Source organism: Pseudomarimonas arenosa, from assembly GCF_014841215.1.
In the GTDB taxonomy this organism is placed as follows: Bacteria; Pseudomonadota; Gammaproteobacteria; order Xanthomonadales; family Xanthomonadaceae; genus Pseudomarimonas; species Pseudomarimonas arenosa.
In genome coordinates this window covers 1-57,671 of the sequence record NZ_JACYTR010000002.1, presented here as the reverse complement: position 1 = coordinate 57,671, position 57,671 = coordinate 1, and the positions used below count along the sequence as shown (strand labels likewise).

The window sequence follows — 57,671 nt, the reverse complement described above, 5'->3', positions numbered from 1 at the left end:
TGAAGCAGATGGTGTTGGGGATCAATCAGACCGCCGAGAAGATAAAGGTGGCCTCCGCTGAGATCGCCTCAGGAAATGCCGACCTGTCGGCACGCACTGAGTCGCAAGCGGCGAGCCTGGAAGAAACCGCATCGTCGATGGAAGAGCTGACCGCCACCGTCAAGCAAAACGCCGACGCGGCGGACGAAGCCAACCGGTTGTCCGCGCAGGCCGCCGCCGAGGTGAAGCAGGGCGCGGGCTCTGTAGAAGGCATTGTGGAGACAATGAAGAAAATTGCATCGTCCAGCAAGAAGGTCGGTGAAATCATTGGCGTGATTGATGGCATAGCTTTCCAAACCAACATTCTGGCCTTGAACGCGGCGGTCGAGGCCGCGAGGGCCGGCGAGCAAGGGCGGGGTTTTGCGGTGGTGGCGTCTGAAGTGCGGAGCCTGGCCCAGCGCTGCGCCGAGGCTGCGCGGGATATCAAGCAGCTGATCGCAGAGTCGTCGCAACAAGTGGCGGACGGCACGCAACGTGTGGAAGTTGCCGGGCGCACCATGGAAGGCATACGAGGTTCCATCGATCGCGTCAGCGAGTTGATGAGAGAGATTGCCGCGGGGTCGGCTGAGCAATCCGTCGGCATCGAACAAGTCAGCAAGACGGTTGTGCAGTTGGACGATGCTACGCAGCAAAACGCGGCCATGGTGGAGGAGGCCAGTGCCGCCGCGCGCGCTTTGGATGAACAAGCCAGTGCCTTGCATGCCAACGTAGAGGCCTTTCTGCGTGACAACAAACTTGACGCCGAGTGACATTGCGCCGAGGGAATTCCCAACTGAACGATCCTCAGCATTCGGTGATAGAGACGCCAGACCAGTTCTTGATCACGCTCGCTGCCGCATGGCATGCGTCGCTGAACGAATCCAGCTACTGGCCGGAGCTTGCAAGTGCTACCTGGGAGGAGTTGAGTGCCGCGGCCCGGGAACTGGGTCCGGTGCTCGCTTCATCGCGCGCGGCCTTGGGCGACGACTCGCAAGTTGCGCTTGCCGCCGTGTGCGCGAGGCTTGGTCGACTCGCCGCTCAGGGGTATCCGTCGGCCGCCACTCACCCCGCGGTGAGCACGCTCTTGGATGAGATAAAGCTCGCGCTCGAGACACTCTCTTAAAGGAATGCGAATGCCAAGGCGTGCCCAGTTGCAGACACGAAGAGCACAACGCCAGCCCGCCGGCCGCAACCACGCAGGAATTGAAAGCAGCCGGGAGAGTGAGGAGACCTTGATGGACGCGCCAATACGAAAGCTCAATCGCCTACGTCCGGCCAGGTCTGGAACAAATCGGCGGTCCGAGACCGAACGAGAGTGCGCTGCGATCCGGCTTGAGCGATGGATTCAAGTCATTCGTAACCACCTCGGTATGGATGTCGCCTTCGTGTCCGAGTTTGGTCAAGGACGCCGGCTGTTTCGATGGGTCGACTCGTGCTTGACGGATTGTCCCGTTGTGCAGGGTCAGTCCGACCCACTAGAAAGCACGTTTTGCCAACGCGTGGTCGATGGTCGCTTCCCCGAACTGATGCCCTGTGTGCCGGATTTGCCTGAAGCGAACGCCCTATCGCGCCGCCTGCAACTGACAGTCGGTGCGCATCTGAGTGTGCCGATCACCCTCAAAAATGGCGACGTATTTGGAACGTTCTGCTGCTACAGCTTGCAGCCAAATCATGGGCTCGGCGAACGCGATCTGGCGCTTATGCGTGCTGTTGCTGAATTGGTTTCTCACAGCATTGACGATGAGCGCGAAGCAAAACGCCATGCCATCGAGGCCCGGGCGCGCATTGAGCACATGCTTCGTTCGGCAGATGGGCTGCGCATTGTCTATCAGCCGATCTACAACCTCATCGAAGAACGGATCGTCGGCTATGAAGCCTTGGCTCGATTTCAGCACGGTCCAGCGCGAGGCCCCGACCACTGGTTTGCCGAAGCGGTCGCCTGCGGCCTGGGACCTGATCTAGAACTCAAAGCAATTGAAATCGCCTTGGGTAGTCTCAAGCGTTTTCCCGACCGCGCACGTGTGTCAATCAACGTCTCCCCCGAAACGATGTTGGACCATCGTCTTCGCTCGCTCTTGAAGCCATTGCCTGTGCAACGCATCGTGCTTGAATTAACCGAGCACGTCGCAACCACCTGTTATGCACAAATCGCGGACGCGCTCACGCCGTTGAGAGCCCAGGGCATGCAGCTGGCGGTAGATGATGCCGGCGCAGGGCACTCGAGCTTCCTGCACATACTGAGTCTGTCGCCCGATGTCATTAAGCTAGACATCGGGCTAACGCGGGACATCGATCGTGATCCGAATCGGCGATTTCTCGCGACGGCGCTGATCGGATTTGCTGCGAGCGCTGGCGTCAAGATTGTGGCGGAGGGCGTTGAGCGCCAAGAGGAGCTCGATACCTTGAAGGCGTTGGGTGTTCAAAAAGCGCAGGGCTATTATCTCGGCAAGCCCATGACGCTGGACGACGCGTTAGCACTGGCATGATGCACGCCTAATACTTGAGAGCTCAAAGAGCTCGACGCCAAGCCAACGTCAGATCTAATCCGGACCAACCAAACACCTTCGCCGTTAGAGTTCGCTGCAGAATCACCGCTGGTCAGATTTCAAAAGCAATCCGAGACAACGCTCGACACGACTTTCCAATGATGCGGCACGACTCGGCCCGTTCATGAGCCCCCGCCGTGCCTTTCGATGGCAGGCGTGCAGACGTACGCGGATAGAGCCAACACCCATGGCGCCACGGCTGGAACGTCTGCTCTCCTACCGTTGGAAATCTTCAAAGCCACCGACTGCTTTGGGTCGCACTCCGCCACTCGGAGATCAACGAGCCGTTCCACTGGCAGGCAGGGACCGAGCTCAGGCAGAAGCGGTCATTCGACCGATCCTCTTAGCGATGAATACAACTACAGGAATTCAGCAGAGATCCTGTCCAGATCCATCGGCGTGATTCCCTGGTGCTCGGCGAACACCGTATCGGCGTCGTCAAGACTATCCACGGACGAGCCGCGAGCGCGCACGTGCAGCTCGAACAGCGTGTGCAGGTCGAGCTTGCGCAGCTGGGTGAGTGCCCGGAGCATCAACGAGACACCGGCAAGGTTGTTGTGGACGTTGTTCTGCCACTGCGGGCTCGTGCTGACGGCGATGTCTGCCCAGATCATCTCGCGTGCCTGCAGGTCGAACACCATCGGCAGGCAGAACTCGGTGGCGGATGACACGTCGAAGCGATCCACCACTGTAGCCGGCTCGTAGGGCTCGCCGGAACCTGGGTGGTGCCGCGCCATCCAGCCGGCGAAACACTCGGGAAGGTTGCAGAATGGCTGGCGCGTGTAGTTGCTGATGCAGGCCACCACGTAACGCACTCCGATGTTCATGCATCGATCGACGTCGATGTCGATAAACTCGCTTGCCCCTTTGGGGGCATCGACAACAGCGTCAAGCAAGCCTGCCGCCCCATTCTGAGCGCCTTAGGTCTAGACTTTGTTGTAAGCAAAACACTTCGTTTGGCAAGCATATGCGCCAGACAGACTAAGGAAGTACTGGGTGTGAATTACTTCACTTGATGTTTGAGCGACGGCCCTGTCCTATAGGGGCGCAAGTCAACGCAAATCGATTAGGGTGGGTTATCTGGGGTGCTGAAGGGTGCGTGGACTCGCAGGCTACTGTCTTAGAAGCAGGGGCCACTTATGAAGCCTCTTCGCAAGCGCCGCGCACCGGATATGGCCGCCCGGTGCAGACTCATCCGTTCACGGTCAGCGGCCGCGATTTCCGGGTTCTACCGGCCGTAACGACTTAGCTACCGAAGACCGTTCCCGTCGTGGTAGGGGACGTTAGGCATGACGAACTGGACGGACAATGGATACACCAGAGCCTGATTCAACCCTGGAAGCCCTCTCGAGTACGGCGCTGAATGCACGGCTGGCTCTCACTGACTGGGAGAACGACACGGAGTTCGTCAAACACGAACAAGTGTTCCGGTTGTTCCGCCGCGCAAACGACAGTGGCGACCGCGCGCGCGCCGGACAACTCTCGGCCGCTTTGTCAAGACGCCTTCTCCGTTTGTCCAAGGGATTTGCTGTCCAAAGCGGCATCTACCCAGGAAACATCGACAACCTGGACCAGGCCGCGGAGGAGATTTCCCAATTCGTCTGGGAATGCCTGGTTGCCCGCCCTAAAGACGCAGCGCATGCTGAAGAGTACTTCGGCCAATTGTTTACCCGCCGTGCCATTGATTTTCAGAGAAGGCTTCTGGCCAAGAAGCGCAAGTGCCAGGACAGCCTAGATGCGCTGGACCAAGTGCCGGAAGACGTTCCCGACTCCTGGTCGGATCCAGCTCCGAACCCAGAAGTGGTCTTGGCAACGAAACAGGAACACGCACTGATTGTTAGGCGCATGCAGGCAATCCTGACCAAGCAGGAGCTTTCGACCTACGTAATGCTGTATGTCGAGGAAATGCCGGTCAAGGACATCGCGGCATCCCTGGGTGTTACGCCGAGGACAGTCAACAACTACAAGAATGCTGCGCTAGACAAGATTTGCAAGGAGTTCACCCCATGACTACGCCCGCCCGCAGGATGTCGCTCGAGGAAGTGCTCGACGAGTTCTTCTACTCAGCCGACAAACCCTCCGCCACTATGGTGCTCAATGCCTGCCAAGCCCATCCCGAGTATCGGGAGGACATCATGGAGTTCGCGTCGCTTTGGTCGGCTTATGCGGCTTCGCCAGAGCCTGCAAGAATTATGGACGAGGTGTCCGAGGTATCTGTCAATCGTCTTCAGAGCTTCGTGCTTAATCTGTTGCACGAAGCCGACCGCAAGGCCGATGCGAAGCCAAGTTGCGATGTTGTTTCTGCAGCCATAGAAGGCTTGGCGGGAGGAAAGCTTCGGCGGGCGGCCAAAGCTGCTGAGCTTGGAGAATCAACCCTGCTTTTGCAGAAGGTTCTAACCAAGCGAATACCAAACGTCCCTCGCTTCGTTCTCGATAGATTGGCCGAACATTTCAATCTCACGATCGAGGCGCTTGGTCAGGCGCTCAGTCCGGGGCTGGCAGGTGCGCGAAGTTACAAATCCTCTGATAAGCCAAATAACCAAGCTGAGGAAACTTGGGAGAGCGCCGTTCGCTCTCTCCCAGTTCCAGAAGAAGAGAAGAAGCGACTACTGAGTCTTCAACACCGAGGCTGATAGCTCTTGACCCCTTTCCATCGAGCTCGAGATGCCGCGAAACAGCTGCGCACCGCGCTGTTTGGCGACTTGTCATCAGCAGCGCTCGTTTCGACTCGCGTCGTCGAAGCCGTCGCGCATGAGGACGCAGAGGATTTCGATATCTCGCCTGCGCACCCGGCTGACAAAGCACTTGGTGGCGCCGACGCGGTACTACTGCGCAAGTTCCGCCAGATTATTGTCCGCAACGACGTGCCGAGCGAGGAGCGTTCGTTCCTGATTGCCCATGAGTTTGGGCATTGGAAGCTTCACCCGGAGGAGCATGACAGTTGCCATAGGGTGATTGATTCGACCTTGAAGCCTGACGACGCCGACACGTTCGGCGCCCAGAAGGTTGAGGCGTACGGTGCCCGCGAACGGGCGGAGTTGCAGGCCAACATCTTCGCTCGGGAGCTCTTGCTTCCGCGCGAACTCGCCCGATCCTTGTTTCTGGCAGGATGGACCGCGACCCGGATCCAACAGACCCTGTGCTTGCCGTTGGAGCTGGTTCGCCAGCAACTCTTGGATGGGCTGCTGCTGCCGGACCATGGTCCGGCGGCCGACAAGACCTTGGGGGCGATTACCCCGACCAAGGAGCAAACTGAGGCGACGACGTCGCAGGCAAAAGCTTCGCTTGTGGTCGCCGGGCCCGGAACCGGCAAGACGGCCACGTTGCTCATGCGCGTGCAGCACCTGCTTTCGCAGGGAGCCAACCCGAGCGAATTGCTCCTGCTGACCTTCTCGAACCGGGCTGCCCGTGAACTGGTAGAGCGCCTTCAGCTGGCAGGGGTGGAGAACGCCCATGAGATCTGGGTAGGTACCTTTCACGCCTTCGGGCTGGAGTTCCTGCGTAAGAACCACGAACGCTTTGGCCTTCGTTCCGTTTTTGGTGTGGCCGACAAAATGGCGCAGATTGCGCTGATCGAACCGCACATCTATGGCCTGAATCTCAGTGCATTCAGTCCGCTGGGAGATCCCCTCGACTGGCTGAACCAGGTCGTGATCGCCATTCAGCGAGCCAAGGACGAACTTGCCGATGCGAATGCCTTCGCGCAGGCCGTTGAACTGTCTGCTTCGCAGGCCGACAGTATTGCCCTGGAAAAGCAGCGCGACATCGTCAAGCTCTATCGTTGCTATGAGGAGCGGTTGCGAGCCGATGGCGGCTTGGTGGATATGGGTGACCTGGTCATGCTGCCCGCACTGGCCCTTAGCCAGGATCACGCAAAGTTCCTCGCTAGCGTGGGTCGCTTCAAGCATGTGCTCGTCGATGAATACCAGGATGTGAACCGCGCTAGCGCCCGGCTCGTCCAGGCGTTGGCCAAGCACGCGGACTCTTTGTGGGTCGTGGGTGACGCACGGCAGGCCATCTACCGGTTCCGTGGCGCGTCGATGCGCAACATCCTGGCGTTCGGCGAAGACTTCCCGGACCACAAGACATTCCCGCTCAACGAGAACCGACGGAGTTACTCGGAGGTCGTGAAGGTGTTCGAGCACACCGGTCGCGATGCCAATCCGCTGCAAATGGTCCTACCGCTGGACGATGTGTCTCCCGTACGCGGCGCCAGTGGTGTCCGGCCGCGGCATATCCAATGTGCGAATAACGACATCGTTCGTGGGGAGTTGGCGAGCAATGTACGGCGCCTTCATGCGCAGGGAGTGCCTTATCGCAACCAAGTGATACTCGCCAGCATGCATGACACTTGTGGAGACGCCGCAGATGCTCTTAATGCAGCGGGCGTGCCGGCGCTCCACTTGGGCGACATCTTCCATCGTCCTGAAATCAAGGACCTGTTGGCATTGCTGCAGCTGTTCGTGGATCGTTCTGGCAGCGGTCTGGTGCGTGCCGCGCGTCTACCCGGATTGCAGCTGCCGCCAAACGACCTAGAGTTCCTGATTGACTGCCTCAAGACCCGACGGCCTGACGCGCTGTCTTGGTTGCAGGCCACCCCCGAGGGGCTGTCTTTGCAGGGACAGGCGGCGGTGCAGCAGTGGGCGACGATCTTCCACGGATTGAGCTCGGGCTGCTCACCCTGGGACGTTGTGTGCATCCTGCTCTTTGACAGGACCGACATTCTTCGACCGCATCTGGCCGGCGACACCATTCTGGACATCACTCGCCGACTGGCGCTGTGGCAGTTCATCTATTACCTGCGCGCTCCGGACGGGGGCCGCACGTATCAAACCGTCGGAAGCTTCATCACCCGCCTGCGACGTCGCTTGCGGGTTGGCGACGACCGCGAGTTTCGCATGCCGCCACCCGAAGCCGACGGCTTGGATGCCGTGGCTGTCATGACCATCCACCAAAGCAAGGGCCTGGAGTTCGAGGCCGTCCACCTGGTGGACGTTGACGCCTGGCATTTTCGGGTTCTTGATGATTCGGACTTGGTACCGCGCTCGCTCCTGCATTCGGTGGTACCCAGGGACAACTTCGAGGCTGAAACCGAGGCGTCCAACAAGCTCTATGTCGCGCTTTCGAGAGCCAAGAAACATCTCATCCTTTACGAGACCCGGGCGCGACACAACGCGGCGTGCGTCGCCGCGGTAACGAAAGCGGCTCATCTCCTGGACCGGGTCATGGGCACCTTCGTTCTGCCAAAGGCGCCGCCTACTCCCGGAGCGATTCAGCCCCAGTCCGTTGATGCCTTCGATTTTGGAGGTTTCCTCACGTATCGGGCCTGCCCGCGTCGCTACTACTACGACGTGGTGCGAGGTCTCAGCCCCACGGCCGGATTGCATCCGGCTACTCTGGTCGGGGGGGCTGTCATGAGAGAACTGTTCGCACTTCATGACGCCGTTCCCGGTGAACCCCCGAGCGAAGTCGAGCGGGTGCTCGCTTCGTTCGGGCCCGAACTTCGGGACTCGTTGCCGTACCTGAAGGCCTACGCCGACCAGTTGCTGGCGTCCGGGCGCAGTTGGTTGGGTACGTCTCGCGCCGCGATGGCGAAACCCTTCCGGGTGACCTGCGCAGGACTTCCCTTGGTCGTGTCACCGCATCGTATTGGCCAGTCAGGATCGGCTATCACAATCGAGTTCGTACGAACGAACCCGCCGGGGAAAGTGTCGGCGCAACGTACTGCCCTGAAATGGGTGTTGAAGTACCTCAGCGAAGCCCATCGCGAGTACTCGTTCACGGGCAGTCTCTACTCGCTTAGCAACGGGGCAACCGAAACCGTTTTTCCGTACAGAAGACTGCCGGACGACTTCGTACTCGTTCCGGTCGCAGACGGGCTGAAGGCAGGCGACTTTCAGGCTCAGCCCGCTCCGTGGGCGTGTCCGAAGTGCAGACATTTCATGTATTGCCCAGCCTGACGCTCTCCAGTAATTCTCGCCGCGCCGTGCCAGGCACACGGACCGGGAACTCATGCTATTCCCCACGACCGTCTGCTGCCACACCAAGCAGCTCGTTCCGATTTTCGCACCGACTGACGACTTACCTGTCATGAGCAGCGCATAGCGCGCAGCTCGCCAAGTAAGGAGCTCAGAAATGACCATTCGCGTCTATGTTCAGTCCGAATACCTCTCCGACGTCCAGTTCGTTGAGGTCGACGACGACGCCACCCTCCACGACCTCAACGGCGCTGCCCTGGAACTTCTCCCGGCCGGCACCGACGTGTCCGAACTCTCGCTCTCCATAGAAGACGACCAATACGATGACGAAGAGGCGGACCGACCCGAGGTCACCCACGTCCGGGACCTGAAGAAGGGCCACGGCATCCGCATCCACCTGCACCGCTGCAAGCACGTGGAGGTGTATGTGCGCTTCGCCAACGAAACCGTCCACCGCAAGTTCCGCCCCGCCACCACGGTGGGCCGGGTCCGTAACTGGGCGGGCCGCAAGCTGGGCATGGAGCCCGGCGACATTGCCGAGCACGTCTTGCAGGTGGCAGGGACCACCGAGCAGCCGGACGTGGATGTCCACATCGGCACTCTGGCCCGGTGCCCGCAATGCTCGTTGACGTTCGACCTGGTGCCGGCGCACCGCATCAACGGCTGAGTGGGGGTCAAATGGCACCGGATGAGCAAGCCTTGCGTGCCGACCTTGCGTCGGCGCGCTTCCTGTCTGGCGAGGACCGAAACCGCTGGCAGTTCGAACAACTGCAATGGCCGTACCTGCGCATTCGTGTCACGGCACGGGACGGGCGCCAGTACACGCTGCGGCTGAACTGCAGCGGGTTTCCCACCTCACCCCCGACGGGCACGTTCTGGGATTCCACGGCCAACGCTCGGCTTGCGTTCGATAGTTGGCCTCGAGGTGGCGAGCGTATCCAGTTGGCATTCAAGCCTGAGTGGAAGAACGGGGACGCGCTGTACATCCCTTGTGATCGCGAGAGCCTAGTCGGGCACGACGGTTGGGTCACGCAGTACCCCCAGCTTGTCTGGAACCCCGCCAAAGGCATCTGCCATTACCTGGAGGTGGTCCATGAACTTCTGCAGAGTCGCGACTATGTCTGCGCCGCTGCTTGAGCTCCGCCAAGGTCTGTGGGAGGAGCTGCTCGCGCATCTGCGTCGCCAAGGTGGAGGCGTTCGCGAGAGCGGCGCATTCCTGCTGGGGAAGAAGACGGAGGCCCTGCGTACCGTGACTGCGTTCCTGCCTTATGAGCAGCTTCAGGTCGATGCCCTGCGCAACGACTACGTGTCACTGAATGCCGCCAGCTTCGCCAAGCTCTGGGAGCTGTGCGGCAGGAAAGGATTGAGCGTGGTCGCCGATGTCCACACGCATCGTTTCGGCGCGGGCCAGAGCCGTTCGGACCGTGAGAATCCGATGATTGCTCTTAGGGGCCACGTTGCCCTCATCGTGCCGAACTTCGCTCAAGGCGGCCGAGGCTTTCAAGGTGTCGGCATGTACGTCTACCAAGGGAGCCACCAGTGGTCGAGCCACTCCGGTTCCGATATTGCGCAGCGCATACGACTTACCCGTGAGGGAGGTGACTCATGACTCAGTGGAATGCCGAATCCATGCATCGCTTGGCCAAGCTTGCTTTGGATGCCGGCGAGGTCGCTACGCCCGAGGAGGCGCTGGAACTCTTCTCGCGCTATCGCCTGCACCTTCATCTGGGAGCCGGTTGGGCCGATACGCTTGCAGGGCAAGCCTGCTTCCTGACGACGTTGAACTCCGCTGTGCGCGCCTTTCTGGGCGGTGTGGTGATCTCGGGCGACCTGGACCAGGTGCTCAGCGTGCCGCTGTACGAAGGGCGTACGGTACGAGCGGTGACCGAAGCCCTGGGCGGAGCAGTGATGGAGCGCCCCGCGTCGGACCTTCCTACCCTCGTGATCGGACGGGTAACAGGTCAGCTGGCGACGGCACCGTTTTGTATCCAGCTGAGCTGGGAAGGTTGGTGCGCCGCCATCTCGCCGGCAGCCGACGATACGGGCCTGCCTTGTGCTGAGGACAACCCGTTGTCCGGCGTGGCCGCCGCGGCCTTGGGAGTGAACGAAGCGTTCCTCAACGTGCGCGGCGATCTACTTGAAGCGGGTCACCGCTGCGTCGGGTTGTCGCTGTGGCATCCCCTAGCTATCGAGGACTGGCAGACTGAGGCACATCGCGGACCGGCTCTGAGCTACCTGCCCAAGTCGCTGTGGCTCGTGGGGCTGGGACACCTGGGCCAGGCCTACGCATGGACCTTGGGGATGCTGCCCTATGCGCCTGGAGAACGACCTCATCTGGTGCTCCAGGACTTCGACCGCTCAGAAAAATCCAACCTCAGCACGTGCCTGTTGCTGAGCGAGCACGACCTGCGCACGCGCAAGGTTCGGGCGGTTGCCCAGCGATTGGAGGCGGTCGGGTTCGCTATCGACATGGTCGAGCGCCGCTTCGGTCCGCACCATCAAGTGCTCACCAATGAGCCGACCACGGCCCTGTTCGGCGTCGATAACACCGCGGCCCGCCGGGATATCGACTCGGCGAAGTTCGCGAAGATCGTCGAGGCAGGCTTGGGCAGTGGTTACCGCGACTTCCGCAACATCCGCACGCACACCTTCCCCGGCGCCAAACGGGCGTCGGACCTGTGGCCTCCCCAGGCTGACGCACAGAAGGCTGTCGAGCTCAACGACACCTACGAGAAGCTCGCGCGTGAGCACGATGACCTGTGCGGAATGACCCAGTTGGCGTCGCGTGCCGTGGCAACACCGTTTGTGGGTGCGCTGGCATCGGCGATGGTCCTTGCCGAGGTCGTGCGACCGCTGCACGGGGGATGCATCCACGCAACGCTGGATCTTCAGATGAAGGACCTGGGTTACCGGACAGGCTCCCAGCCCGTTCGGTATCAGGGACTGCACACGCCCCATGTCCAAACCGGCTTGCAGGATCGTCAAGCGGCCGTCGCCGCCGACGCCGTTCTCGACGAGGAGGTAATGTCATGAGCAGAAGAAGGTACCGCAGTCGCGGAGGTAGTTCATTGGGATCGCTGGTGGACGACTCTGCCTACATCGCTTCGCGTCTTGGTCCAGGTGGCGCAATGGTGACCGGTGCGGTCGGCTTTACGCTTCTCTATGCCGTGCTCCCGATGGCGCTGCTGAAATGGACGGCAGCGCACAACGCAAAGATGGTCGAATCGATGGCGACTGAGCTCTCGGGCTTGTTTGATCAGATGATCTGGATCCGGGTGATTGGGCCCATGCAGTGGGCAGGGGTGGCCGTTCTTCTAGTGTGTACCGCAATCGCCATCTGGAAGCTTCTTAGCGAGCTCGATCTGGCAGGAGAGGACATCTCGCTCATGAGCACGTTGGCGAAATTGCTCGCCCGGTTCTTTCATTGACTCGCGCGGCCGTCGCCGCGAAGTTCAACAAGCATTCGCTGGAGGAAGCATGGTCGTCGCCGAAGGTCAGCTGAAAGGCAGCTTCAAGGGGTTCAAGAATCGCGACACCATTTTCGAGTTCTACGGTGGTCGAAAATGGCGGCAAGCCGAGTACAAGTATCACTACCACTACGCGTACATGCCTCGTGCAAACGTGATCCAGGAAAACGGGTGTTACGTGCTCCGTGTTGACGGAATGAATGACGCTGTAGAGGTTCATCCAGCATAGCGCGGACGTTCCGAGCCATTGTATTCCAGGGGCCATAAAGTATGAAGAATTCAAAGCGAATTAAACGTGCGAAACCTGCTTCGCAAATGCGTTCGACCAACGGGCTAGTCGACCCAGCGATCGCTCAGGGCAGCCGAAAGCTAATGACCATGTACCTCGCGATCGCCATCGCGCTCGTCTCAGCCTGTCAGCTCGCTTTGGATCTCCTAGAGCAGGAACAGCCGCTTGAAGACATCAGGATTTCGCTTGCCAACTACATAGTGACCCGCCAAATTCAACTTGCGCAGCTGTCGGATCGAATAGGCGATCGGGAGTTTCTGCCTGCTATCGCATTGAATCAACAAAGGACTGCCGACCAGTCATGGAAGCAAGCGGTAGTCCACTATTCAGCCCGACTTTCGACATTTCTTCAGGTCGTTGATCCCCCAATCGACAGTGTAGTCGCGACAAGCGTCATGTCCACGCTACAAAAGGCTGCGCGTGCTGCCGATGATAAGCAGTGCGCAGAGGGCATAGCCGATGCGATGAAAGCAATTGCGGCGAGCCAGCAGGGCGTTGCGGAGGTGCGTTCGACAGTAGATCGCCTCATGAAACTACAACAAAGGGCTAGCTCGTTAGACGGCAGTGATCCAGCTGTAATTGTAGATGTTGCTCGCGAAATCTATTCAGAAACAAATGGATTGGGCTTCTTGTTTGGCGGCACCAATGGTCTCACTAGCCCTCGACAAGGCTTAAGAGACCTTGTGTCTAAACGCGAAGATACGATTCAATTTCTAGGGAATTCTGTGGAAGCCTGTCGCGACCACTACGATATCATCGTCGATTACGAAAACACCAAGGTCAAACTCGCCAAGTTCGCGACTGTCTTGCTCATCCTCATTCTTTCCACTGTCATTGCTGCCAGGGACTTTTTCTCATCGCGGGTGGACCGTGGTTAGATCTTTCACTGATGTTTCGTTCAATCGGCCTGTTGTGCACGTTTGATCCGAATACCAAGCCCACTGGCGAGCCAGTTATCAAAGCTGCGGCCGAAGCGCGATGGGCGATTAGGGGTCCTTATCGGGGGTACGCAGCCGGAAGGTTCAGCGCAAATGCCTGTCAAACGAAGTCAATATGCCTACAAGGTGAACTAATTCACTTGATGTTTGGCTTAGCATCTAATTCGATTGATGCATGAAATTTCGCGATGCACAAAGTGCTGGTTATCGGGGGTAGGGGCAGGCCACCTCACAGCGGCTTCGGCGCTGGCTTTGAGTTCGCCGAGGTTTCTAAGCGTCGGTTCGAGGTCGTCGCGGCCACGCGGTCGGTGATGGCACTGAAGGGGCTAATTCCCAGCCCGGCTAAGCCGATCAGCATCGAAGCGAAGAACGCTGGCGCGTCACCGAGCGATCGGCGGCTACGGGAGGCCGGAGCTGATCGGACTCAACACCAACGTCCTGCGGCACTCAATCGTGATGGACGGACCCGAAGTAGTCGTCCAACGTGATCGGTAGTGCGTTACCGGCTGCCACCATCCGCGCAAGAATAGCGAACACCCAAGCCGACCCTTTGCGCCCGACGACTACCCGGCAGACTGCCCGAAAAGGGCCTTTGAACTTCCTATGCCTACCAACCGGCACCTCGACCTTCCACCAGACTTCTTTCTGGCGATGGGCAAACCAAACGAGCTGCCACTAGGCGCCCTTCTATAGACCCATGCAGCACCCCCTTGAAACCTGTCGATTTTGGGTGCAGCGGGGATGGCCCTCGATCTCCCGCCAGTGAGCGAGGCCAACTGGACTTACGGCTGTTCGCTTGATAATACTCACGTACGAAAGTTGATGGCACGCCATGCCGTGTAAGCAGCGCATCCGGCGTCGCATTGAAATCCATAAAGGACCTCCAAAGATGCAATTCCGGGTCATTCCAAAAGGACAGCCGCTACCACAGACAGGCAGTGATGAAGTCTACTTACGCGTCGACCACTGGAACGACTACTCATTCGTTACGATGTTCTTCCTCGCCTACCGAGATATTGCGGGCGAACTGTTTGAACTCGGTCAGGTAAAAATTGGCTTCAAGGGTCAGACAACTGAACAAGACACTTTCAAAATTCTTCCGCCAGTATTCTTCCATCTAGAAGAAGGCTTTTTTTCTGTCGGGCAGGATGTCGATTTCTACAAGAAGGTAACCGCCATACCTGGAGGCAAGGGCAAGGAAATATTGAGGCAGTTGCGGGATTTGGCAGTAATGCCCGAGCTTCTAGCTGAAGTTTCCGACGAAAGCGTGTTGAGAATTTCCCTACTTCGGAGCGTAAGCCTTCCTGCAATTACAGGTCAGTTCTCTAGAATTCTCGATGGGAATGTCGAACTAACCAACTACAAGTTTGCTTTCTCTAGGCCGAGCACAGACGGATACGACAAAGTGGATTTGGATTTCCAAGTCGTAGCGGACTCCGTTCCTAACACTAATATTCACGCGATTATCGGCCGGAATGGCGTTGGAAAAACGATACTGCTCAATTCGATGATCGGGGCACTAACGGGCGGCGCCGGCGCTTCTTATTTCACCGACCTCGAATCAATGTTCAAGTCGAGGATAGGGCTGGGCTACTTTAGCAGCCTAGTTTCTGTATCTTTCAGCGCTTTCGACCCCTTCATTCCGCCCTCCGAGCAATCCGATCCTACGAAAGGCACCTGCTACTACTACATTGGTCTAAAAGATCCAACCGATCCTGACCGCCTCCGTCCATTGTCAGAGCTGAGGCGTGATTGTAGCCGCGCATTGTCCGAGTGTTTCTCTAACCAACAGAAGCTGGTCCGTTGGAGGAGAGCGATTGGAAAACTTGATTCTGATGAAGTGTTTGTCTCGATGGATCTCCCGAAACTTCTCGAGAAATACAATGAGTTGGAAATGCGCTCTTCAGCCGGCGTTGTTTTCGAGGAGTTTCACAGCATCGTAGATCCGTACTTAGAGCGGATGAGCTCAGGACACGCTGTTGTTCTGCTTACGATAACTCGCCTCGTTGCTTCAGTTGAAGAGAAAACGCTGGTTCTGCTTGACGAACCCGAGAGCCATCTACACCCACCCCTACTGTCCGCATTTATCAGAGCACTTGCCGACCTATTACACGACAGGAACGGTGTTGCCATCGTTGCAACTCATTCACCCGTTGTGTTGCAAGAGATCCCGCGGTCATGCGTTTGGAAGATATACCGCGTATCGAAAAGCATAGACGTGCAGCGTCCGAAAATTGAGACGTTTGCGGAAAACGTAGGCCTACTCACGGCGGAAGTATTCGGGCTTGAAGTTTCTCAGTCTGGCTTTCATGCCTTGTTGGCACAATCCGTTGCCAAGGGCCCGACCTACGATGAGGTTGTTGCCTCATACAGGAATCAGATCGGATTCGAAGGCAAAGCGGTTTTGGCTGCGTTACTTTCGAAGGCGGCGCGCAACGGAGATTCGGCTTGATTCGCCTGGCCGAGCCGAAGCACGCGTACGAACACGTTTTGGATCAATGCATCGCGGGAGTGACGGGAAACACCGCCTTGCGTTTGAAACTGACCGCGGCCAAGCCCGACCTTCTAGCTCTCGGTAACGACTACATTAACCGTTGCGAATCCGGGCAATTGCATTCAATTGCCCCGACTGCGCTAGACGTCGACGATCCAGACGTTGTACTGACAATGAAAAAGTCCGAGCTTACTAGGGTCTATGCCACCTACTTTGTAGGCAAGGACAAGCCTGCGCGGAAAATCTATACCGATCTGCTTGTGGCAGCGAGAGAAATTTGCCCGTTCTGCGGAGGAATCGGACGACCACGCAACCTGGACCATTTTCTGCCCAAGTCTCGTTTTCCTCAGTTCTCAGTCTTCCCCAAGAACTTGGTCCCTTCCTGTCGCGACTGCAACATGGAGGGTAAGTCGGAAGAATTCTCAACTACGCAGGAACGCCAACTCATCCATCCGCACGCAGATGACTTGAAGTACTTCAGAGACCAATGGATATTTGCCCGATTCAATGGGAACCCGGAAGACCCACGTGTGAACCTTGAATACTTTGTCCAACCCCCGGATAGCTGGGATGACATTGCCGTGTCGCGCGCGCGCAATCATTTCTCCTCGTTCGACTTGTCAACGAGATATGCGATTAGGGCCGCACAGCAACGAACTACCGTCCTTAGGCAGATGGTAATGCTCCAGCAGGAGGGACTGAGTAGTGATGCAATCCGCAGATGCCTACTTATACCTGGTATCAAGGAGGCCATTTTCCCGAATCATTGGCAACGCGGCCTATATCAAGCGTTGAGCAATAGTCTTCCCTAGGTTTACCTTCATCAATAACGCGTAGCCTATCGACACTGCTTGACGAATCCGCCGAACTGCACGAGGCACTCGGCGGAATGACCCCCGTCGAATATCGCAATCACCACGCCAAGGGTTCTACTTTTGAAGTGTCCGCTTGACGGGGGAGCTTACGGTGGCGCCGGATCGCCTCGTACAACGTCTGCTCACTGACGCCGTGCTTCTTGGCCACATCCGCAATCGGTGCTTTGTCGGCCCGCGGAGGATCTTGACCATCTGGTCTTCGGTGAATCGGGACTTGCGCATAGGGCTCCTCGCTCTGTGGGGAGCCATCCTCTCAACTTTCAGCTGGTCCAAAAATCACCCGACAGGTCAGTTCGATGCGCGGAAACCGCACTCAATGATTCTTTGGGGACCGCCTGGTTCAGGGAAGACAACCATCGCGAGATTGGCAGCGTCCGCCTTCGACTATGACTTTATTCCGCTTTCGGCTGTGTTCTCTGGCGTGAAAGATATTCGGGCAGCGATGGAGGCGGCCGAGAGTAACCGTCAGCTCGGCCGCCGGACCATCCTTTTCATAGACGAAATCCACCGATTCAATAAAAGCCAGCAGGACGGCCTTCTTCCTTTCGTAGAAAGCGGCCTGGTCGTTCTCATTGGCGCAACCACTGAGAATCCATCGTTCGAGCTCAATTCGGCCCTCTTGTCACAGTGCCAGGTATTCGTGCTCAAAGCCCTTTCGGACGTGGCTTTGGCAGACATAGTCACTAGAGCGATAAATGAACGCCTCCAACTGGATCTCGACTCCACAGCGATCGAAACAATCGTCGACTATGCGGACGGGGATGCAAGACGAGCTTTGGGACTTCTTGAGCACGTCGCAACTGCCGCAAAGTCAGCAAAACAAAAACTCTTGAACGGAGCGTTTGTCGCACGGGTGCTGTCTCGCGGGGGGCGCCGATTCGACAAAGGAGGAGAGAACTTTTACGACCAGATCTCCGCGCTTCACAAGTCAGTGAGGGGTTCCAACCCAGACGCCTCGCTCTACTGGTTTGCGCGAATGCTGGACGGTGGCGCCGATCCCCATTACTTGGCCAGACGAATGGTTCGGATGGCTTGGGAGGACGTTGGTCTCGCTGATCCGAGGGCGCTTCAAATTGCCAACGATGCTGCGACGACCTATATCTAGCAGCAGCTCCAAAAAGTAACGCCGGTTACAACGCTTACAACGAGGCAATGGCATTCGTCCGTAATGACAGGAGCCGCGAGGTCCCAATACACCTGCGAAATGTGCCGACGCGCCTCTTAAAAGAGCAAGGCTATGGGGCGGAATATCGCTATTCCCATGACGAACCCGGCGCATTTTCGCCTGGTCAACAGTATTTGCCGGAAGGAATTCCCAACCAGCGATGGTACAGGCCGACCGAGAGAGGTCTCGAGGGCAAGATTGGCGAACGGCTGCGATACTTGGATGAGTTAGATCGACAAGCAGGAAGTGAGGGCTAGCCGGCTTCCAGCCGCTCCGGGAGCCAGGAGGAAATTGACAAGATGCGCCCTGAAATGTCGCAATCCGCTAAACATCGCTTCAACAAGCTGCAACAGGATGCTTTTCTGCCCGGCATCGAGGCGGGCGAGATCGTGTTCGTCGGCGCGACCACCGAGAACCCCAGCTTCGAGTTGAACTCCGCCCTCTTGTCGCGCTGTCGGGTACATGTGCTGGAGTCGCTGACCAGTGATCAGATCGCCTCGGCGTTGCGACGCGCACTTGAGGATGCGCAGCGCGGGCTGGGCAGTTTCAATCTGCGCGCCGCGGATGCGGTGCTTGAAACTTTGGCCGTAGCGGCAGACGGGGACCTGCGCCGTGCTTTGACCTTGCTTGAGATCGCCGTCGATAGCGCCAGTGCCGCTGAGGAGGTGGAACTGACGTTGGAACGACTGGCCCCGGTCTTGGCCGATCGTCGACGTCGCTTCGACAAGGGTGGCGAGCAGTTCTACGATCAGATCTCGGCGCTGCACAAATGCGTGCGCAGCAGCAACCCGGATGCCGCGCTGTACTGGTTCGTACGCATGCTTGACGGTGGCTGCGACCCGCACTACTTAGCGCGACGTTTGGTCAGGATGGCGGTGGAGGATATCGGTCTGGCTGATCCCCGTGCATTGCAGATGGCCAACGATGCCTGGCAGGCTTACGATCGCCTGGGCTCGCCAGAGGGCGAGTTGGCCTTGGCCCAGCTGGTGCTGTATCTCGCCAGCACCGCCAAGTCGAATGCCGCTTACGCCGCCTACAAGTCGGCGCAGGCCTTGGTCGGCGGCAGCGGTACAGAGCCGGTGCCGATGCATCTGCGCAATGCGCCCACCGGGCTGATGAAGTCCTTGGGTTACGGCGAGGGCTATCAGTACGATCATGACCAGGTCGATGGAGTCGCTATCGATCAGACTGGATTTCCGCCGTCATTGGGAGAGCGCGTGCTCTATCAGCCGGTCGACCGTGGACTGGAAAGCAAGTTGAAAGCCAAACTGGATGATCTACGCGCCCGACGCCGCGCGGCGCAATCGGGGAATACCGAATGAGTCTGTGGTGGCAGCAACTGCTGCTGGTGATGGCAGGGGGCGCCCTGGGTGCCGGCGGTCGCTTTCTTCTGGGCGGTTGGATGACCCGTCATGTCGGCGCCGACTTTCCCTGGGGCACCTTCAGCGCCAACATGCTGGGCAGTTTGCTGGCCGGCTTCCTGCTGGTCTGGTTGGAGGCGCGCGGGCCGAGTGGCCTGCTGTGGCGGGCGTTCTTGATGGTCGGCATGCTCGGTGCCTTGACCACCTGGTCGGCATTGATGGTGGAGCTTTACCTTATGCAGCGCGGCAGCGGCCCGCACTGGGGTGGGCTGTATCTGGCCGCCAGTCTAGTCGGCGGACTGGGTCTGCTGTGGATCGGCATGCGACTGGCGGAACTCCTGCGAGGTTCTTGATCCGGCGACTCGAGGCCTGAACATCCCGTCCGCACTGCTCGGTTTGCCCAGCGCGGTAGAGACACCGATAATTCGCCCTCACTTCTGATCGTAAGGTGTTTCATGCTCGACCCGGTCCTGTTCCGCGCCCATTTGGCCGACACCGCCGACAAGCTGCGTGCCCGACGCGGTTTCGCTCTGGACGTGGCTGCGGTGGAGGGGCTGGAGTCCGAACGCAAGGCGATCCAGATTCGCACCCAGGAACTGCAGAATCTGCGCAATACCCGGTCGAAGGCGATCGGGCAGGCCAAGGCCAAGGGCGAAGACGTCACCGGCCTGATGGCCGAGGTGGCTGGTTTTGGCGAGGAACTGAAGGCCTCGGAGACCCGTCTTGCGGCGATCAGAGCAGAGTTGGAGGGCTTGCTGGCCGGCGTGCCCAACCTCCCCGATGTCAGCGTGCCCGATGGTCAGGACGAAACGCAGAATCGGGAAATCCATCGCTGGGGCGAGCCGCGTGGGTTCGATTTTTCGGTGAAAGACCATGTTGAGTTGGGCGAGCTCAAGAAAGAGCTGGATGGAGAAACGGCGGCCAAGCTAAGTGGTGCGCGCTTCACCGTGCTGCGTGGTGGCATCGCTCGCCTGCATCGCGCGCTGGCGCAGTTCATGCTCGATCTGCACACCGGCGAGCATGCCTATGTCGAGACCAATGTGCCGCTGATCGTCAATCCGGAGTCGATGCAGGGCACCGGCCAGCTGCCCAAGTTCGAAGACGACCTGTTCTCCCTGCAGCTAGGTGAAGCCAAGCGTTATCTGATTCCGACCTCGGAAGTGCCGCTGACCAATCTGGTACGCGACGAGATCGTCGACGCAAGCGCTTTGCCGCTGCGCTTCACCGCTCATTCGATGTGCTTTCGCGCCGAAGCCGGCAGTCACGGTCGCGATACCCGCGGCATGATTCGTCAGCACCAGTTCGAGAAGGTTGAGCTGGTGTCGCTGTGTCGACCGAACGAGAGCGACGCTGAGCACGAGCGCATGACTCGCTGTGCCGAGGTGGTGCTGGAAAAGCTCGGTCTGCCCTATCGGCGCATGCTGCTGTGCGCCGGTGATATGGGCTTTTCGGCACAGAAGACCTTCGATCTGGAGGTCTGGCTGCCGAGCCAGAATACCTATCGTGAGATCAGCTCCTGCTCGAACTGCGGTGATTTCCAGGCCCGCCGCATGCAGGCCCGTTGGCGCAACCCGGAATCCGGCAAGCCCGAGCTGCTGCACTCCTTGAATGGCTCCGGCGTGGCCGTCGGTCGTGCCCTGATTGCGGTGATGGAGAATTATCAGAACGCCGATGGGAGCATTAGCGTGCCGGAAGTCCTACGGCCCTATATGGGCGGCTTGACCTCGGTCTAGCACGCATTCGATGGAGGATCTGAACGACTTTGCCCTGTTCGCCCTGGTGGTTGACCAGCAGGGTTTCGCCGCAGCTGAGCGGGCCAGTGGCATTCCGAAGTCCAGGCTAAGTCGGCGCGTGGCGGCGCTGGAAGAGCTGCTCGGGGTGCGGTTGCTGCAGCGCTCAACACGGCGTTTCGCTGTGACTGATGTCGGTCAGACGGTGTATCGGCATGCCCGTGTGATACGCGAAGAGGCCGAGGCTGCGCGGCAGGTTGTCGACCAGCTTAGCGGCGAGCCGCGCGGGATGCTGCGCATCAGTTGTCCGGTCTCCCTGGCCCAGCAGCAGTTGCCGCAGATCCTGCCGGAATTCCTTCGCGCCCATCCCAAGGTCAGGCTGCAGATGCTGGTCAGCAACCGCCGCTTCGACGTGATCGACGAGGGCATTGATCTGGCATTCCGCGTGCGTCATCGGGTCGACGAAGATCCGGGTTTGATCGTCAAGACCTATGGTCACAGTCGAGAGCTGCTGGTGGCCAGTCCGCGCTATTTCGCCGAGAACGGCGAACCCAGTCATCCCGATCAGTTGCCGCATCACCAGGTGCTGAGCCTGATCGACGATCCCGGCAGTCAACGCTGGGAACTGCAGAATGCAGCGGGCGAGAAGGTGAAGGTCGAGTTGCAGCCCCGGGTCACCGCCAAGGACTTCCCCCTGCTGCGCCGTCTGGCCCTGGACGGACTGGGGATTTGCCTGCTGCCCGATACCGTGTGCAGTGACCTGTTGGCGGCCGGCTACCTGCAGCGCGTGTTGCCGGGCTGGGATCTGCCCCAGGGCGTGTGCCATATCGTATTCGCCAGCCGTCGCGGCATGCTGCCGGCCTTGCGTGCCCTGATCGATCATCTTGATCAGCACCTGCCACCGCTGCTCAGCCCTGACGCCGCCCCGGCGCCCTGCGCCGATGCACCGTCACGCTCAGCAGAAAAAGCGGCGAGCCGGCAGAAAAAGCGGTAGACTTCGCCGCCGCGGGGCCGCGTCTGCATGGCGCCCGTCACAGTTCGGAGAGATGGCCGAGTGGTTTAAGGCAGCAGTCTTGAAAACTGCCGTGGGTTTACGCCCACCGTGGGTTCGAATCCCACTCTCTCCGCCACCTCATCGCAGGCGCCGACAGTGGCTTCAAGTTAGCCACCTGCGCGGTGTATGCTGAAGCTGCCCAGAGTCGGACCTTCTGCAATGAGTGCGCAGGCTGCGGACGAACTGTTGTTTCTCGATGACGAAGCTCCGGCAGTCTTTGCCGAGTCTTGGAACGTTCTGATCGTCGATGACGAGCCGGAGATGCACGCCATTACTCGACTGGCACTGCGTGATCTCAGCTTTCGCGGGCGCGGGCTCAACTTTCTGTCGGCGCATAGCGGGCGCGAGGCCGAGGCGGTGCTGCGCAGTCAGGACGATATCGCGCTGATCTTGCTCGATGTGGTGATGGAAACCGATGACGCCGGCCTCAAGGTGGCGCGCTTCGTGCGTGAGACCCTGCATAACGACCGCGTACGGATCGTGCTGCGCACCGGCCAGCCGGGGCAGGCGCCGGAGCGCAATGTCATCGTCGAATACGACATCAACGACTACAAGGAAAAGACCGAGCTCACCTCGCAGAAGCTGGTGACGACGGTGATCTCGTCGTTGCGCACCTACCAGGCCATATCCGAAGTAGCGGCGCTGAATCGTGAGCTGGAAGCCAAGGTGCGGCAACGCACCGAGGAACTGGAGCAAAGCAATCACCGTCTGCGCCGCTCGCTGGATGCCCTGGAGCAGGGCGAGCAAGCCGGGCGGCGCATCCAGTTCAAGCTGCTGCCGGCCAAGCAAAAGCGCTTTGCCAATTACCGCTTCAGCCATGTGCTGATGGCTTCGGAAGTGATGAGCGGCGACTTCGTCGATTATTTCGCCATCGATGAGCATCGCGTGCTGTTCTACATTGCCGATGTCGCCGGGCACGGTGTGGCCTCGGCCTTCGTCACCGTGTACCTGAAGCGCTTCATGGGCTCGGTGCTGGAAGGCGGCGGTGCCGAAGCTGAACTCAGTGATCCGGCCCTGATGTTGTCACGACTTAACATCGAGTTGCTTCGAGATAGGCTGGGCAAGCATATCGCGCTGTTCGTCGGCGTACTCGATACCCAGAGCGATCAATTGGTCTACGCCAATGCCGGCGCTTTTCCCTTTCCCCTGGTCGACACTGGTGGGTCCACAACGTTTCTCGAGCAGAAGAGCATGCCCGTTGGGCTGATGAACTCGACGCGTTACGAGAGCGGTCGAATTGCCTTGTCGCCGGCGTCTCGCCTGCTGTTGGTCTCCGATGGCTTGCTCGAGTTGATGGCTGACGCCAACACCGACAGAAAGCTCGATTCCCTGCGACGCCGCTTCGTTGAATGTGGCGATGATGCCGATTCCCTGCTTAGCGATTGGATGAGTCTTGAGGAATCCGCCTTGCCTGATGACTTGACCGTGCTGATGTTGAGCGGAGTGCGGTCATGAGTGCGCAGGTGCAGGCCGCTCGGCACGCCGACGTAGCCTGCCTGAAGCTGAGCGGCGAGTTGCGCCATACGCTGGCTGAAGATATTCAGGAGTTCAGCGATCGGCTGTTCGAGCAAGACCAGATTCCCCAGCACCTGGTGATCGATCTGTCCGAAGCCGTGTTCATGGATAGCACCGTGATCGGCCTGGTGGTGAGCTTGGCGCGCGAATTGAGCGAGCGCGATCTGCCGCCAGCGACGGTCGCCTGCAGTGAGCCGGAGATCACCCAGATGTTTCATAACCTGCGCCTCGACGATGTGTTCGTGATGGTCGAGGATGGTTCTGCGCCCGCGGTTGCGGCGTTCAGTCCGGTGCTCGACGATGGAGCCAAGGAAGACGCCTTGCAGCATGCGCGGATGGTGTTGCGAGCGCATGAGGCGCTGATTGCAGCCAATGAAGAGAACCGCAAATCGTTCGCCGCTGTGGTCGAGCTGTTCCGCATGGAAGTCGAGCGCCTGGAAGCCGAACAAGGTGAGCGCTGATCTTCCGCCGGCCTTAGCCGGCATGTTTCGTGAGGTCGCGCGGCCCGCTGGGTAGGCCGGCCGAATTACTCCAGGCCGGTGTAGAAAACCGCGCTGCGTTGCAGCGGTTCGATCAGGGTGTCTCGGTCATTCTCTGCGCCCAAGGCGGCGGGCCCCGGAACTGCCCGCACTCGAGTTCTGAGTTCCAGCCAGGGGTGCGAATCCTGCAACTGCCCGCTGAGTTCAAGCACCGCGCTCTGCTCAGGGGCGAGTGGCACATTGACTGCCGGCGCGGCATTGCCGCTACCAGGGCTGCAGCCGGCGCTGTCACAACTCCACAAGGGGTCGGAAAGGCCGCGTACCAGTTCGCTGTCGAGTCGTGCTTCGGTGGCAACCGGACCATGGTTGTGCAGCGTGAGCTCGAACTCGGCCAGGGTCTGACCCAGATCCAGGGCGTCAGGCAGGTAGGCCGCCGCTGGCGTCTTGCGGGTGATGGTGACCGTAAGATCTGCGGCATCGCCCACAAAGATGCGTGCGGTTTGCGCGGTCTGGCGATCTTCACCGCCGTTGCTGGTGCCGCCGTCGTCGCGCGTCTGCAAGCTGAGAACGGCCACGCCTGAGCGTCCCGAGAGATCGACCCACAATGTTCCCGACGCATCCAGGGACACAGAGTTTAGGATGCCCTCGCGATCGACCAACTGCAGTATGGCGAAATCTAGCGTCTGCGCCGCTTCGTTGCTTGGGCCGGGCGAAAGTTGAGTGGCGAAACCCGTGAGCGACTGCAGTCCACTGCTGCCCGCCGCAAATTGCGCGTGGGTCTGGATCTGGCTGCTCGGGGCATCGTTGACCGGCAGCACCTGAACCGAGATCAGATGCTGGACACTGCTACCCATCGGATCACTTGCAGTGACGATGATGGTGGCAGCGCCGAATGCGTCGGCGATCGGCGTCAGCCTGAAACTGCGCGTTGAGGACGAGCCGCTGAGGCTGGCATTCAGAACAGCGTCGTCGAACAGTGTGGCGTTGTCGCTGCCCAGGGTCACGCCGATCTGTTCGGCGACCGATTCGGGGTCAGAGACCTGAAACGCCACCTGCAGGCTGCCGTCTTCCAGCAATTGCACAGAACTATCAGCCACAACTTGCGGAGGCGTATTGACCAGCTGGTCGTACATGTCGCTGCTGGCCTGATTGTTGTCATCGCCGAGGTATTCGGCATGAATCTGCAGATTTCCCGATGGCAATGCACTGCTCGCGCAGATCGCTTGACGGGTATCGCCGCTGCCCGTCAATGCCACCGCTTCGCAACCTGCGATCGCGTTGTCGCCGATCTTGAACATGAGGTTTCCGCTCGGTGCAGCGCCACTGAGCTGGGCAGTGATGGTGACCTGCTGCGCCGGCAGGGCAGGGTTGGGTGAGCCTGAGATCGATACCGAGCTGATCTGTTTGGCGCGCTGAATCGTGGTGATGTAGCTGCGCCGGGTCACACCGTCTTCGGCGGTGACCTGCAGCGCGAACGTGTTGTCGCCGACAGCCAGCGTCAGCGGCGCGGAAGTGGTCAGCTGTAACAAGGGGGCTGCATTCAGCGTCATGCTGGCGTTGGCATCGGCACTGCCCGCGGTGACTGCGGTGGCGTCGGACTCGAACGGCACGCTGGCCGAATAGCTGAGCGTGCTGCTGTCAAAGGTCGGCGCTAGCGCCAGGCCGGAAAATTCGAGGCTGGTGAGTAGGGCGTTGTCGGAGGCCGTCGTCGACCGGAAGCTGGCCGTGATTCCGCCGATGGTGAGCGTGCTGCTGCGCTGCTGTCCGGCGCTGGCCGCTGCCGTGTGGCGCACCTCGACCTCATCGCCCGGGTGCACCACGCCATTGCTGCTGACAAAGACGCCGCCATTGACCCTGTAACTTGCCGTTTCACCTTCCACCTTGATGCCGGTAGGCGTATCGATACCGGTGACCACCACGCTGTTGGAGGTGACCGTGCTGCCGGCAGCCACCGCGGATTGGGGCGTCAAGGTGAAAGCGTCGGGGGTGTAGTTTGCGCCGGCATCGAAGCTGGCAAGGCCAGTGCCCGCGCGCACCAGACGCAGACGCCGACTGGTTGACTTGGCACCGAATTCCCGCAGGCCGCTGGTGAAGTCAACGGTCCAGGCCGAAGCGGGTGTGGTGACCGAGGTGGTCGAGGTCCAGTAGCGGGCCGAGTCGGTGGCTGGAAACAGGCTGCTGTTGATCGCCGGTGCGTGGCAGCCGTATTCAACCAGGCTTTGCAGTTCGTGCGCATTGGGCAGTCGCCAGTCAGTGAAGCCGGCATGTTCGTTGGTGTCAGCAGCGCTCAACGCTGCCGACCAGTCGAGCAGACTGGCGCTGCCACTGTCGCAGTCGCTGCCGGACAGGCCGAGGGTGCAACGCTGCCATTGCAGTCCGGTTTGCAGGTCGGTGACGATCGGCTGGCCGGACACCGGTTCGCTGAGTGCGTAGCGGCTGTCGGGCGCTGCTTCGAGATTGCCGCTGATCAGGCTGCAATTGGCCCAGGACGTGCCGCTCAGAGCCAGCCAAAGCGCGATACGTCCGCAGTGGCCGATCAAGGCGTGCTCCTGACCAGACGCACGTAGGCGCCGCTGCTGCCCTTGCTGTAAAAGCTGGCCACGCCGCCGTCAAACATCAATCCCCATGCCCCGGTCGGTGTGCCGGCGGCATTGCTGGCGCTCCAGTAGATGGCTGGCACGGTGTTTGGAAACAAGGCTGTGTCGATGGCCGGGCGCGGGTTGACGCTAAGGTCGACGATGCTTTGCAGCTCGTCGATGCGAGGCAGTCGCCAATCGGTGGCAGCGCATAGTCGGTCGTTGCCGGTCAGCGCGTTTACCGCATCGATAAAGGCCTGCGTGTTGCATTGTCCGGCCGTCAGTGTGCCAGCGCAGGTGTCGCTGCCCAGGCTGCCCGAGAGTCCGCCATTGCTGTTGGCGTCATCGCTATACCAGGTGTAGCTGTGGTTGCGATCACGCAGCCCGCCATCGCTGGTCTTGACCTCCCAGATCAGCCCGGTCTGATTGTCGCGCACGCAAGACCAGCTGCTGGCGCTCGCCGGTAGCACACTGCCATCGCTACCGAGCTTGCTGAAATCCTTGCCGCGCGAGCCGATATCGCTTGGATACTGCACGCCCAGTGCTGCTGCAGCGGAGGCACCCAGGCTGCAATCCTGGCGATTGAAGCCGGCGGCCTCCGGATCGGGCGTTGCGGGGCTCACCACGCCGGTGCTGCCACTGGCATCAAAGCAGCGGGTCTGGCCGCTATCGGTGGCGACGGCGTCGGCAGGGGCGAAAAGCACGGCCAGCAGAGCCAGCACCGGCACAGCATGTCGTGGCGTCGAGCAAGTCCAGGGCATCGGGTGAGGGGTCACCTTGCAACAACAAACCCCCTAGGATCGCCACCCGGCGTGATGAAAATGCAAAGGTCGGGCGAATTTGTTCACATGTGCGAGGCGATTCGGTTGCGCCGCCGTCGAATCAGTGCGGCCCGAACTGCAGCCTGGCCAGCTCGGCGTACAGCCCGCCCTTGGCCACCAGATCCTCGTGTCGGCCCTGGTCGACGATGCGGCCGCCGTCGAGCACGATGATGCGGTCGGCCTTGCGCACAGTGGCCAGTCGATGCGCGATGACCAGGGAGGTTCGGCCCTCCATCAGTCGATCGAGGGCATGCTGGATGGCGCGTTCACTGGCTGCATCGAGGGCGCTGGTCGCCTCGTCGAGCAGCAGGATAGGCGCATTCTTCAGCACTGCCCGAGCGATGGCGATGCGTTGCTGCTGGCCACCTGACAGGCGGGCGCCGCGTTCGCCCAGCCAGGTGGCATAGCCCTCGGGCAGGGCGCGAATGAACTCGTCCGCCTCGGCCACTCGCGCGGCCTGCTCGACCTCGGCATCACTGGCGTCGAGCCGACCGTAGCGGATATTGTCGGCCGCGCTGGCGGCGAAGACCGCCGGATGCTGTGCCACCACGGCGATACGCGCCCGCAGCTCGCGTGGATCGAGCTGCCGCAGATCCATGCCGTCGAGCGTGATGCGTCCGGCACTGGGGTCGTGAAAACGCTGCAGCAGCTGCAGCACGGTGCTCTTGCCGGCGCCTGACGGGCCCACCAGGGCCACCGTTTCGCCGCTCTGCACATCGAGATCAAGACCGCTGAGTGCTGGCTGCTCGATTCGCGACGGATAGTGAAAGTGCACCGCTTCGAAGCGCAGTCGACCGCTGATGTTGTTCAGCGGCAGCGGATGAGCCGGCGGAGCTACGTCGGGTTGTTCGAGCAATAACTCCTCGATCCGCTGCAGACTGCCACTGGCGCGCTGCACCTCCGCCCATACTTCACTCAAGGCGCCGACCGAGCCGGCGCCGAGCACCGCATACAGCACAAACTGGCCGAGCACGCCGGCTGACAGGTGGCCGGCATTGACGTCCTTGGCGCCGATCCACAGCACCGCGACAATCGCGCCGAACACCAGCACGATCACCGAGGCAGTCAGCAAGGATTGCATGCGAATGCGCTTGCGCGCAGTGCCGACCGAGAGTTCCACCGCGGAGTTGAAGCGTTCGATCTCGAACATCTCGCGGGCAAAGCTCTGCACCGTGGCCATGAAACCCAGGGTTTCCGCGGCGCGCGAATTGGCGTCGCTGACACGGTCCTGGCTTTGCTTGGCAATCGCCTGCACCTTGCGTCCAAACAGCACGATGGGTAGCACGACCACTGGAATACCGAGCGCGGCCAGGCCGGCCAGCCGGGGTGAGGTGCTGACCAGCATGATGGCGCTGCCGAGCAGGGTCACCACACTGCGCAGTGCCACCGACAGGCTGCTGCCCACCACGCTGCGAATCTGCTCGCTGTCAGCGGACAGCCGCGACACCAGTTCGCCCGAGCGGTTGCGATCGTAGAAGGCCTGATCGAGGTACAGCAGGTGCGAGTACAGTCGCTGACGCAGATCGGCCACCACACGCTCACCGAGCAAGGTGACCGCAAAGAAACGTGCGGCGGTGGCAAAGGCCAGCACGCTGGCGACCGCGAACAGGGCGATGAACCAACGGTCGATGGAACTGCCGTCGCCTTCGCTGAAACCGCGGTCGATCATGTAGCGCACCGCCACCGGCAGGCTCAAGGTGGCCGCGGACGACAGCGCCAGAAAGCCAAGCCAGGCCGTGAGCAGGCCGCGCTGAGCCGCCATCAACGGCCATAGCCGACGCAAGGTGCTGAGTGCGCGTTGACCGGCACCGGTGGAATTCTTTTCAGTCATTCTTCAAAGGTCGCCATGGCTTGCAGCTGGGCCCGGCCGCGGGTGGCATCGCTGAGAGCCTGCTGCAGCGAATCAAGTTGCTGTTGTTCCAGAATCACGGTGAGGATGAGGCCATCGCTGCGGTGGGATTCGCCCTCGCGTTGGAGGTCGTGCTGGGCGCAAAAGTGATACAGCGTACCCGATAGTTCGAACGGCGCCGACAGGCTGGCGCGGATCAGTGTGCGTATCTCACGTCGATCAGCCAGCCGCAGGCACTCCGCCGCGGCCCCGCCGTAGGCGCGAATCAGCCCGCCGACACCGAGTTTGGTGCCGCCGTACCAACGTACCACGACCACGGCGAGCGCATCGAGACCGCTGCCGTCGATCGCGGCCAGGATCGGACGCCCAGCGCTGCCGCCGGGCTCGCCATCATCACTTGAACGATAGGTTTCACCGATGCGCAACGCCCAGCAGTTGTGGGTGGCATCCGGCACACGGACAGCCTCAATCCAGCGCAGCGCTTCATCGGCGGATTTGACCGGGTGCGCCAAGGCAAGGAAGCGGCTGCGCTTTACCTCGATCTCGTGTTGTGCGTCGGTCGCCAGCGTGTAGCGGCTCACTCTGCCGGCTCCGCCAGGGCGGCCTCGCGCAGTGGCGAAAGTGCCGGGGTGAGCACAAGATCAGGATGCCCACGCAGCAGTCTGGCCAGCGCTCGCACGGCCGCCTCGCGCTGACCGGCCTCGAGCAGCTGCTCGATCCGCGCCATCTCCTGCTGCGGCTGCACAGCCTCGAGCTCGGCTTGTGCGGTGGGCTCAGCGCTGTCGCGCATGCTCGTGCCCATGCTTACCGCCGCTTCCTCGGGTGATTCTGCAGCGCGGGTCTGTTCAAGCTTCGCTTCACCTGCGGCTTGTCCGAGTCGGCCGGATGCCGCGGGCGCGGACGGCGCAACGGGCATTGGTTCGGCGGGTGGCGCCGTCCGCAGGCGCGAGCCGCTGACCTCGATGCGGTCCAGGACTGCCGAATCGGCAGAGCTGCTGTCGGGTTCAGACGGCTTGGGCGACGGCGCGTCACTGGGGACGGTGATGCTTTCCGGGCTCAGGCTGGACTGTTGCACCGGCAATAGCAGGGCGAAGCACAGCAGCGCTGCGGCAGCAGCGCCAGCACCCCAGCGCAAATGAAATCGCGGGCCGCGGTGAATGGCCGCCTGTGCCTGCAGAAGAACCCTGCGGTCGAGTTCGGCACTCGGCTGCGGCTGCGGCAGTTGGCGCCAGGACTCACGCAGATCCTTGTCATTGTCGATCTCGCTCATGGCTCGTTCTCAAGCGGGTCGGCGGCAGTTTTGACCAGGAGGGCTCGAAGCTTGTCCATGCCGTAGCGCAGCCGCGATTTCACCGTCTCCCGACCACAGTCGGTCACTTCCGCAATCTCCTCCAGACTTAGCTCTTCGTTCCATCTGAGCTGCAGGGCGATACGCTGCTCTGCAGGCAGGCTGTCAATGGCCAACTGCAGTCGTCGCGCTTGCTGAAAGCGCGACTGCACAGTCTCCGGCGTGCTGTCGGTGGTGGTGTGGTCGGGTCGATCCAACAGTCGCTCGATCTCCTGGCCGGTCTGCGCCGGTCGTCGACGCAGCTGGTCGATGATGAGGTGGTGAGCGATCTGGAACATCCAGGTGCTGAAGGCGGCGGTCGGCTGATAGCGTTGCCGCGACCGGATGATCCGCGCCCAGGTATCCTGAAAGCAGTCGTCAACAGCAGCGCGTGGCGAAAGCGCACGCGCAATGAACGCATACAACCGGCCTCGATTGCGCTGGTACAACAGTTCGAACGCACGCCCGTCGCCGTGGCCGTAGGCCTGCATCAATTGTTCGTCGGAGCGAGCATCAAGATCGTCGGCGGACATGGGGCTGAATAAATGATCGGCGCGGGCGAGAATGGGGTGCGCGGCGCACAAGGCTAGCAAAACCGCGCGCCCGCCGTGCTCCTTGTCGAGTCTGATACCTGTCATTTGCATGCTGGCGAATGTCACTGAGCTTGGTCGAGACGCGGCGGTTGTTGCCTGGAACGGCGTTGCAGCACGATCGGGGTTGAATGGGGCATCCGCGCCCCTGATGACATATGCGGGTGAGGCTTCACCGCATTCGGCGCTGCGGTTGGCTATGATGACCCCTTACTCACCGACGGCCGCCGAGCGTGGGAACAGCCAGCCGAACTCGTCTTCGACTCCTGCTCGCTGCGAGCCTTGTGCTTGCTGTTTGCCTGTCGGGCGTCGCCTCCGCGCAGGATTCCTGGACCGAGACCTTGCGTTTTCGTCGCCTGGGCGCCGACGAAGGCCTGTCTCAGAGCACCGTCAACGCGGTGCTGCAGGATCGTGCTGGCTTGATGTGGGTTGGCACGCAGAACGGCTTGAATCGCTTCGATGGAACCGAAGTCACCATCTTTCTGCCAACCCCCAATCAGACAGGCGGGCTGTCGGACAACTTCATTACCAGCCTGGCCCTGGATCAGGACGGTGTGCTCTGGGTCGGCACGCTGGATGGGCTGAATCGCTACGATGCCGCTAGCGAGCGCTTTCAGACCTTCATCTTCGCTCCGGCCGATCCCCATTCCTTGCCTTCCTCGGTGATCTACGACCTTGAGGCGGATCGGCGTGGTTCGGGCATCTGGATCGGCACCGAAGCTGGCCTGGCACGCTGGAGTCCGGCTGCGCAACGGTTTGAGCGCGTTGCCGATCGCTCGACGGGGCTGCCGGACAATCGAGTGAACGAAGTGTTGCATGACTCGCAAGGTCGACTATGGTTGGGCACCGCGCGTGGCCTGGCGGTGGGTGATCCGGATTCAAGGGTCTGGCGCGCCGCCGACGATCCGATTCCGGGCGCCGCCGTGGATGCCTTGGCGGAGGGCGACAAGGGGGCGATCTGGGTTGGCTACGACAGCGCCGGACTGGCGATATCGAGTCCCGCACCAGGCGCATGGCGCTTGCTGCAAGCGGATGATCGACAAGCGGCCGATACAAGCAGCGCTCAAAACGGCGCGCTATTGAGCAGTAACAGTATACGCAGCCTGCTGCCGCAGGCCGACGGCCTGATGTGGGTTGGCAGCGATGCCGGTCTTGATCGATTGTCGACCGACGCCGAGGGCAAGCTGGTTGTTCAGAGGTTTCGACACCGTCGGCTGAATCCGAACTCGATCGGCGGAGGAGCGGTAGGGGCCCTGCATCTCAGCGATGATGGCGTGCTGTGGGCCGGCACCTGGAACGGTGGGCTAAGTTGGTTGAGCCCGGAGCAGAATCTTTTTCAGTCGTTTACCGCCGAGCTTGAGCTGTCTCAGGCCATGCGAAATCCCTCGGCCATCGCGTTGATTGAGCATGACGGTGATCTGTTCATCGGTTCGGGCGAGGGCCTTTACCGTCTGGCTCTGAATGGCGATCAGTTGCAGCGCGTGACCGGCGACTGGGGGAACTACGTGTACTACTGCGCCCAACGTGTCGGCGATGAGCTGTGGTTCGGTGCCACCCGAGGGTTGGTGATTGTCGGCGCAGACGGCACGGCGCGTCCAGTGAACCTGCCGGCCGAGCTGGCCGGTTCGCGCGTGCGGCGGTTGTGGGTGGACAAGGACGCTGTCTGGGTCGCCGCCGATCCGATCGGCGTGGCGAAACTGAGCCCCGACCTGAAACGGGTGCTGGCCTTGGTGCCTGTGAGTCGCTCGGCTACCTTCATTCGGCCATGGGATTCGATGATTCTTGTCGGCAGCTACTCGGGCTTGCATTGGATTGATCGTGTGAGCGGCAGCGAGCTGTACTCGCATTCCATCGGTGACGGCGAGGGCGAACTCAGCACCGCACCGATGGACGTCATTACTGACAGCAAAGGGACTCGCTGGATCGGGCTGAATGGTGCCGGTCTGGCCAAGCTGGACTGGAAGCCCGGTGCACCGCCCTCATCGGCCATTTTCGATCACGAAAACGTTCCCAGACTCGAAGACGGGTTCACCAAATCCATCGTTGAGGACGATCAGGGCTTTCTGTGGATCAGCACGGCCAGCAGCATCAGCATGCTGGACCTGCATTCCGGCCGGGTGCGCAGTTTTTATCGCAACCATGGTGCTTTCAGCCGCGACTACATCAATGCTGCGGCTACCCGATTGAGTGATGGCCGAATCGTGTTTGGCGCCATGGAAGGCTTCACCTTGTTCGATCCGCGGCAGCTGGCCAACATTCAGCCGACTGAGCCACCGCTGGCGCCGTTGATCAAACGGGTGGAGTTCGGTGGCGAGCCGATGTCGGATGTGCCGCGCTACAGCCGACAGATCGAACGTCTGGTGTTGCCGCCCGGTGATCGCTCAAGCCTGGAAGTCGAGTTCAATCTTCCGTACTTTGGGCCGCCTGAGTCAACGCGCTTTCAATACCAGTTGGGTGGCTTGCAGTCAGAGTGGGTGGAAGTTGAACGCAACAGCCGCCGCGCGCGTTTCGATCGATTGCCTGCGGGCGACTATCAGTTCATGGTGCGGGCCAAACTGGCCGACTCGGAATGGGGCGATGTGACGCGTTTTGACCTGCGGGTTGAGGCGCACTGGTGGCAGGCCCTGTGGGTGCGGTTCGCCGCGGCAGCTTTTCTGGTGCTGGGCCTTTACGCTGCCCACTTGCTGCGACTGCGCAGTCTGGCGCGTCAGAGTGAGCGATTGAGTCGTGAGGTCGCGCAGCGCACCGCTCAGTTGCAGGAGCGCTCGCGTGCCTTACAGGAAAGCAAGGTGGCCGCGGAGGGCGCATTGGCGCAGTTGGAGTCGGCACAAACAGAATTGGTGCGGGCCGAGAAGCTGGCCGCGCTCGGTCAACTGGTGGCGGGCGTGGCGCATGAAGTCAACACCCCGCTGGGCGTGGCGGTGACGGCGGGCAGTGTGCTGCAGGGAGCCACGCGAAAGGTGCGCGAGCACTTCGAGAAGAACGAGCTCAAACGCAGCGAGCTGGTCAGCTATTTCAATACCGTGAGTGAGTCTGGCGACATGATCGAGCGCAATCTCGGACGCGCCGCTCATCTGATTGCCAACTTCAAGCAGGTGTCGGTGGATCGCACCTCGGATGGCCGGCGCAAGTTCTTCCTTGATCGCGTGCTGCGCGAGATCCTCGAAAGTCTGGAGTTGATGTGGCGGCGGCGTTCAGTGCGTACCGACGTTGTGGTGTCGGACAAGATTCAGATCGACAGTTTCCCCGGTGCACTGGGGCAGGTGATCACCAACCTGCTGCAGAACGCAGTCATCCATGGGTTTGATGGCATGGACAGCGGACACATTCAGATCCAGGCAAGGGATCTGGGCAATTCAGCCGAGATCCTGGTCAGCGACAATGGCCGCGGCATTCCGGAAGAAAGTCGAAACCGGGTGTTCGATCCCTTCTTCACCACCAAGCGCAACGAAGGTGGCACCGGCCTGGGTCTGCATATCGTGCACAATCTGGTCACTCAGAAGCTGGGCGGCAGCATTCATCTGGAATGCCCCAGCAGCGGGGGCACAACCATGCGTATCGTGATTCCGAAAAGCGCGCCCGGTGGGATGGACTGAGCGGGTGCTGGCTGGGCACGGCATGAGCGTGGAATGGTTGCGTTGAACGTCTCCGGGAATTTGAGCAGCCGTTAAGAAAGGTCTGAACAAATCCATCCTGGGGTCAGCCCCCCCTTTTCCCAACCGCTCTCGCGCCAGGTGAGAGGGGCCAGAACAGGCTGCTGAAACAACTCCATCCTTGGGGTTTTCAGCGCAACCCTTCGACAAGCTCAGGGACCGCCGTTCGACAGGCTCACGGCAAGCTGGTCGCGGCAAAGTCGCGCCACCCCTCTCGTACGCACGCACGGGTCTCGCCCAAGGACAGAGCGAAGCAAAGCGCGGCCTCGCCGGGGTTCTGCCTCGCCCCGCATCGCCGCTTGCGGGCGTGAAGTCAAACAGCCTGTTCAAGCTTCTCGCTGAGCCAACAATCAGGCGTCGCGTATCACCAGCAGGCGGATTTCAGTCATGTCTTCAATCGCATAGCGAACACCTTCGCGACCGAGGCCAGAGTCCTTGACCCCGCCATACGGCATATTGTCGACGCGCCAGCTGGGTACGTCATTGATCACTACACCGCCCACATCCAACACATCCCAGGCGCGCATGGCCTTGCGAATATCGTTGCTGAAGATGCCGGCTTGCAGACCGAATGCGCTGTTATTGGTCTGTTTCAGGGCCGCTTCAAAATCACTGAATCGATACAGTGCGGCCACCGGTCCGAATGCTTCTTCGCAGTTGATTTCGCTGTCCAGGGGTACATTCTCCAGCAGTGTGGCCTCTAGCATGGCGCCCTCGCGCTTGCCGCCACAAAGCAGCTTGGCGCCCTTGTCCCGGGCCTTGCCGATCCACTCCTCCAGCCGTTTCGCCTCGCTCTCGGCGATCATTGGGCCGATAAAGGTCTTGTCATCCTTGGGGTCGCCCATCGGCAGTGCCTTCACCGCGGTGGTGAGCTTGTCTCGCACGGTGTCGTACAGGCTGTCGTGAATGAGGATCCGCTGCACACTGATGCAACTTTGTCCGCTCTGGTAGAAAGCGCCGAACACAACACGTTCCACTACCTTGTCGAGTTGATAGCCCTGGTCGGCATCAATGATGCAGGCGGCATTGCCGCCAAGCTCCAGGACTACCTTCTTGCGTCCAGCCCGGGCTTTCAGATCCCAGCCCACGCCGGGTGAGCCGGTAAAGCTGAGCAGCTTCAGACGATCGTCCTCGGTGAATAGATCGGCGCCGTCGCGCGAGCAGGGCAGGATGGAAAAGGCGCCTTTCGGCAGATCAGTCTCGGCCAATACTTCACCGATGATCAGGGCGCCAATCGGCGTGCGCGAGGCGGGTTTCATCACCCAGGTGCAGCCGGCGGCGATCGCTGGGGCGATCTTGTGCGCGGCCAGATTCAACGGAAAGTTGAACGGGCTGATCAGCGAACATGGCCCGATTGGCACGCGCTTCCACATGCCGCGGTAGCCTTTAGCCCGCTCGGCGATTTCCAGATTCATCACCTCGCCACCGATGCGCACGGCCTCCTCAGCGCCGACGCGAAAGGTGTCAATCAGTCGCGAGACTTCACCCCGGGCATCCTTGATCGGCTTGCCGGCCTCGATACACAAGGCCATGGCGATCTCTTCGAATCGTTCCTGAAAGCGCTTGACGCAGTGATTGAGAACGGCTTGCCGCTTGTAGGGCGGAAACGCCTGCATTTCCTCCTGTGTGGCCACAGCAGCCGCGATGCCGGCATCGATCGCCTTGGCATCGGCCAGGGCTACCCGGGTGGCCACCTCGCCGCTGTACTTGTCGGTGACCTTCAGATCGGCGTTGGCATGAACCGGCTCACTGGCCAGATAGTACGGGTAGGCATCTTTTAACATGTGGATTCTCCGCGTTCTTACTGCGTGAGCCAAAGTCGCAGGGGGAGGCCGCAGTCATGCTGCGCCATCCGAGCTTCCTGGTTGTCGCTGTGGCCGACGTAGAACGAACTGTCGGCGCAGCGCACCCTGTATGCCTGGAATGACATCGACCCTACAGTTTCGCGCTCAATTCCTTGATTTCTCTGTTAAGGATTCGATCGTTGTCGGAGTAATCGATCGGCACTTCGATCAGATCGAAGCCCGGTTCGGCTAGGGTCTTTTCCAGCAGTGGTGCGAACTCGGCGGCGTTCGCCGGGCGGTGTCCGCGCGCACCGTAACTCTCGGCGTACTTGACGAAATCCGGGTTGCCCATGTCCATGCCAAAGTTCTCGAAGTCCATGTTGGCCTGCTTCCACTTGATCATGCCGTAGGCATTGTCGCGCACCACGATCATGGTCATGTTGAGATTCAGGCGCACCGCCGTTTCGATCTCCTGCGAATTCATCATGAACCCACCGTCACCGGCCAGGGCGACGACTTTCCGCTCGGGGAACACCATCTTTGCAGCCATGCCGGCGGGCAAGCCGGCACCCATGGTGGCCAGGGCATTGTCCAGCAGCAGGGTGTTGGGCTGCTTGCAACGGTAGTAGCGAGCAAACCAGATCTTGTACATGCCGTTATCAAGGCTGAGGATGTCGTTGGGGCCCAGCACCTTGCGGATGTCGGCGACCAGGCGTTGCGGGTAGATCGGGTATCGCTCATCCTCGGCGCCCACAGCGAGGTGATCGTTCAGCGCCTTGCGCACGGTGTCGTAGTAGCTGAAGTCCCAGTGCGCCTGCGGTTCGAGGCGCTGCTTGATGCGCCAGACTGAGTTCGCGATGTCGCCGATCACCTCCACCTGCGGGAAGTAGACCGTATCCACCTCGGCGCCGAAGTAGTTGACGTGGATGACCGTGCGCAGCCCCTTGCGCATGAAGAATGGCGGCTTTTCGATGACATCGTGACCGACATTGATGATGCAATCGGCCTTGTCGATGGCGCGGTGTACGAAATCGCCGTCGGAAAGGGCTGCATTGCCCAGCCACAGCGGGTGTGTCTCATCAACAACGCCCTTGCCCATCTGCGTGGTGAAGAATGGAATGCCCATCTTGTCTACGAATTCCCGCAGCATCTTGGCCGTGGTCTTGCGGTTCGCTCCAGCGCCGACCATCAGCAAAGGACGCTTGGCATTGCTGATCGCATCGGTGGCGTAGGCGATCGACTTGTCATCGGCGACTGGGCGGCGATGATGACTCTTGGGAATCAGCATGGCGTCCGATTCTTCATCGGCAATATCTTCCGGCAGCTCCAGATGCACGGCGCCTGGACGCTCTTCTTCTGCCCGACGAAACGCCTCGCGAATGCGCGCGGGGATGTTGTCCGCTGAAACGATCTGCTTTGTGAACTTGGTCAGTGGTTTCATCATGTCGACGATGTCGACAATCTGAAAATGCCCTTGCTTGCTCAGCTTCACCGGCTTCTGGCCGGTCACCATCATCATCGGCATGGCGCCGAGTTGGGCATAGGCAGCGGCGGTGACAAAGTTGGTCGCGCCGGGGCCAAGCGTGGCAAGACAAACACCTGCCTTGCCGGTGAGGCGGCCGTACGTGGCGGCCATGAAGCCGGCGCCTTGCTCGTGGCGGGTGAGAATGAGTTTGATGCTGCTGGTGCGCAGCGATTCCAGTAGATCGAGATTTTCTTCGCCGGGAATGCCGAACATGTACTCGACGCCTTCAGCTTCCAGTGCGCGGATGAACAGGTCAGATGCTTTCATGGAAATTCCTCTTGGCTGTTTCAGACGTCGTGGGGGACTCGCACCCGCCTAGTTCGGCATCTTGTGAGGGGGAGCAGGACTTACTGCGGTGACGCGCAATCCCAGTTCGCCGTCGGCAAGGCGGGCGCGTAGCGGGTCGTTGACCTTGATCGAGGCAACTGAACGCAAGGTTCGTTCTGAATCGGCGAGGATGGCGTAGCCGCGGTCCAATGTGGCCAACGGACTGACGGCATGCAGCGTGCGGCCCAGCGCCTGGGTCGAGCGTTGCGCGCGCTGCAACTGCAAGCGAACCTGCGCTTGCAGCGTGTGCAGGGCAAGGTCGACACGGCGCCGCTGCAGACCGAGTTGTGCGCCGGGTGCCTTGGCCGAAAGTCGGGCCAGCAGTTGGTTCAGATGCTGTTGCTGACGGGAAATCACCTGCTCGCCGAGCTTGGTGATGCGGGCATGCAAGGCGCGGCCGCGGTCGAGCGCCAGTTGTAGACGTGCCTGCGGGTGTTGATTGCGCAGCCGCAGTTGCAAATGATCGAGTCGCTGTTGCGCCGTTTGCAGACGATTGCGCAGCGAGCGCGCAGCACGCGTGCCCAACTCATCGATGCGACGTCCGATGGCCTGACCATCCGGACTGAGTGTTTCGGCTGCAGCGGAAGGCGTGGGGCAGCGCAAGTCGGCGACGAAGTCGGCAATGGTGAAGTCGATTTCATGGCCAACCGCGCTGACTACCGGAGTGACACAGGCGGCGATAGTGCGGGCCAAACGCTCATCATTGAACGCAGCCAGATCTTCCAGTGAACCACCACCTCGGGTCAGCAAGAGCACCGAGTAACGTTGGCTCTCGTCAGCTCGGGTGAGCATGGAGCCGATCTGTGACGGGGCGTCTTTGCCCTGCACCGGTATCGGCAACAGCTCGACCTGAAGCAAGGGCCAGCGCCGACGTAGCACACTCAAGACATCGTGAATGGCGGCGCCGCCGGCTGAACTCAGCACGCCCAAGCGCTTGATCTGGGTCGGAATCGGCTTCTTGCGCTCTGCATCGAACAGGCCCTCGGCCTGCAGCTTTTCCTTCAGGGCCTGGAATGCGCGCAACAGTTCGCCTTCGCCAGCGGGCTGCATGTGTTCCAGTACCAGCTGGTAGTCGCCGCGCGGCTCATACAAGGTGAGGCGGCCTCGCACTTGTACGGATTGGCCATTCTCCGGCTTGAACCGCATCCACTGGCTGCGCTGGCGAAACATGGCACAACGCACCTGGGCGTTGCGATCCTTCAGGGTGAAGTAAAGATGGCCGGAACTTGGACAGGCGAAATTGCTGATCTCGCCGAGGACTTCCACCAGGGGAAAGCTGTCCTCCAACAAGGAACGCGCCAGCGCATTGAGCTGGGTGGGGGTGAGAAGGCGGCTGGCGGGTTCGGACTTAGGGAACATGGGGTCTTGAAATTGGCGATGCCGAACTTTCTGTGCGCACCAGGTACATGCCGATGGCGCACCCGGAGGGTGATGCGCCGCGTGTTTTGCTATCTGCTGGCCACCTGTGATCGGCGTGCTGGCGCTTCGGCTGGTCTCGGCGGGTTCGCGACAGGCTGCGCCTTGGGCGCAGCCGCATCGATTGAACTCGTCCGAGTGCTGAATCCAAGGCGTATTCCATGGTGGCTTCGGAATTCATCGACCTACTCGGGTGCTTCGAGATCGAAGGCGTCGTGGTTCTCCGGTTGCAGATCCCAGATTCGATTGGGTTTGAATGGCATCGGCTTGCTGGTCTTGCCGCGCGGCCCTTCGACCTCGTCGCTGACCTTCCAGACCGATCCATCATCATTCATGTACAGCCGTTTCATTTCTTCGGCATTGAAGGGGCGGGAGCCGACGCGGCCCAGCACGGCGATCTGTCCACCCGATTCATCCACCGCTCGATCGCGTTCCAGACCACGTGACAGCGACAATGCGGCGTGCTTGGTCTGCCAGGTCGCGACCAGTTGTGGCTCGGGTTCGGCGGCGTAACCGTAGAAATTCGGCTGCAGATCGGGCGAGGTCAGCTGCACCACCTTCAATCCACCGGTTCCATCGGCGACGTAGAGGAAGGGCGAGGCATTGGTCGAGGCCACTACGACGTCACGTGCATCGACGATCTGGCCGCCGGCATTGAACATCCGATACAGGGTGGGTTGATCGGCCTTGCTGACATCGATGATGGCTACGCCTTCGTTGCCATTGGCGACGTAGGCATAGGTACGCGCCACATGCAGTTTGTGTGCCTGCTGCAGGGGCACCACGGCGTCCAGCAGTACCGGCTGCGTCGGTTGCGTGATATCGATGACCTGCAGGCCCCTGGCCGAGGTGACGAAGGCGTAGCGGAACTGCACCTGCACTGCCCGTGGATCGTCCACCGCCACGGTGGTGACGTGCTGTGGCTTCATCGGGTCGTTCATGTCCAGCACCACCACGCCGCGCGGGGTCGAAGCGAAGAACCAGCGGCCGGCGATGGTCAGATGACGAACGCCGGTGAGCACGCCGCCTTCGTTCCAGGTGAGAGCGCGCTCAAGGAGATTGTTGCGCGGTTCGAGATCGGCCAGCGTATCAACGTTGACCACGATCAGACCCTCTTCGGCATCGGCGATGAAGGCGTAGTGGTAGATCGGGTGGAACGGCTGCTCGAGATTGATGTCTCGCATCAGCTCACCCTTGTTGCGCTCCGGCGCTACCGGTTGGGTGGTCGGCAGGGCGACGCAGGTAGCGTTCTTGGATTCGATGTGGGTGTCATGGCCCAGCTCCGAGAACGGAGCGGTGATCACGCGCTGCGAGAAGCCCTTGTTGGCGATGCTGGCAATGTCGTAGGCCCGCGTGCCCTTGCTGCCCTCGGAGACAAACAGGTACTCGCCGCGGTGCTGAATGCAGTTGGCCGTGCCTGCGCTATGACTGTAGCCCTCGGGGAGCTTGTTGCCGCGTTCCTGATGCTTGCCGTAGCGCTCAGGGTAGGCGTACTTGTGCAGATACGAGCCGATCACCGCTTGCGGCTCGTCCCACTCGGTCACCACTACACCACTGATTTCACCGTCACCGCCAACCCAGGCGTTGAAGCCAACAAAATCGACGAACTTGGTGCCCTGCAGCAGCAGCTGCGCCATGATCGCGTTGTTGTCGTTGTTGTCCGATACGTGGCAATCGGTGCAGCGCTTGGTTTCCGTGCGACGCTCGGTGTGCGGATAGTGCGGAGCGAAGGCCTGCGATGAGAAGCCGCTGGCGGCGATTGGCGGTTGTTGGATATAGATGCGTTCGCGGTTGGTATTGGTCGAGGACAGCACCAAGGCCGAGGACGAACGGACCGGCGCTATCTTGTAGTTCTTGATCTCGCCGTGAATGCCGAGCTGGAACATGTCGTCGCGTGCCACCTGCGGGTTATAGGTGGCATAGTTTCGCGTCTCCTTGCCCTCGTAGTGCTGGCGTTCGGTCTTCCAATTGGCCTGAATCGGCAAATGACAGCCACCACAGCTGGTTGTCCAGGAGGTGTGGCAGGTGTAGCAGAGCATCGTTTCCTCGCCATGCGCGCGTTCTTCCTTCGGCACATCGGTACCGTAGGTGAACTTCTCGGTATCGCGCGACATGGTGTGTGAGCGATCGGCCAGCACGTTGTACTCATCAGAGGCCTTGCTGGAGACATCCTTGAGCAGGGTCATGGTCCATTCCAGACCTGGCACCACCGCCGAGCGCTGGATCAGCTTGCCGTCGATCCATTCGAAGCGGCGCTTGCCATCCGGATTGCGGATCAAGGAGAGATTGGTGCCCGAGGTCGGTGCCATCGGGCCGGAGGTGCGCAGCTCAGGATAGGCGTCGGCGGTACCGTGGCAGTCCTGACACATGATTTCGACACCGGCCATCACCTCGCCAACGATATGACCGTTGGAATGGGCATCCTGCTGGAAATGGCAGTCGACGCATTGCATGCCAAGATCGACATGCACCGATGACATGTGTACGGCTTTCTCGAATTTCTTCGGGTCGTCGTTGGCCACCTTGTTGCCTTCGGCATCAAGCAGATTGCCCTTGCGATCGCGCTTGAACACGGCGCGGAAGTTCCAGCCATGGCCGTGGTAGTCGGCGAACTGGGTGGCGGTGAGGGAAGGATTGCGCTCGGCCACCGATTGCAGGAACTCAGGTTCGGCCCAGTTGCCGCGAATCGCCGCTTCTTCCGGGTTGCGCTTGTTGATCGCGCGGATCTGCGAATCGGTCGGTTTGCGTTCCTCTTTCGGGAACATGGTCGGGGCATCGGGCTCGTAGTCCCACATGATGTAGCCCAACATGGTGTTAATGAACATGTTCGGCTGATGCATGTGGCAGATCATGCATTGGCTGCTGGGAATCTGCCGGGTGAACTCATGTTTCAGCGGATGGCCCGGCTCGTCCTTCGGAATGGTCGGGTCGAGCTGCTGGCTGAAGCCCTCGTTGCCGAACTTGGCATAGATCGAGCTATGCCGCGGATCGCGGTCGTTGGCGTAGACGACGTGGCAGGCAGTGCAGCCGGAGGAACGGAAGTCGCCTGGATTCTCATTGGTGCCAAGGAACCACAGGTGCGGGTCGTTCAGGCGCGACTTGTGAATGTTCAGCACCGGAATGGCCACACGCTGGCCGGTACCGGGACCTCGGTTACTCTGCTTGAGATCCGGTCGGCCGGGCTCTTCCAGGCGTTGAATCAAGCCGAGTGAATTGGGCAGGCCGGTTTCCGGGAAGGTGGTGTTAATGTTGCGACCGCCGCGCTCGAACACGCGGAACACGTCTGCGGGCGGGATCACTTCCCAGGCGGGCAGGGGATACAGCACCGGCAAGATGCCGCGCTTCTTCATCTCATCGGTGACCTCGACCGGGTTGCTGATCGCGCCCCAGCCACTGTCTTTTGTGTAGTACTCACCCAGGTTGTAGCGCTTGTAGGGCAGGATGCCGTTGTTGTACGAAGCGCCGCCCCAAAGCATCGCCGAGGTGGCCATCAGACTGGTCTTGGTGGCCTGAACAATGGGCAAGTGGCAGGCGCCGCAGGCCTCATCCGCGATGCGCAGGTCACCCGGATTGATGAAGCGGATGAACTCCGGCGACTCATCATTCAGATGGGCGTAGCCATCCTCGGGATTGCGCGAGGCCGGGTAGTACCAGCGGTCAGGAAAGCGCGGCAGCACATGAGCTTGTTCCATCGCGCCGAGATACTCGCTGCTGTAGGGAACCGAGACGTGCGGATACTTGTGATGGGCGTCGTACTCGACTTTCTTCAGCGGATTGATCGAGCCGATGGCATGGCGCTCGAAATGCTTGCCAGGGGCTGGGTTGGTGACCTGTGCATTGCCACCATGACAGTCGGTGCAGCCCAGCACCACGGCCGGGTTGCGATGCATGGTCTTTTCATCGCTCTTGCTGTGGCAGCTGATACAGCCGTCGGACTTGGCATCAGCCTCAGCGGCGGTTTGAAACGACGGCGCGGGCGGATGCGTGGTGTACTCGCGATCGACGCCCTTTTCTTCGGCGCTGTGCGCGGTGCTGGCGAACAGCACGAGCAGGCAAGCGCCAAGCAGTCGGTTAAGTGGGTTTGACCGCGGTGCGGCCTTCGGTTGTCGATGTGGGGTCGAATGCATGATCGTCATCGCCTTAGAAGGTGAGCACCAGGTTGGCGAGCACGGTGTAGTAGGTGTCGTCATCGCCATACAGATCGGCGAGGCCATCACCCGGGTTCAACACCGCGCCTGAGAGTCGAAACACCAGGTTCTGTTGCATGTAGGGGCGCCAGATCCAGGCGACCGAGAGGTCCTGTCCGATTTCGCGATCGATAGGTGCCTGATTGCGCGCCAGCTCCAGTGATGATGTGTCGTCAAACCAGAGTTGATTGAGGTTGACCGAGACGCGGGACTGCGGCGTGAGGTCAAAGTCTGCGCCGGCTCCGATCAAGCGCAAGCCTGGGCCGTCGAAGTTGCTTTGGCCGAGTTCCTTGGATGAGCGAAGTGTGGGGATCATCGAGTTGCGGCCGGTCAGCGCCACACCACCGCCGCCAATCAGTGGCATGTTCTGGCGGATCCAATAGCTGGTATCGGCACCGGCAAAGATCGGGTTCTCGAAAATGGCATCATAACCATTCGATTCATCATCGAACGGGTCGTCATCGCCGGAGGCCCAGGCTACCGAGGCGCGAGTGCGGATCCAGTCGAAGTCCATGCCGGCTTCGGCGGCGAAGAATCCGGCAAAGATATCGTTCTCCTGGCGAATGAACACCGCATCGTTCTTGCCCAATGCCGCATAGGCCGACACGGTGAGATTGAAGCGTCCGAAATGGCCGTCACCGTTGTAGCCAAGATAGGTAACGTCGTACTCGCGCGGGCGCTCGATGCCCAGTGAGGCCGGTCGAGCAATGAAGCCGTTCTCGTCGAAGAAGAACTCGCTTTCGCGGTTGCGGTTGTGAACGATGGTGCCCTGGGAAACGAAACCAAGTCGTGGCCAGTCCTGGAAGTAGGCATTGACAACAAACACGTCGTCGTCGCGCAGACCCTCGAACACGTCATTCAGACCGCTGTTGGTGTCCTTCTCCACTCGGCGGAACCAGGCCAGGTTGTACTGAAACCGATTGTTATGGCGGTTGCCGAACAGGCGCACGCCGAACTGCAGGTCCTGAAACAGAAAACCGCGGAAGTCCGTGGAAAAGGGTTGGATGCCGACACGCAGCGAGTCGAAATCGTAACGATCGGACACATCGCGCAGATGTCGGTCGTAGAACAGCTCCTGCACGGCGACAAAACCGTCGTCACGCGTGTTACCGAGGCGCGGATCGATCTGCAGTGCGCGTATCTCATCGGTGTCGACGCGGTTGTACTGCGCCGCCAGGGTCAGGCGAAACTCATGCGCGGGTGGCTTGAATACGGTGTCACCCTTGAACAGGATGATGCCGGCCAGGAAGGTCTGTACCTGGATGCGTTGATCGATGCCGGAAAAGATATCGATCGCGCCCGGGTTGTCGCTCGACTGCGGGCCGACCGGCGTTGGAATCGAGCGCGGCTCAATGATGGTGTCGGAGATACCAAGCAGGGAGAAGAACCAATCCTTCCCGTCCAAGCCCGGAATCTTCATCGGCTTGTCGCCCTTCCAGATATTCTGGTTGTACGGGTCGTACCAGGGGAACTTGAAGCCCAGCGCCTCCATAATGCGCCAGCGGTCGGGCAGCGGAACGAAGTTGCCGACCTGATCGACCGGTGCCGGATCGATGGCGCCCTCGTTGACGAAGTCACTTTCTTTTAGTTCGGTGACCGGGTGCCCCGGACGACGCCGTGGAATCGCCGACTCCTGCGGATTGTAGACACCAGCCGGCAGCATCTGAGTCCACTGCAGCCAGCTTGGCAGAGAGTCGCCCGGATCGGCGTGGGCCGGTGCCGCAACAAGACCAAAGGTGGCTGCAGCCAAGGCGAAGGTTAAGGGAAGTCTTTTCATCTCACTTTCCTCCGCACACGTTCTGTTGGTCGGAGTTGAGGAACGGCGACTGCGGGCACTGTACGTAGCGCAGCCGCGAGCCTCTCACCTCCAGTTGATCGGCGCGGATTTCGGGCGGCGCATTGCCGATACCGCTGTTGAGGCGCAGGCCTGCATTGTGGGTGCCGAGGAACGAGATCATGTCATCCTGATCGATACCATCGCCGGACACGCCGATGCCGCCCACCAGCTGGCCGTTGCGATAGATCGGCACGCTGCCGGGGAAGATCTGGATGCCATTGGCCAATCGTGGCGTGCCGGTGCACGAACCGGGCGCGGGATCGGCCAGCGGTGCCGGAAAGCCCGGGCGCGGCGCCCCCACCAGCAGTTCCCCTTCGAGCAGAATCGGCAGGCCGAGCTGATTGACGTAGTGGGCAACGTGCAGGGCGAGATTGTTGTAGACCAGGTCCAGCTGGATGCCGTCGTGGAACGGACTCCACTGATCGAACGGGCGGCTGAACGGCCCTGATTGTGGGCTGATGATGCCGTCTGGGAAGTAGGGCCGGCTGAGATTGCCGCCCGCGCGGTCACTGAAGGCGAAAGCACCGTCGCCAAGTGCGGTGGGCGAGTCGAGAAATTCGCGCACTCGGGAGACGTAATCGCCGATCTGCACGGTGTCCACCACACTGAGATTCAGCGCGGTGGCATTCGCGTTGGGGACCAGTGAGGTGGCGAAGTAGTTGACCTCGGGGCGCGACAACAGCTCTTCGGCGGCGAAAGCACCGGAATAGAACGCTGCAGTGCGGGCCTTTTGCAGTGATACATCGGCGCCGAAAATCGGTGCATCGCGGGTGCGTGCGAAGGCCAGGATGGTGCCATTGGTGTCGACCACGCTGATACTGACCCGGGCCTGCGTGCCCAGCGGTTGGCGGATCTGCGCGCGCGCTGCATTGGCGATGGCGAGTGCCTCGTCGACCAATACACGGGCCTCCTCGGCAGTGATCGCGCCGGCGCCGTCGGTGCCATCGATTGGCGGGTAGCGCAAGGCGCCGTCGCGGTCGACCAGGACAAAGGCATCGCGACCGGGGTAATGGTCGGCGTCTGGACGGAAACCCGAGGCCGGTGAGCCAAACACCGTGCCATCGCGCAGAACACCATCCCAGTAGGCCGGCACGGTCTGGAAGCCGGTGGACTCAAGACTGGCGGCGTTGCCAGGTCCGGCAGACAAATCGCTGAATTCAGCGTCATTGAAGCGGAAGGTCTTGCCGTCGACGGTGATGCGATCGCCGCGACGATCGACCGGCGCGGCGAAGCCAAAGGTGCCAGCCGTGGCGATCAACTCGTCGAGATCCTGGTCGCGGTCGGAGATCACCGGATCGAGGCCGTAGTCGTTGTCCGCGGCGACACCGATACCGCCGACCGGCACACCGGACTTGTACAGCGGCAGGCCACCCGGGTCGGCCGACAGGCCGAGCGGTGAGCGGTGCGGCCCAGGTCCAGTGGCGGCGAAGTCGCGAGTGGTGAAGTCAGAGCAACTGAGCTGACTGAACTGGACACCGAACAGCGGCCCCGACGGGGCATTGAACTCACCCGGATTGAAGTGCTCCTGCACGATCTGGTTGGCGGTACGGGTGGAAAAGGCATTGCCCTCGGAGGACAGGTAGGCACCGGTGATGGCCTTGGCGATGGCGGCCAGCTCGCGCGGCACATTGAGGCCCTCGAGGCCGCCGACCACACCACGCTGGGTTCCGACCCGAACCAAGGTCTCGGCGCCGTTCATGCGGTACACAGCCAGCACATTGCCGACCCGGTCGACGACCGCGATGGTGGCCTTGGCGTTTCTGGCGCCGGCTTCGGCCACGGCCTGGGCAATGATGGTGCGAACCTCAGCCGTGCTCAGGAACGATTGCGCGCTGACGCAAGCGCCTTCACAGCCGCGGGGCGGTTCTGGCGGTGGCGGCGCGGTGCCGACCGGATCGGTGCTGTTGCTGCCGCCGCTGCAGGCGCTCAAGGCCAGTGTTAAGGCCAACGAGAGGGCTGTCCAAGCGAGCTTGTGCATAGATTGATCCCTCCTCGAGGATCCGGTCTTGCGCTGCAGACGCGGCAACGCGGGTGGCACAGCGAGTGTCTTAGTGGAGCGTGCTGGATAGGTCGGGTCGGTCATAGATCTACCTGCAGCAAGTGCTGCGATTCGTGGTAGCCGTGGCAGCTGACACAGCTCGACTCCAGCATGTTGTGTCCGCCTGCTTCACCGGCATGACACTGACGGCAGTTGGCGATATCGGGAATCAGCAAGTCACGACTGGAGTCGGATTCCTTGGCGGCATGACAGCTGTCGCACTCCATGGTGGTGTGCTTTCGATGGGTGAAATGCGCCTTGTCGAACCACACGCCAGCGACGCGCACCGGTGCGACCTGCCACTCGCCGGGCTGCCGACCCGGCGACACCGAGTGACACACAGTACAGGCGCGGCCAGTAAACAGGCTCTCGCCGACGCTGCGGGCCTTGTCGCGCGCCCAGGCCAGTGCCAACTGCCGCTGTTGCGGTTCGATCGATTGGCCAGGACGACGACGCACGCGTAGCGATTCCGGGGCGGCTTGGTCGGTGACTTCGCCTTCCAAGGCGCGGCGCGCATAGAACTCGTCGAGCATGTAGACGATCTCGTCGATCTTGGCGTGCGGCACCTCACGCTCGGGTTCAGTGATGTCGAAACTCAGCTTGTGGCAGTCCTGGCACATGGTTTCGAAGTTCACCGGCTTCATCGCCGCGCCACCTGGCTCCGGCTCGTGGCAGCTGGCGCAGACCAGCACCTTGTCGCCGGCGGGCGAGGCAATGCCCTTGGCATCAAGGTGAATATCGTGCGGGAACTTGATACCGGATTTTTCCTGCAGATCGGGGCTCATCGCCACACGTTCCATCGTCAGCTGACCTTCCTTGCTCCAGGTAGGCAAGGACACCTGAAACGGCGGGTGGTCGCTGCCGAAATCGCTGACGTCGGCCAGCTGGCTCTTGCCCGCGGTCGATTGCTGCAGGCCCTGATGACAGTCACTGCACAGAGATTGATCACGCCGGATCAGACCGGCAACCCCGTTGTGATCGCGATGGCAATGGGCGCATCGCGCCTCACCCAGTTCGGGCAGATTGAAGGCCACCGGGTCGGCATGCGCCGGCGTCTGGGCGTGACAGGTCAAGCAATCCTTGTCCTTGACCCAGGCAAAGCCCTCGCTATGACAGGCTTGGCAGTCTTCGCCGAAGAAATGGTGAGCGGAAGCCAGCTCACCGGCTTCCCAGGCGCCACGCGAGGGCAGGGGGGCGCTCTTCAGCACTGCATCGAGCGGCGCGATGTAATGGGAGAGCAGCGGCAGTACCAGGAACAAGGTCAGCGTGGCTACAAACAGAATCCAGGCCGGCATGCGCTTGCCAAGTTTGGTTTCGGACAGCGAGGTGGGCAGGCGCTTGCGTGCGGCGGTGGCCTCCTGCTCGGATTTTTCGATGGTGGAGATCTCGACACCGGCATCGTAATCCTCGGGGGCCGCGATCAACTCGATGCGGTGGCTGCCAATCTCGATCTGGGTGCCGGGGCCGCAGTTGATCTGGTGGACGATACCGCCGTTGACGCGGATGCCGGCCTCGATGACAGATTCGACGCGATACTGGCCGTTGCCCAGGGCAGTGACCCTGGCGTGCTCCAAGGCCACGCGCATATCGGTCAGGAACAGTGACTGATTGGCGGCGCGGCCGATGGTCAGCTGCTCGCCGAAATGGATGTCATCCTCGTAGCTGAGTTGGCCCTTGCCCTTGCGATGAATTCGTCGCACCAGCCAGCGCATGCGTCACCTCACCAGTAAAAGAGCACGGAGACGATGTGCGCGGTAAGCGCGCCCGCCAGGGCTATCGTCAGGGGCACATGGACATAAAGCCAGATCTCCATCAGTGCCTGCAGTTGAATGTCGCGTGCCACGCGGCTGGCCAGATTCTTCTTCCTGTTCAACAGGTCGATCAGCTTGCGCAGCGCTTCGGATTGCTTGTCGCTGGCCGCCTGTCCGGCAAGGAAGTCGACCATGGCGAACATGGTGGGTGAATCCTTGGTGGCCTTGCGGGCCTTCTTCTCGCGCTCATCGACGGCCGATTTCAGGCTGCTGAGTGCAGCATCGGAATCGTCGTGCGCAGTCAACTGCGACCACACGCCGCCACCCAGACGTGTGCGCTCAATCGAACGCAGGACGATGGCATGAATCTTCGGATCGACCGCATCGGCCAGATTGAGTGCGTTCTGATCGATCTCGGCAATCTCGTCGAGCAGCGCCTCGCGGGTGGCGTTGTCGCGATTGCGGGTCATCAGGGTGGGATAGCGCAGGTAGGCGTAAACACCGAAAAAGCCGGAAAAAATCACCGCCAACATCAATACCAGGGCCAAGGTATGCACGTTCCAGCCGACCTGGAAACCAGAATGCAGGAAGGCGATCAGAATCAGGGCGGTACCGAGGTAGACATGCGCCGACAACCAGCCGGCGGCGGTGCCAAAGCCGCTGCCGTAGCGGCGCTTGCGCACGCCGAAATAGGTCAGCCAAACGATGATCAGGGCGCCGATCGTGCCCAGGGTGTAGCCGAGCCAGGTGCCACCATTGGGCGGCGCGCCCTCTGGCTGGTGCCACAGATACGCCGCGAGTGAGGCAAGCGCCAGAAACCCAGCCAACCAGAAATAGCGGTAGCGTCGGTAGTTTAGAAATGACGCATGCATGATGGCTGACTTCCCCCTTGTCCCCGGCGATCGAATGGCGCTGTCGCTTCATTGTTCGAAAGGCGCGTTGCCGTGCTTCTCGAACGATGGGCGAGGCGCCCGGTCCTGCTCTCTACCGCTGAACCCGCCGTTCAACTGGCAGGCCTTCCTGATCGGCTCTCCATAGCCGAAGCGTGCAATCTTAACAGCTTGCTAAGATCTTGATTGGGCGTAGCCGACCAGATCTTCGGGCGAAATGCGAATGGCAGCGCCTGTGGGGCAGGAGCGCACGCAGGCCGGCCCGCCTTTGATGTCCTTGCACATATCGCACTTAACTGCCTTTTTCTCTGATGGTTTGCTGTCCTTGGCGTACGGAGCCTCCCCGGGCCCGCTGCCAGAACCAAACAGCAGCCATGACAGCAATCCTGGCTTCTTGGCCTTGCGCCCTGACATCTGAATCACGCCATACGGGCAATTACGTTCGCAGTTGCCACATCCGATGCAGTTGTCACCAATGAAGACCTCGCCTTCCGGCGTGCGATGGATGGCGTCGGGCGGGCAATCCTTCATGCAATGCGGGTGTTCGCAGTGACGGCATGAGGTGGGCACGTGCACGTTGGCATAGGTTGGCCCGGCTTCGCGATCGAGGCGTGAGGTTCCCTGATGGGTTTCGGCGCAGGCCTTCTCACAGTTGTCACAGCGCACGCACAGTGCCTCATCGATCAGCAGCACATCAGTGGCTTCACCAATGCCTTGGCGCATCAGGAAGGAAATGATGTCGATGCCCTGGCCGGCGGTCTGAACAGCCAGATTGGCGGCCGCCCGCTGGCGATACTCACCCTGCAATTGCAGGCGCAGAGCGGGGTCGCGGGCCAGCAGCTTGCGGAATGATTCGGCACTCAAACGAATCGTTTCGGTGGCAACGGCCGCCTTGACCGTAGCCGATCGCTTGGAGTCGCCGAGCAGGGCCATCTCACCGACATAGTTCCCTGCCGGCACATAGGACAACACGATTTCGCGGCCGCCGATATTGCGCGAGATGGTCAGTGAGCCGACCCGGACCAAGTGCAGGGAATCGCCCTCATCACCCTCGGAGAACAGAATCTCGTCTGGCTGGTACTTGCGAATGTCGGCATCGGCGACGATGTCGGCCAGATCCTTGGCGCTGGATTTCGGAGTAAAGCGCTGTTGAATGGCGCGGGTGATGAACACCAGATCGATCTCGCGCTTCACTGCATCGACCGAGTTGATCAGTCGATTCATCGAGCGCCGCGGCGTTTCCACAAGTACGCAGTTGGGCCCGGCGAAAACGCTGGCTGAGCGACGCCGACCGGAAATCAGGCTCATCTCGCCGAAGAACTCACCCTGGCCAAGGCTGATTCGCTGCCCCGTCTCGCTGTTGACCTCAACCTCGACCGTGCCTTCAACGATACAGAAGAAGGTATTGGTGTAGTCGTTGCGGCGAAACACCGGTTCACCCTTCTTGGGCGCTCGCACTTCCGAATCGAGCATGAATTCGCGCAGCTGCAACGGTGTGATGTGCGAGAGCAGGCGGACATTGTTCTGAATCTTGCTCAATGCCGCTTCCACCGTGGTGAAGCCCGGCATCTTGTTGAACTTGCCGCGCAGCAACGGTTCGTCGGCCGGCTCGACCTTCTCGCCGAGTATGTATTCGACGACCTCATAGCCCTGATTCATCGCCTGCTTGATCAGCGGATAGCCGCCCAGCGCACCGACGATATAGAGCCCCTTAACGTTTGATTCGTATTGCGGCGAAATCGCCGGCACCGAGGCGGGATCCTTGTTCGGGAACTGAATGCCGCAGGATTCCACAAACTTGCGTGGCGCCGTGGCGCCCAGACGGGCAATCACCCGATCGCAGAGAATCTGCGCCCGCCCCTTGGGGGTGGCCAGCACCATTCGGCCCGGCTTGCGGCCGACCGACAGTGCCTCGACCTTTTCCGGGCCGGCACCGTAGTAGCAGGTGATACGCCCATCATCGATGGCCTTCAGAATGCCATCGAGATTGCCCTGCTTGGCACGGGCAAACTCGTCACGCCGGTTGATGATGATGACTTCGTTCTGTTTCGACAGCGCTATCGCGTTTTCGATGGCAGCGTCACCGGCGCCGACCACGATCACCGTCTCACCCATGTACTCGTCGGGGTCGTCCAGCTGGTACTGCACGAAGGGCAGGTCCTCGCCGGGCACACCCAGCTTGCGGATATTGCCCTGCAGGCCGATGCCCATGATGACGTTGTCGGCTTCGAAGCTGCCCGTCGTGGTGGTCAGCACGAAATGGCCTTCGGCCTGCTTCTTTATCGCCGTGACCTCGGCGCCATGCCGAACATTGACCTTCAACGCAGCCACGCCATCATCCCAGGCACCCAGGATTTCCTCCCGGCTGCCGGCCTTGAAGGGCAGGGGCGAGCGCAGTGGCAGAATGCCGGGCTCATCCATCACGTGCTTCCCCTTCTGATAGCGGAAGATCGTGTTGGATAGATGTGGCTCTGCTTCCAGCAGAACATGCGATATGCCGCGTTCAGCGGCGCGAGCGGCTGCAGACATGCCGCCCGGCCCTGATCCGACTACAGCAATGCGGAATCTTTCCGTCATGCGGCGCCCCCCCAGGCGCTAAGTCCTGCCCGATCATACCAGTCTCGTTCCAGGGTTTTCACCCCGAGTCGCTGGCGGCGGTCCGGCATCGCTGTTTCGGCTCAGGCTGGGTAAGCTATGAGCGACTGTAGATGCCGGAACCGCTGATGAGCGATGCCTATCGCCGACTTTGTGAGGGATTGCCGCCGCGTCACGCCCCTGATCAATCGAGCTTTCCCACTGATCCTCGGCGCGTGAAAGCTTGGGTGGAAGCCTTGCCCAGAGCCAATCAGGCGGCGACCTACAAGCAGCTCGATGATGCCCTGGACTCCCTCTGTGAGGTGCACCTCGACGGCGCTGCCCGGCTGGGAGTGTTGGAATCGCTGCGCTTGCCTCTGCTCGAGGCCATCACCGCCCTGGAGCTGCAGTGCCAGGGCGGTGGGATCCCGCTGTCGGCGGCCAAGGCGCGCGCCTTCGAGCAGCTGTACAGCTTCGAGAGTGCCTTGGCTCGGTGTTACCGGCTGGCGGCCATCGAGTACTGCGCGCCGTCCGGTTCGGTGCCCCTGCTGCGTGGTGGCAGTGTGGCGACCTGCCTGGAGCGTGCCGCCTACCACACGGCCCGCTGCCTGATGCTGTCTTACTTCCTTTACCACCAGCCGGTGGCAGGTAGTTGGTCGGCCCTGCATGCTGTGCATGAGTTCGCGGTGAGCTGCAGGCTCGACGAGAAGTCCATTGATGAGGCCGCGGAAGGCCGCGCGACCAACGTCAAGCAGCTGTATCTGCAGTCCTTGTTGGTGGCCTTGTCCAATCCCTATCGATTCAGCCAGCGCGAGCAGGCCGACTTCTGGAAGTTGTCGGCCAATCTGGTGGCCTATGTGGGCCTGACCACCTCGGGCAGCGGCGATGCGCATCCGGTGCCGGTGGGCAGCGACGCGGGGCCTGGCTACACGGCGGGCGAGCGCGCCGACGAGGGGGGTCTGTGGATTGACCTGGGCCCGCTGCGGCAGCAGCTTGACCAGGCGCTGGCTGCCAGCGACCGCGACCTGATCGTGTTGCGCTTCAAAGGTGCCCGACCGCAGGAAGTGCCGGCCGATCTGCTGCGGCGGATCATCGGCGGCTGGGGGCGGGCCTCCTCACGTCGCAACCAGCGGCTGTCGGCCGGACACGAGCTGGAAACCGTGCTGGGTCTTGGCAGCCTGCATTTTCATCTCAGCGGCATGCTCGATTTCGACACTTTTCTCGGCCGCGCCGGCGTTTCTGAAGAGAATGAAGACAAACAGCGCGCCGCATGGGCGCGGGCGCCGGTGGACGCCGGGCGTATACCTGTGCACCGCGCCGAGGTGATCGATCAGAGCCTTGGCGGATACCACCTGCATTGGGGCAGCGAGGAAGGCATCAAGGCGCGGGTCGGTGAGTTGATCGGTCTGGCCATCAGCTCGATGGAAGACGGCCGTCACTGGCTGCTCGGCATGCTGCGCTGGCTGCGCTTCGCGCAAGACGGCTCGGTGGACGCCGGAATCGAGCTGCTGTCGCGCTATCCACGTCCGGTGGCCATTCGCAGCATGGAAGGTGGCGACGCCGGTCGACATGCGCACCGCGCGATCGAGTATCGGCCGCTGAAAGGCGAGAAGGAGGCGCAGCTGTATTTCGCCGCGCCGACCAGCCTGGTCGGCAAGCAGGCGCGCCTACAGGTGCTCAGGGTGGCCGAGCAGTCGGACATCGAACACCCAGTTCCACTGAAGGTTCAGGCCGGCGATACTACGCGGCTGGAAGAGAGCGGTGACTTCGTACTGCTCACCGCTGATCTAGGACGAGCATGATCTCAGAGCAATCCCCCAGCATCGCCGGCCATCAGGCGCGGCGACAGACGCGGCTGGTCAAGATCGGTGGCGTGGAATTGGGTCACGGCCGACCGATCGTGGTGCAGTCGATGACCAATACCGATACCGCCGACATCGCGGCCACGGCCAGACAGGTTGCCGAACTCGCCCGTGCCGGCTCCGAATTGGTGCGCATCACCGTCAACACCAAGGAAGCTGCGGCAGCGGTTCCGCATATTCGCGAACGACTGCAGGCGATGGGTGCCGATGTGCCGCTGATCGGCGACTTTCACTACAACGGCCATCAGCTGCTGACCGAGCACCCAGCCTGTGCCGAAGCACTGGCCAAGTACCGCATCAATCCGGGCAATGTCGGTTTTGGCAAGAAGAAGGACCTGCAGTTCGCAGCGATGATCGAAACCGCGCTGAACTACAGTAAGCCGATCCGAATCGGTGTGAACTGGGGCTCGTTGGATCAGGCCCTGGCGCAAGCCTTGATGGACGAAAATGCCAAGCGGGCCGAGCCCTGGGATGCCGCCGCCGTGATGCGTGAGGCCCTGGTTCGCTCGGCGATCGACTCGGCGCGCCGTGCGATGGAGCTGGGCATGTCGGCAGAGGCCATCGTGCTGTCAGCCAAGGTGAGCGGCGTGCAGGAGTTGATCGCGGTGTATCGAGAAATGGCATTGCGCACCGACCATGCATTGCATCTGGGTCTGACCGAAGCGGGTATCGGCAGCAAGGGCATCGTCGCTTCCGCGGCCGCCCTGTCGGTGCTGCTGCAGGAAGGCATTGGCGACACCATCCGCATCTCACTCACTCCAGAGCCCGGCGCCTCGCGCACCCAGGAAGTAGTGGTGGCGCAGGAGCTTCTGCAAACCATGGGGCTGCGTGCCTTCACCCCGATGGTGACCGCCTGCCCAGGCTGCGGTCGCACCACCAGCAGTTTCTTCCAGGAACTCGCGCAGAAGGTGCAACAGCATGTTCGTAGCAAAATGCCCGAGTGGCGCATTTCCCACCCCGGCGCCGAGAACCTCAGCCTCGCCGTCATGGGCTGCGTGGTGAACGGCCCAGGCGAAAGCAAGCACGCCGACATTGGCATTTCGCTACCCGGCACCGGCGAAGCCCCCGCCGCCCCGGTGTTCATCGATGGACAGAAAGCCATGACCCTGCGCGGGGAGAATATTGCCGACGAGTTCGTCACTGTAATCGACGACTACGTCGAACGCCGATACCGGACAAGGCAGAGCGGGGTAGGGTGACCAGGTATATCAACCCCAGCCCCGCGCCGCGATAACGAACCTGCGGCGGCGTGATTATTCGAGATTAAATGCCACGCTATATGACAGCGACAACAGCAAAAGTCGAACAAGGTGTTGATATGAGTGTCGTTTCCCCTGTGCAACTTGCAAAAGACCGGCCCTATCGCGACCAGAATAGATGTCAAATGGCGTCTAATCTGACGTGTAAAATGCAATCGAACTGTAGTTAGCGTTGCAATGAGAAAGGTCCCTGAACCCCTTCACGGCAAAGTGCTCGGCTTAGCACTCGCCATTGCCAATGCAGTCGAGCGAGCCGATCGCCGCAAGGCTCGAGGTGCTTTTCGGCGGCTCAGAGGCTTGTACCGCTCAAGGCTCAATCAACCTGATCCGTTCCTAACCGAAACACTCGCAGATTATACAAACGGCGCTCGCTCGGCCGCGAAACTATATCGTCTCGCAATAGAGCAGAGCTCAGCATTCCCTGGCGAGCCCATCTTCACAAAGCAAGTTGCTCTGGCATCGAGGCTCCTGGAGTTGGGCTACATCGCTGAGGCTGCTAACATCGCCACTGACGCTAGGCCCGCCGCCGAATCGGCTGGTGACGAAGTCATTCTTGCAGAGCTTCGCGAGGTAGAGGAATCTTTGTCTCAGCGCGTTCGTGTTGCAAGCTAACTACGTATTCGAGCTGACCGTTGGGAGAGGTCATGGTGTTTTCTGTTAGTCTGTCGGCCAACGGCAGCTCAATACGGCGTTAGCTTCCTGGTTATGATTCCTGTTGCGTCCCGCACTCCCCTTGTCGAGCTCCTCGTGGCATCTATCCGAGCGTCCGTTGCTGCGATCCGTGACAAAGCCCCGGGGCAACGGCTGTCGGCGTTCGCAATTTTTACCGATGACGGTCTGGTTTCTTTGGGTTGGGCCGCGAATGTGTCCGGCTACCCTGAGGGCGATGCTAACAACCCGATAGATGCCGTCGATTATCCTTTCGGTGGCTACAAAGAGTTCTCCGCACCACAGGCGCAACTGAACGCTAGCTACAACGAGAGCGCTGCTCGCGGCACATTCGAAGAGCACGTTTTAGGGAGCTTTGAGTGTATCGTCGAGGCTCTCGCCTCAGCTAGGTCGCTCGGCGTGATCGAAAACGACGTGCTCGTCTTTCCATGCAGTACAGACCCTAGCGAGCTCCTTGAGTCTCTCGAACGAGCGGCCGTTGAACGCCTCAACGACTCGGAGCGCGTGAAGCAGTGGAACCTTGCGCATGAGTAAGCTGGCACTTCTAGTACGGAAGCTAACTACGTATTCGAGCTGACCGTTGGGAGAGATGATGGAGTTTTCTGATAGTCTGCCGGCCAACGGCAGCTCAATACAGCGTTAGGCTTACCTTGAATACTCTTGCAGCATTACTAGGCGCGGCGATCTCAGCAACGTCACCAGCTTGTCTTGCCCCCAGATCCTTGGACCCGATGAAATGATAGACAACCATCGAGGAGCAAGACATGGGACGCAAGAGCGAAATGCCTGCAGAGAAGCGCGTAGACCTGGTATTGGCGCTATTGAGG

Annotated in this window: 41 protein-coding genes, 1 tRNA gene and 3 pseudogenes (1 of these 45 running past the window's edge); 26 read left to right on the top strand and 19 right to left on the bottom strand. The window is 60.8% G+C overall.

The window, feature by feature from the left end:
- Together IFO71_RS22245 and IFO71_RS01280 are read left to right on the top strand one after the other, a co-directional pair.
- On the top strand, positions 1 to 788 hold the 3' portion of the coding sequence (locus IFO71_RS22245) for a methyl-accepting chemotaxis protein (protein WP_192027715.1). The gene continues 1,162 nt to the left of window position 1, outside the view; the window shows 788 of its 1,950 coding nt (coding positions 1,163–1,950); the start codon falls outside the window, past its left edge; the stop codon is at positions 786 to 788.
- A gap of 357 nt (positions 789 to 1,145) precedes the next feature.
- Positions 1,146 to 2,504, top strand: coding sequence for an EAL domain-containing protein (locus IFO71_RS01280; RefSeq protein ID WP_332309283.1), 1,359 nt, complete (start codon positions 1,146 to 1,148; stop codon positions 2,502 to 2,504).
- Positions 2,505 to 2,923: 419 nt separating this feature from the next.
- Here the strand turns inward: IFO71_RS01280 and IFO71_RS01275 are convergent, their stop codons facing one another.
- A complete protein-coding gene (locus tag IFO71_RS01275; protein ID WP_192027713.1) occupies positions 2,924 to 3,379 on the bottom strand; it encodes a hypothetical protein in 456 nt (151 codons plus the stop codon).
- 493 nt (positions 3,380 to 3,872) lie between these two features.
- Here IFO71_RS01275 and IFO71_RS01270 point away from each other — a divergent pair, with 493 nt between their 5' ends.
- The 12 genes from IFO71_RS01270 (at position 3,873) to IFO71_RS01215 (ending at position 16,542) form a co-directional block, all read left to right on the top strand.
- Positions 3,873 to 4,574 (top strand): RNA polymerase sigma factor, encoded by a 702-nt coding sequence (locus tag IFO71_RS01270; protein WP_192027712.1) that lies wholly within the window; start codon positions 3,873 to 3,875, stop codon positions 4,572 to 4,574.
- A complete protein-coding gene (locus IFO71_RS01265; protein WP_192027711.1) occupies positions 4,571 to 5,197 on the top strand; it encodes a hypothetical protein in 627 nt (208 codons plus the stop codon). The genes IFO71_RS01270 and IFO71_RS01265 overlap by 4 nt, the downstream gene beginning before the upstream one ends.
- A gap of 6 nt (positions 5,198 to 5,203) precedes the next feature.
- The gene (locus IFO71_RS01260) at positions 5,204 to 8,524 is read left to right on the top strand and encodes a UvrD-helicase domain-containing protein (RefSeq protein WP_192027710.1); all 3,321 of its coding nucleotides are present in this window, start codon (positions 5,204 to 5,206) and stop codon (positions 8,522 to 8,524) included.
- A 175-nt stretch (positions 8,525 to 8,699) separates the two neighbouring features.
- Complete coding sequence (locus IFO71_RS01255) at positions 8,700 to 9,209, top strand: hypothetical protein (protein WP_192027709.1); 510 nt, start codon at positions 8,700 to 8,702, stop codon at positions 9,207 to 9,209.
- A gap of 11 nt (positions 9,210 to 9,220) precedes the next feature.
- The gene (locus tag IFO71_RS01250; protein WP_192027708.1) at positions 9,221 to 9,679 is read left to right on the top strand and encodes a DUF7665 family protein; all 459 of its coding nucleotides are present in this window, start codon (positions 9,221 to 9,223) and stop codon (positions 9,677 to 9,679) included.
- Complete coding sequence (locus IFO71_RS01245) at positions 9,660 to 10,151, top strand: hypothetical protein (protein ID WP_192027707.1); 492 nt, start codon at positions 9,660 to 9,662, stop codon at positions 10,149 to 10,151. Before IFO71_RS01250 ends, IFO71_RS01245 begins: the two co-directional genes overlap by 20 nt.
- On the top strand, positions 10,148 to 11,575 hold the full coding sequence (locus tag IFO71_RS01240; RefSeq protein ID WP_192027706.1) for a ThiF family adenylyltransferase: 1,428 nt from the start codon (positions 10,148 to 10,150) through the stop codon (positions 11,573 to 11,575). Before IFO71_RS01245 ends, IFO71_RS01240 begins: the two co-directional genes overlap by 4 nt.
- Before the next feature lie 47 nt (positions 11,576 to 11,622).
- Positions 11,623 to 11,970, top strand: coding sequence for a hypothetical protein (locus IFO71_RS01235; RefSeq protein ID WP_192027705.1), 348 nt, complete (start codon positions 11,623 to 11,625; stop codon positions 11,968 to 11,970).
- A gap of 49 nt (positions 11,971 to 12,019) precedes the next feature.
- Positions 12,020 to 12,238 carry a hypothetical protein gene (locus IFO71_RS01230; RefSeq protein ID WP_192027704.1) on the top strand — a complete coding sequence of 73 codons (219 nt, stop codon included), beginning with the start codon at positions 12,020 to 12,022 and terminating at the stop codon, positions 12,236 to 12,238.
- Between the two features lie 41 nt (positions 12,239 to 12,279).
- Positions 12,280 to 13,176 carry a hypothetical protein gene (locus IFO71_RS01225; protein ID WP_192027703.1) on the top strand — a complete coding sequence of 299 codons (897 nt, stop codon included), beginning with the start codon at positions 12,280 to 12,282 and terminating at the stop codon, positions 13,174 to 13,176.
- Between the two features lie 892 nt (positions 13,177 to 14,068).
- A complete protein-coding gene (locus IFO71_RS01220) occupies positions 14,069 to 15,688 on the top strand; it encodes an AAA family ATPase (RefSeq protein ID WP_225444283.1) in 1,620 nt (539 codons plus the stop codon).
- Positions 15,685 to 16,542, top strand: a complete 858-nt coding sequence (locus IFO71_RS01215) for an HNH endonuclease (RefSeq protein WP_192027701.1) — start codon at positions 15,685 to 15,687, stop codon at positions 16,540 to 16,542. The genes IFO71_RS01220 and IFO71_RS01215 overlap by 4 nt, the downstream gene beginning before the upstream one ends.
- Positions 16,543 to 16,711: 169 nt before the next feature.
- Here IFO71_RS01215 and IFO71_RS01210 read toward each other — a convergent pair.
- Positions 16,712 to 16,827 (bottom strand): annotated as a pseudogene (locus tag IFO71_RS01210) (transposase); the annotation flags it as partial.
- 94 nt (positions 16,828 to 16,921) lie between these two features.
- Between IFO71_RS01210 and IFO71_RS01205 the strand changes: the two are divergent.
- The 8 genes and pseudogenes from IFO71_RS01205 to IFO71_RS01170 all read left to right on the top strand — a co-directional run bounded on the left by IFO71_RS01205 (position 16,922) and on the right by IFO71_RS01170 (position 23,891).
- Positions 16,922 to 18,027 (top strand): annotated as a pseudogene (locus IFO71_RS01205) (replication-associated recombination protein A).
- 72 nt (positions 18,028 to 18,099) lie between these two features.
- Positions 18,100 to 19,092 (top strand): annotated as a pseudogene (locus tag IFO71_RS01200) (replication-associated recombination protein A); the annotation flags it as partial.
- Positions 19,089 to 19,484, top strand: coding sequence for a CrcB family protein (locus IFO71_RS01195; protein ID WP_192027699.1), 396 nt, complete (start codon positions 19,089 to 19,091; stop codon positions 19,482 to 19,484). The pseudogene IFO71_RS01200 and the gene IFO71_RS01195, both read left to right, overlap by 4 nt.
- Positions 19,485 to 19,586: 102 nt before the next feature.
- Positions 19,587 to 20,864, top strand: a complete 1,278-nt coding sequence (serS, locus tag IFO71_RS01190) for a serine--tRNA ligase (protein WP_192027698.1) — start codon at positions 19,587 to 19,589, stop codon at positions 20,862 to 20,864.
- 10 nt (positions 20,865 to 20,874) lie between these two features.
- Positions 20,875 to 21,855, top strand: a complete 981-nt coding sequence (locus tag IFO71_RS01185) for a LysR substrate-binding domain-containing protein (RefSeq protein WP_192027697.1) — start codon at positions 20,875 to 20,877, stop codon at positions 21,853 to 21,855.
- A gap of 46 nt (positions 21,856 to 21,901) precedes the next feature.
- A tRNA-Ser gene (locus tag IFO71_RS01180) sits at positions 21,902 to 21,991 on the top strand.
- An 83-nt stretch (positions 21,992 to 22,074) separates the two neighbouring features.
- Entirely contained in the window at positions 22,075 to 23,370 is a 1,296-nt protein-coding gene (locus IFO71_RS01175; RefSeq protein WP_192027696.1) for a PP2C family protein-serine/threonine phosphatase, read from the top strand.
- Positions 23,367 to 23,891, top strand: a complete 525-nt coding sequence (locus tag IFO71_RS01170) for an STAS domain-containing protein (RefSeq protein WP_192027695.1) — start codon at positions 23,367 to 23,369, stop codon at positions 23,889 to 23,891. Before IFO71_RS01175 ends, IFO71_RS01170 begins: the two co-directional genes overlap by 4 nt.
- Positions 23,892 to 23,956: 65 nt before the next feature.
- Here IFO71_RS01170 and IFO71_RS01165 read toward each other — a convergent pair whose 3' ends face one another.
- From IFO71_RS01165 to IFO71_RS01140, 6 genes are all read right to left on the bottom strand, one after another.
- Entirely contained in the window at positions 23,957 to 26,449 is a 2,493-nt protein-coding gene (locus tag IFO71_RS01165) for an Lcl domain-containing protein (RefSeq protein ID WP_192027694.1), read from the bottom strand.
- The gene (locus IFO71_RS01160; protein WP_192027693.1) at positions 26,446 to 27,246 is read right to left on the bottom strand and encodes an Lcl C-terminal domain-containing protein; all 801 of its coding nucleotides are present in this window, start codon (positions 27,244 to 27,246) and stop codon (positions 26,446 to 26,448) included. Before IFO71_RS01160 ends, IFO71_RS01165 begins: the two co-directional genes overlap by 4 nt.
- 121 nt (positions 27,247 to 27,367) lie before the next feature.
- Positions 27,368 to 29,137 (bottom strand): ABC transporter transmembrane domain-containing protein, encoded by a 1,770-nt coding sequence (locus tag IFO71_RS01155; RefSeq protein ID WP_192027692.1) that lies wholly within the window; start codon positions 29,135 to 29,137, stop codon positions 27,368 to 27,370.
- Positions 29,134 to 29,736 (bottom strand): IMPACT family protein, encoded by a 603-nt coding sequence (locus IFO71_RS01150; RefSeq protein WP_192027691.1) that lies wholly within the window; start codon positions 29,734 to 29,736, stop codon positions 29,134 to 29,136. The genes IFO71_RS01155 and IFO71_RS01150 overlap by 4 nt, the downstream gene beginning before the upstream one ends.
- Positions 29,733 to 30,425 carry a hypothetical protein gene (locus IFO71_RS01145; protein ID WP_192027690.1) on the bottom strand — a complete coding sequence of 231 codons (693 nt, stop codon included), beginning with the start codon at positions 30,423 to 30,425 and terminating at the stop codon, positions 29,733 to 29,735. Before IFO71_RS01145 ends, IFO71_RS01150 begins: the two co-directional genes overlap by 4 nt.
- Positions 30,422 to 31,015 carry a sigma-70 family RNA polymerase sigma factor gene (locus tag IFO71_RS01140; RefSeq protein WP_225444280.1) on the bottom strand — a complete coding sequence of 198 codons (594 nt, stop codon included), beginning with the start codon at positions 31,013 to 31,015 and terminating at the stop codon, positions 30,422 to 30,424. The genes IFO71_RS01145 and IFO71_RS01140 overlap by 4 nt, the downstream gene beginning before the upstream one ends.
- Positions 31,016 to 31,413: 398 nt before the next feature.
- On the opposite strand from IFO71_RS01140, the gene IFO71_RS01135 reads away from it, so the two are divergent.
- Positions 31,414 to 34,668, top strand: a complete 3,255-nt coding sequence (locus tag IFO71_RS01135; protein WP_192027688.1) for a sensor histidine kinase — start codon at positions 31,414 to 31,416, stop codon at positions 34,666 to 34,668.
- Positions 34,669 to 35,075: 407 nt separating this feature from the next.
- On the opposite strand, the gene IFO71_RS01130 is transcribed toward IFO71_RS01135, so the two are convergent.
- From IFO71_RS01130 to IFO71_RS01090, 10 genes are all read right to left on the bottom strand, one after another.
- Positions 35,076 to 36,509 carry an aldehyde dehydrogenase family protein gene (locus tag IFO71_RS01130; RefSeq protein WP_192027687.1) on the bottom strand — a complete coding sequence of 478 codons (1,434 nt, stop codon included), beginning with the start codon at positions 36,507 to 36,509 and terminating at the stop codon, positions 35,076 to 35,078.
- 17 nt (positions 36,510 to 36,526) lie between these two features.
- Positions 36,527 to 36,655 (bottom strand): GIY-YIG nuclease family protein, encoded by a 129-nt coding sequence (locus IFO71_RS22595; protein ID WP_425502860.1) that lies wholly within the window; start codon positions 36,653 to 36,655, stop codon positions 36,527 to 36,529.
- A 5-nt stretch (positions 36,656 to 36,660) separates the two neighbouring features.
- Complete coding sequence (locus IFO71_RS01125; protein ID WP_192027686.1) at positions 36,661 to 38,301, bottom strand: acetolactate synthase large subunit; 1,641 nt, start codon at positions 38,299 to 38,301, stop codon at positions 36,661 to 36,663.
- Positions 38,302 to 38,349: 48 nt separating this feature from the next.
- Positions 38,350 to 39,720: an exodeoxyribonuclease VII large subunit gene (xseA, locus tag IFO71_RS01120; RefSeq protein WP_192027685.1), complete on the bottom strand. Its 1,371-nt coding sequence runs from the start codon at positions 39,718 to 39,720 to the stop codon at positions 38,350 to 38,352.
- 242 nt (positions 39,721 to 39,962) lie between these two features.
- Positions 39,963 to 43,904, bottom strand: a complete 3,942-nt coding sequence (locus tag IFO71_RS01115) for an LVIVD repeat-containing protein (protein WP_192027684.1) — start codon at positions 43,902 to 43,904, stop codon at positions 39,963 to 39,965.
- A 13-nt stretch (positions 43,905 to 43,917) separates the two neighbouring features.
- Positions 43,918 to 45,741, bottom strand: coding sequence for a hypothetical protein (locus tag IFO71_RS01110; RefSeq protein WP_192027683.1), 1,824 nt, complete (start codon positions 45,739 to 45,741; stop codon positions 43,918 to 43,920).
- A 1-nt stretch (position 45,742) separates the two neighbouring features.
- Positions 45,743 to 47,779, bottom strand: a complete 2,037-nt coding sequence (locus IFO71_RS01105) for a GlcG/HbpS family heme-binding protein (protein ID WP_192027682.1) — start codon at positions 47,777 to 47,779, stop codon at positions 45,743 to 45,745.
- Between the two features lie 101 nt (positions 47,780 to 47,880).
- Entirely contained in the window at positions 47,881 to 49,551 is a 1,671-nt protein-coding gene (locus IFO71_RS01100) for a cytochrome c3 family protein (protein WP_192027681.1), read from the bottom strand.
- Positions 49,552 to 49,559: 8 nt separating this feature from the next.
- The gene (locus tag IFO71_RS01095) at positions 49,560 to 50,462 is read right to left on the bottom strand and encodes a hypothetical protein (protein WP_192027680.1); all 903 of its coding nucleotides are present in this window, start codon (positions 50,460 to 50,462) and stop codon (positions 49,560 to 49,562) included.
- Between the two features lie 192 nt (positions 50,463 to 50,654).
- A complete protein-coding gene (locus IFO71_RS01090; protein ID WP_192027679.1) occupies positions 50,655 to 53,057 on the bottom strand; it encodes a cyclic nucleotide-binding domain-containing protein in 2,403 nt (800 codons plus the stop codon).
- 146 nt (positions 53,058 to 53,203) lie between these two features.
- Here IFO71_RS01090 and IFO71_RS01085 point away from each other — a divergent pair, with 146 nt between their 5' ends.
- From IFO71_RS01085 to IFO71_RS01075, 3 genes are all read left to right on the top strand, one after another.
- Positions 53,204 to 54,856, top strand: a complete 1,653-nt coding sequence (locus IFO71_RS01085; RefSeq protein WP_192027678.1) for a hypothetical protein — start codon at positions 53,204 to 53,206, stop codon at positions 54,854 to 54,856.
- Positions 54,853 to 56,115, top strand: coding sequence for a flavodoxin-dependent (E)-4-hydroxy-3-methylbut-2-enyl-diphosphate synthase (gene ispG, locus IFO71_RS01080; protein WP_192027677.1), 1,263 nt, complete (start codon positions 54,853 to 54,855; stop codon positions 56,113 to 56,115). The genes IFO71_RS01085 and ispG overlap by 4 nt, the downstream gene beginning before the upstream one ends.
- Positions 56,116 to 56,922: 807 nt before the next feature.
- Positions 56,923 to 57,378 carry a DUF4303 domain-containing protein gene (locus IFO71_RS01075; protein WP_192027676.1) on the top strand — a complete coding sequence of 152 codons (456 nt, stop codon included), beginning with the start codon at positions 56,923 to 56,925 and terminating at the stop codon, positions 57,376 to 57,378.
- Positions 57,379 to 57,472: 94 nt separating this feature from the next.
- On the opposite strand, the gene IFO71_RS21640 is transcribed toward IFO71_RS01075, so the two are convergent.
- On the bottom strand, positions 57,473 to 57,671 hold a 199-nt coding region (locus IFO71_RS21640; RefSeq protein WP_225444278.1), incomplete at its 5' end, for a hypothetical protein.

Excerpts from the sequence above, each read along its gene's own strand:
- IFO71_RS01115 (WP_192027684.1), bottom strand. The coding sequence starts at position 43,904 with ATGCATTCGACCCCACATCGACAACCGAAGGCCGCACCGCGGTCAAAC.
- IFO71_RS01255 (WP_192027709.1), top strand. The coding sequence starts at position 8,700 with ATGACCATTCGCGTCTATGTTCAGTCCGAATACCTCTCCGACGTCCAG.
- IFO71_RS01105 (WP_192027682.1), bottom strand. The coding sequence starts at position 47,779 with ATGCACAAGCTCGCTTGGACAGCCCTCTCGTTGGCCTTAACACTGGCC.
- IFO71_RS01130 (WP_192027687.1), bottom strand. The coding sequence starts at position 36,509 with ATGTTAAAAGATGCCTACCCGTACTATCTGGCCAGTGAGCCGGTTCAT.
- xseA (WP_192027685.1), bottom strand. The coding sequence starts at position 39,720 with ATGTTCCCTAAGTCCGAACCCGCCAGCCGCCTTCTCACCCCCACCCAG.
- IFO71_RS01125 (WP_192027686.1), bottom strand. The coding sequence starts at position 38,301 with ATGAAAGCATCTGACCTGTTCATCCGCGCACTGGAAGCTGAAGGCGTC.
- IFO71_RS01225 (WP_192027703.1), top strand. The coding sequence starts at position 12,280 with ATGAAGAATTCAAAGCGAATTAAACGTGCGAAACCTGCTTCGCAAATG.
- IFO71_RS01160 (WP_192027693.1), bottom strand. The coding sequence starts at position 27,246 with ATGCCCTGGACTTGCTCGACGCCACGACATGCTGTGCCGGTGCTGGCT.
- IFO71_RS01170 (WP_192027695.1), top strand. The coding sequence starts at position 23,367 with ATGAGTGCGCAGGTGCAGGCCGCTCGGCACGCCGACGTAGCCTGCCTG.
- IFO71_RS01280 (WP_332309283.1), top strand. The coding sequence starts at position 1,146 with ATGCGAATGCCAAGGCGTGCCCAGTTGCAGACACGAAGAGCACAACGC.
- IFO71_RS01155 (WP_192027692.1), bottom strand. The coding sequence starts at position 29,137 with ATGACTGAAAAGAATTCCACCGGTGCCGGTCAACGCGCACTCAGCACC.
- IFO71_RS01250 (WP_192027708.1), top strand. The coding sequence starts at position 9,221 with ATGGCACCGGATGAGCAAGCCTTGCGTGCCGACCTTGCGTCGGCGCGC.
- IFO71_RS01175 (WP_192027696.1), top strand. The coding sequence starts at position 22,075 with ATGAGTGCGCAGGCTGCGGACGAACTGTTGTTTCTCGATGACGAAGCT.
- IFO71_RS01140 (WP_225444280.1), bottom strand. The coding sequence starts at position 31,015 with ATGTCCGCCGACGATCTTGATGCTCGCTCCGACGAACAATTGATGCAG.
- IFO71_RS22595 (WP_425502860.1), bottom strand. The coding sequence starts at position 36,655 with ATGTCATTCCAGGCATACAGGGTGCGCTGCGCCGACAGTTCGTTCTAC.
- IFO71_RS01240 (WP_192027706.1), top strand. The coding sequence starts at position 10,148 with ATGACTCAGTGGAATGCCGAATCCATGCATCGCTTGGCCAAGCTTGCT.
- IFO71_RS01230 (WP_192027704.1), top strand. The coding sequence starts at position 12,020 with ATGGTCGTCGCCGAAGGTCAGCTGAAAGGCAGCTTCAAGGGGTTCAAG.
- ispG (WP_192027677.1), top strand. The coding sequence starts at position 54,853 with ATGATCTCAGAGCAATCCCCCAGCATCGCCGGCCATCAGGCGCGGCGA.
- IFO71_RS01270 (WP_192027712.1), top strand. The coding sequence starts at position 3,873 with ATGGATACACCAGAGCCTGATTCAACCCTGGAAGCCCTCTCGAGTACG.
- IFO71_RS01265 (WP_192027711.1), top strand. The coding sequence starts at position 4,571 with ATGACTACGCCCGCCCGCAGGATGTCGCTCGAGGAAGTGCTCGACGAG.
- IFO71_RS01245 (WP_192027707.1), top strand. The coding sequence starts at position 9,660 with ATGTCTGCGCCGCTGCTTGAGCTCCGCCAAGGTCTGTGGGAGGAGCTG.
- IFO71_RS01100 (WP_192027681.1), bottom strand. The coding sequence starts at position 49,551 with ATGCGCTGGCTGGTGCGACGAATTCATCGCAAGGGCAAGGGCCAACTC.
- IFO71_RS01095 (WP_192027680.1), bottom strand. The coding sequence starts at position 50,462 with ATGCATGCGTCATTTCTAAACTACCGACGCTACCGCTATTTCTGGTTG.
- IFO71_RS01145 (WP_192027690.1), bottom strand. The coding sequence starts at position 30,425 with ATGAGCGAGATCGACAATGACAAGGATCTGCGTGAGTCCTGGCGCCAA.
- IFO71_RS01195 (WP_192027699.1), top strand. The coding sequence starts at position 19,089 with ATGAGTCTGTGGTGGCAGCAACTGCTGCTGGTGATGGCAGGGGGCGCC.
- IFO71_RS01220 (WP_225444283.1), top strand. The coding sequence starts at position 14,069 with ATGCCGTGTAAGCAGCGCATCCGGCGTCGCATTGAAATCCATAAAGGA.
- serS (WP_192027698.1), top strand. The coding sequence starts at position 19,587 with ATGCTCGACCCGGTCCTGTTCCGCGCCCATTTGGCCGACACCGCCGAC.
- IFO71_RS01185 (WP_192027697.1), top strand. The coding sequence starts at position 20,875 with ATGGAGGATCTGAACGACTTTGCCCTGTTCGCCCTGGTGGTTGACCAG.
- IFO71_RS01110 (WP_192027683.1), bottom strand. The coding sequence starts at position 45,741 with ATGAAAAGACTTCCCTTAACCTTCGCCTTGGCTGCAGCCACCTTTGGT.
- IFO71_RS01090 (WP_192027679.1), bottom strand. The coding sequence starts at position 53,057 with ATGACGGAAAGATTCCGCATTGCTGTAGTCGGATCAGGGCCGGGCGGC.
- IFO71_RS01085 (WP_192027678.1), top strand. The coding sequence starts at position 53,204 with ATGAGCGATGCCTATCGCCGACTTTGTGAGGGATTGCCGCCGCGTCAC.